Genomic DNA, 57,487 nt, shown 5'->3' with positions numbered 1-57,487 from the left:
ACCACCGCCGAGGCCAAGGCCGTCATCGACGAGCTGGAGGCCATGCAGGTCTTCTACGTCAACATCGGTGGCGGCGAGCCCACAGTCCGCCCCGACTTCTGGGAACTGCTCGACTACGCCACCGCACACCACGTAGGGGTCAAGTTCTCCACCAACGGTGTCCGGATCACCACGGAGGTCGCCCAGCGGCTCGCCCGCAACGACTACGTGGACGTGCAGATCTCGCTGGACGGGGCGACGGCCGAGGTCAACGACGCCGTGCGCGGGCCCGGTTCGTACGACACCGCACTGCGCGCGATGGGCAACCTGGCCGACGCCGGGATGAAGAACTTCAAGCTCTCCGTCGTGTGCACCCGGCACAACATCCCGCAGATGGACGAGTTCAAGGCCATCGCCGACCGCTACGGCGCGCAGCTGCGGCTGACGCGGCTGCGTCCTTCCGGGCGCGGCGCGGATGTGTGGGACGAACTGCACCCGCTGCCGGAGCAGCAACGCCAGCTGTACGACTGGCTGGTGGCCCATGGCGAGCAGGTGCTCACGGGCGACTCCTTCTTCCACCTGTCCGCGTACGGGAAGGCGTTGCCGGGCCTGAACCTGTGCGGGGCCGGGCGTGTGGTGTGTCTGATCGACCCGGTCGGGGATGTGTACGCGTGCCCGTTCGCGATCCACGACGAGTTCCTCGCGGGGAACGTTCGCCGGCCTGGCGGCTTCGCCCGCGTATGGCGGGAGTCGGAGCTGTTCCGCGGCCTGCGTGAGCCGCAGTCCGGTGGCGCGTGCGCGTCCTGCACGTTCTACGACACGTGCAAGGGCGGCTGCATGGCGGCGAAGTTCTTCACCGGGCTGCCGCTGGACGGCCCTGACCCCGAATGCGTGCAGGGGTACGGCGAGCAGCTGCTGGCCCAGCGTCCGGAGGGCAGCGGTCACATCCCGAAGCCGTCCGGCGACCACTCGCACCGGACCGCGCCCGCGCGGCGACCCGGCCCTGTGGACCTGGTGCTGACGCGCCGACCGGACCTCGACCGCCCGCCGGTCAGTGCCTGCGCCGAGGACCCGTTGGCCGGGACGAGCTTCACGTAACGCGACGCCCCATTCCGCATGCGTCGCGCATCACGTTCCCCACTCGCAAGCAGCAAGCAGGCCGCTGCAAGGACCTCACAGAGAGAGCCGCACATGGTCAGGAATCCCTGGTTCGAGACCGTCGCGGAGGCTCAGCGCCGCGCCAAGAAGTACCTGCCGAGCACTGTCTACGGCTCCCTCGTGGCCGGCTCGGAACGGGGCCGCACGATCGACGACAACACTGGCGCCTTCGCCGAACTCGGCTTCGCCCCGCACGTGGTCGGCCATCACGCGCAGCGGGATCTGACCACGACCGTGCTGGGGGTGGAGTCCGCGTTCCCGGTGGTGATCTCGCCAACCGGCGTGCAGGCCGTCCATCCGGACGGGGAGGTGGCCGTGGCCCGAGCGGCGGCGAACCGAGGCGTGATCATGGGCCTGAGTTCCTTCGCCAGCAAGCCGGTGGAAGAGGTCACCGAGGCCAATCCGAACACCTTCTACCAGATGTACTGGACCGGCACCCGGGACTCCATGGTGCAGCGCATGGAGCGTGCCCGGGCCGCGGGCGCCAAGGCGCTGATCGCCACCCTGGACTGGTCTTTCTCCCACGGCCGCGACTGGGGCAGCCCGCCGATCCCGGACAAGATCGACGTCAGGACGATGGTCAGGTTCGCACCCGACGTCCTGCCGCACCCGCGCTGGCTGTGGGCGTTCGCCAAGTCGGGACGGATACCGGACCTGACCGTCCCCAACCTCCAGCCGCCGGGCGGCGAGGCGCCCACGTTCTTCGGCGCCTATGGCGAGTGGATGCAGACCGCGCCGCCCACCTGGGAGGACGTCAAGTGGATGCGTGAGGAGTGGGGCGATCGCCCGTTCCTGCTCAAGGGTGTGTCCCGGGTCGACGACGCCAAGCGGGCCGTCGACGCCGGCGTGTCCGGCATCTCGGTGTCCAACCACGGGGGCAACAACCTGGACACCACGCCCGCCACGATCCGGCTGCTGCCCGCGATCGTCGAGGCGGTCGGCGACGAGATCGAGGTCCTGCTCGACGGCGGCATCCGGCGCGGCGGTGACGTCGCCAAGGCCCTCGCCCTGGGCGCGCGAGCGGTCCTGATCGGCCGCGCCTACCTGTGGGGCCTGGCCGCCAACGGGCAGGCGGGCGTGGAGAACGTCCTGGACATCCTGCGCGGAGGGCTCGACTCGGCCGTACTGGGCCTCGGGCACTCCTCGGTCCACGAGCTGTCGCCGGACGACCTGGTCATCCCGGACGGCTTCACCCGTACCGCCGGTCCGGTGGGCTAGCGCATGTCGTCGGTGCCGACTGGCAGGCTGGAGGTGGCGCGCTCGGTGTGGCCGGCCGTCCCGGACAATGCGATGGTACTCGTTCCCGTCGGCTCGACCGAGCAACACGGGCCGCACCTGCCGCTGAACACGGACAGTGTCATCGCCTCCGCCGTAGCCCAGTTGACGGTCAGTCAGCTCGCGACGGCGGATCGTCCGGTGCTGCTGGCGCCGGTCATCACCTACGGCGCCAGCGGCGAGCACGCGGGCTTCCCCGGCACGGTCTCCATCGGGCACGAGGCGCTGCGCATCCTCCTGGTGGAGACCGTGCGGTCGCTGTCGCTGTGGGCCGGCCGCATCGTCTTCGTCAACGGCCACGGCGGCAACGTGCCCACGCTCGACGCGGCCGTCGGCCAACTCCGCGACGAAGGCCACGACGTGTCGTGGCTCGGCTGCGAGATAGCCGGCGGCGACGCGCACGCCGGTCGCGCGGAGACCTCCCTGATGCTGCACCTGGCACCCGGCGATGTCCGTCTGTCCGAAGCCATGCCCGGCGATACCCGCCCTCTCGCCGCCATCATGCCGGAACTGATGGCCCGCGGCGTATGCGCGGTCTCCCCCTCCGGAGTGCTCGGCGACCCGACCGGTGCCACCGCCGATGAGGGCAGCGCCTCGCTGGAGTCGATGGTGTCCGCCGCCGTACGCCGCATCACAGCAGGCCGCACGACCGCCCGCGGCCGTCTGATCGACCCGGGCCGTACTCCTGCACCGTCAACCACCCGCAATCCCGCACCACTGTCGTTCAACGGAGCTGCGCGCCCATGACACTCCCCCACGGCTTCGTGGTCACCCTCGACCGGCACACCCGTGTCCTCGACCGCGGCCGGGCCCTCCTCGGCGGCCAGCCCACCCGCCTGCTCAAACTGAGCCCCCGGGCAAGACCGCTGCTGACCGGGCGCACGGTACGCGTGCGGGACGCCGCAAGCGCAGTCCTCGCCGACCGCCTGCTGGAGACCGGCCTGGCCCACCCAGCCATCCAATCCCTGCCACCTGCACCAGGCAGCGGGGACGACGCGCGCTGCACGTACGTCATCCCGGTACGCGACCGCCCCCGCGAACTCGCCCGCCTCCTCGCCACCATCCCCTCAGACAGCCCCGTCATCGTCGTGGACGACGCCTCACGCCGCCCCGACCCGATCATCGCCGTCGCCGCACAGCACGGCGCGAAGCTGGTCCCGCTCACCGTCAACCTCGGACCGGCAGGTGCCCGCAACGCCGGACTGCACCTGGTCACCACGCCCTACGTGGCCTTCTGCGACTCCGACATCGTGCTGTCGCCCGACACGGTGCCCACCCTGCTGCGGCACTTCGCCGATCCCCGCGTCGCCATGGCCGTGCCGAGGATCACCGGCCTGGCCACCACCCAGTCCGCCGGCTGGCTCGGCCGCTACGAAAGCACCCGGTCATCGCTCGACCTCGGGGCACAGCCGGCCGCCGTACGACCCGGCACACCCGTGTCCTGGGTCCCCAGCGCCTGCGTGGTCGCCCGGACCGACATCCTCACCGACGCCGGCGGATTCGACGACCGCATGCGCGTGGGCGAAGACGTAGACATGTGCTGGCGCCTGGTCGAGAAGGGCTGGCGCATCCGGTACGAACCATCCGTCGAAGCCGCCCACGAACACCGGGTCCGCCTCGGCGACTGGTTCACACGCAAGGCCGTCTACGGCACCGGCGCCCACCCCCTCGCCCAACGCCACCCGCACAACATCGCCCCCGCCGTGCTGGCCCCGTGGAACGCCGCGCTCCTCCTCACCCTGCTCGCCCAACGCCGCTGGTCCCTCCCCCTCGCCGGAACCATCTGGGCCGTCGCCACCGCCCGCATCGCCCGCAAGCTGGACGCCACCGAGCAGCCGATCCGCCAGGCGGCCCGGCTGACCGCCGACGGGGCCGTCTCCGCCCTCGCCCAGGGATCGGCGCTGCTCACCCGCCACTGGTGGCCGCTCGCCGCCATCGGCTGCCTGGCCTCCCGCCGCATGCGCCGCGCCACGGCGCTGGCGGCCATCACCGACATCACCCTCGAGTACCGCGGCGGCCAAACCCGCCTGGACCCCGTCCGCTACGGCATCGCCCGCCGTCTCGACGACCTCGCCTACGGCACCGGCGTCTGGATCTCCGCCCTCAAAGGCCGCTCCACGGCCGCCCTCCGCCCCCGCATCGTCCTGACGGCCAGGACACAAGAGCGGCACCCCCGCCGTCCGGCTAAACCTTGCCCAGACCGTCGGTGACCTGCCGGATCGCCACGTCGAGCAGGTCGCCCAACTGGGCTTCGTCCTCTGCCAGCCAGTGTTCGTACGCGGCGATCGCAGCAGCGAGCAGGGTGTGACCGAAGAGCCGGGGCAATACCTCGGACGGCGACAGACCCATGCGCTTCGCCACGAACTCGGTGATGATCGCGCGCCATGACGCGTACCGCAGGGTGGCGTCGGCCTGGAGGGTGGGCACGGTCAGGATGAGTTCCATGCGCTGCCGGTGCCACGGCACCTCGGTGACGTCGTACCGGTTGAACTCGACGACGGCCTCCCGCAGCGCGTCCATGACGGGACTGCTCGGCTCTGCCGCGTTCAACAGCTCGCGCAACCTGGCCAGTTGGTGCTCGAAGTCGCCCCACACCAGGTCGTTCTTCGACGAGAAGTAGCGGAAGAAGGTGCGCCGGGCGATGCCGGCCGCACTGGCGATGTCGTCGACGGTGGTCTCGTCGAATCCTTGGCGGCCGAACAGCTCGAAGCCGATCCGCTCCAGATCGGCCCGCGAGGTGGCACGCGGACGCCCGCTCCTGGCCGGCACTCCGGCGATCAGGCTGCTCGAAGAGGGCTCCACACGGACTCCTTTCCCCCGGGGACGGTCGCGGGATGCGGCGCGGCCCCAACAAGATACGCGGCGCGACGGCGCGAATGCCCCGTGCCTACGCACCCACCCTCTACAGCTTTGGTCTGACCTTCGGTATGTTTCGCGCACTCCCCCAGTGTCTCAAGGGCCTGGGAGGTACCCCCAGGCTGCGGAGGTTGCGTACCGTGGACTTTCAACTCACCGAAGACCAGGAAACGATCCGCAAGGCCGTCGCCGGACTCGTCCGCGAATTCGACGACCACTACTGGATGCAGAAGGACCGGGACCACGAGTTCCCCGCCGAGTTCTACGCCGCCGTCGCGGGCGGCGGCTGGCTGGGGCTGACCATTCCCGAGGAGTACGGGGGACACGGCCTCGGCATCACCGAGGCGACCCTGCTGCTCGAAGAGGTCGCGCGATCGGGCGGCGGCATGAACGCCGCGAGCTCGATCCATCTGTCCATCTTCGGCATGCACCCCGTGGTGGTGCACGGCTCGGAGGAACTGAAGCGCCGTACCCTGCCCCGGATAGCCACCGGCGACCTGCACGTCTGCTTCGGCGTGACCGAACCGGGCGCGGGCCTGGACACGTCGCGCATCACCACGTTCGCACGCCGCGAGGGCGACCACTACGTGGTGGACGGGCGCAAGGTCTGGATCTCGAAGGCCATGGAGTCGGAGAAGATCCTGCTGCTCACGCGCACGTCCCGGCTCGGGGATGTGGCGAGGAAGACGGACGGCATGACGCTGTTCCTGACCGACCTGGACCGCAGCCGTGTCGACATCCGTCCGATCCCCAAGATGGGCCGGAACGCGGTCACTTCGAACGAGCTGTTCATCGACGGACTCAGGGTGCCCGTCGAGGACCGGGTCGGCGAGGAGGGCGAAGGCTTCCGCTATCTCCTCGACGGCCTGAACCCCGAACGGATGCTGATCGCCGCCGAGGCGCTGGGGCTCGGCCGGGTGGCGCTCGACCGGGCGGTCAAGTACGGCAGTGAGCGTGAGGTGTTCGGCCGGCCGATCGGCATGAACCAGGGAATCCAGTTCCCGCTCGCCGACTCGCTGGCCCGGCTGGACGCAGCCGAGCTGGTACTGCGGAAGGCCACCTGGCTCTACGACAACGGGCAGCCGTGCGGGCGCGAGGCGAACACCGCCAAGTACCTGTGTGCGGACGCCGGTTTCACCGCCGCCGACCGGGCGCTGCAGACCCACGGCGGCATGGGCTACGCCGAGGAGTACGCCGTCGCGCGGTACTTCCGGGAGGCCCGGCTGCTCAAGATCGCACCGATCAGCCAGGAGATGGTCCTGAACTACCTGGGGTCGCACACGCTGGGCATGCCGAGGAGCTACTGACGGGCGGACCACCCTCGCCGTGTGCCCGCGTTGTTCAATGGTTCGGCCCGAAATCCCGGACCTGGTCCGCGGCCCGCGTCCGCGGACGAGGCCCGCAGGACCGCGGCCGCGACGAACCCGAAAGGCTTGAACCGTGCACAGCGCCGAGCCCCCCTCCCCGGCACCCGCAGGACGTGGCACGCCAGACCGTTCGACAGCGCGCTTCGGTGCCCTGAGCGTGCCGAAGGCGTCCGACGTGCTGGCCGCGGAGGTACGCGAGCGGATCCTGTCCGGCGAGTTCCCGGAGGGGATGCCACTGCCGCCGGAGCGGCAGCTCGTGGAGCAGACCGGGCTGAGCCGCGCCACCGTCCGGGAGGCCCTGCGCATCCTGGAAGTGGAGCGGCTGCTGCGCATCAGGCCGGGCCGGGGTGGCGGGGCCTTCGTGCACCGCCCCGACCACCAATCGCTCGCGAACACCGTTCAGTTGGTGATACGCGGTCAGCAGATCCGGCTGGACGCCCTGCACGAGACCCGCGAGGCCATGGAGCCCGCGTGCGCCGCGCTGGCGGCCGGCAGGCGCACGGACCACGACCTCGCGGAGCTGGACGCGGCGCACACGGAACTGGTCGAGGCGGGCGAGGACATCCCGCGGTTCCTGCGCGCCAACGTGCGCTGGCACACGGCGGTGGCGCGGGCCTCGGGGAACGAGCTGCTCATCGGGTTCATGAGCGCCCTGTCGCAGTCGATCTACGCCGCGACCGACATCGAGCAGTTCATGGACGCGGAGATCCGCGACGTCACCGCGCGCGCCCACGCGAGCATCGCGAAGGCCATCCGGGACGGCGACCCGGCCGCGGCGAGGCGGCGCATGGAGCGCCACGTCTGCGGCTTCGCACGGGCAGCGGCGCGGGTCGACTCACGGGCGAGCCTCGATCTCGCCGCCACCCGGGATGAGCCGTCCGCATCCGAGGCCGACTGAACTCGCACGGGAGCACTGCCCCAGGTGCCCCCAACGCATGCGAGAATCACGTTTACGAAAATGCGTAAGGTCGTTGACACCCATTCTGGCTGGCCTTTAGCGTGAGCTGAGGTTGCGGTGGCCGCACAGCCGACTCACGACTTCCGGAGATGGGGTCTCATGGGCGAGGGAAGCTCCGTCCTGACCGTGACCGCGGACGACGACGTCCGCATCGTCACGCTCAACCGACCAGACCAGCTGAACGGCGTGTCCGAAGAGCTCCACCGCCGCCTTGCGGAGGTGTGGCGTGAGCTCGCCGCCGACGACGCGGCCCGCGCCGTGGTGCTGACCGGCGCCGGCCGCGCCTTCAGCGCCGGTGGCGACTTCGGCCACCTGCTGCGCCACCACAGCGACCCCGCGCTGCGGGAACGCTCCATTCGACTGGACCGGGCGATCCAGACAGAGATGATCCGCTTCCCGCTGCCGGTCGTCGCGGCCGTGAACGGACCAGCGGTGGGCCTTGGTTGCAGCCTCGCGCTCGGCTGCGATCTCGTGCTGATGGCGGACGATGCCTACCTCGCCGACCCGCATGTGTCGGTCGGCCTGGTGGCGGGCGATGGCGGCGTCACCCTGTGGCCACTGCTCACCAGCCTTCTGCGGGCCAAGGAGTACCTGTTCACCGGCGACCGCATACCCGCCGCCAAGGCCGTCGAGCTGGGCCTGGCCAACCGTGTCGTCCCCGCCGCCGAGCTCGAGGGCGAGGCGCTGGCGCTGGCGCACCGGCTGGCCGCCCAGCCCGCCCAGGCGCTGCGCGCCACGAAGGCGGCGCTCGCCGTGGTCGTGGAGCAGGTGTCCCGCGGCGGCATGGAGGCGGCGCTGATGGCCGAGCAGTCCACGATGGCGAGCCCCGAATACCTGCAGATCGTCAGCAAGCTGGCGTCCGGTGCCAGGAGCCGCGCGTCCGAGACCCAGGAGGCGTAGAGCGTGGAGGCGGAGGAGTTCCGGCTGGTACGCGAGGCGCTGCGGGCCTTCGCCGCGCGGTACCGGTGTGCTTCGGCTGAGGCGAAGCCCGCCGACCGGGCGGCCGCGCAGCAGGCGCTCGACGCGCTCGGCCTGGCCGAACTGCGTGCGTCCACACCGCCGTCGGCCACCGCGCAGGAGTGCGCGCTGCTCGCCGAGGAACACGGCCGGTATCCGCTGGCCACGTCCTTCCTCGGGACCGTGCTGCTGGCCCCGGAGCTGCTGCGGCTATTGGAAGCCGACGGCGGCCCGGTGGCGTACGAGGGTGTGCCGACCGTGGCGCTCGCACGCGACCTGCGGTTCGCGGGCTGTGGCACCACGGACGGTGCGGACCTGGTGGGCTGGGACTGTCAGGGCGCCGACGGGGCGTTGTGGGTTGCGGACGACGGCACTGTGCGCTGGTCCGGCCTTGGCGTCCCCACCCCGACCACCGACTCGCTGCGGACCGTCCGCGCCCTGCGCTCCGACGCCCCTCCCACCGTCCTCGGGCGACTCGACGCCGAACGGCGGCAGTACTGGCAGGCGTGGGCGCTCGTGATGGTCACCAGCGAACTGGTGGGCGCGGCTCGCTCGTTCCTCGCGCAGAGCACGGACTACGCCCGGGAACGGACCCAGTACGGGCGGGCCATCGGCTCCTTCCAGGCAGTGCAGCACCTGCTCGCCGACGCCACCGTCGCCGTGGAGGCCTGCACGAGCGCCGTCCGGTACGCGGCCTGGTGCCTCGACCACGCGTCCCCCGAAGCCGCCCTCGCCGCCGCCCGCGTGGCGAAGGCCGAGGCGAACGAGTCGGCCGTCGAGGCGGTCTACACCGGGATGCAGGTGTTCGGCGGGATCGCGCAGACCTGGGAGCACACCGCCCACCTGTATCTGCGCCGGGTCCTGCTCGGCGCCACCGTGCTGGCCCGTTCCGCGGACCTGCTGCCCGTACTCGCCGCGCCGGCGCAGGCATGACTCGCCCGGGCAACCGTGCCGCCGGACGACACCAGACATGACCTCCCGAGCAGACACGACCTCCCGAGGAGGCGCCGTGACCGACGACCCGCTGGACTTCGGCGACCCGGCCGACCTCGAGCAGCTGCGCCGTGAGTTCCGCGCCTGGCTGGCCGCGAACCCGCTGCCTGAGCGGCTGCCGGACGAGCCGGCGGCGGTGTTCCTGCACCGCTGGCACCGGCAGCTTCACGCGGGTGGTTGGGTCGGCCTGGACGTACCCGAGTGCTACGGCGGACGCGGCCTGACCGCGCTGCACCAGGTGGCGGTCAGCGACGAGCTGGGCGCCTGCCGCGCCCCCGGCGTCCCGCGCATCGGCTATCTCGCCCACGCGCTGCTGGAGTTCGGGTCCGAGGAGCAGCGGCTGCGCTTGCTGCCCCGGATGCTGTCCGGCGACGACGTGTGGTGCCAGGGCTTCAGCGAACCCGGCGCCGGCTCGGACCTGGCCGGGATGAGCACCTACGCCGAACCGCGCGACGGCCACTACACGGTGCGCGGCCAGAAGCTGTGGACGAGCTACGCGCAGTACTCGGACTACTGCCTACTGCTCGCCCGCACCGACCTCCCCCAAGCTCTCGGCTCCGCTCGAGCAGGGGGGACCCCCATCGCACCCGCCCACTCCTCCATCTCGGCCTTCGTCCTCCCCCTCGACCGCGAAGGGGTCACCGTACGGCCGCTGCGCGCCGCCAACGGTGACGATGAGTTCTGCGAACTGTTCCTCGACGACGTGCGGATCGAGGAGGACGAGCGCATCGGCGCCGAGGGCGACGGCTGGGCGCTCGCCATGACCACCGTCAACTACGAGCGCAACGCCCTCGACACCGGCCACCTCTCCAAATACGGGCTGCTCCTGGAACGCCTGCGGCAGGCGCTCCAGGACCGCCGGGACGACCTGCCGGACGGGATGGTCTCGGCGGTCGGCCGGTGCGTCGCCGACTACCAGGTGCTCGTCGCCCACGCCCGCCGCCGTACCGCCGAACGCCTGGCCGGGCAGGGCGCGGGCCCCGAGTCGTCCGTCGACAAGCTGCTGATGACCCGCACCGAGCAGCGGCTCTACGAGACCGCACTGAAGGTGCTCCCGGAGGAGCTGTTCCGCGAGGGCGGCGAGGTGTTCGGCGAGTACCTCTACTCCCGGGCCGCCTCCGTCTACGGCGGCACCTCGCAGATCCAGCGGAACATCATCGCCAAGCGCCTGCTGCGCCTGCCGTCGGCGGGATAGCCCCCGTCGTTTCGCGTTACCGCAGCACCCCAGCGTTCAGCCGATCGGAGCCGACCATGCGATACGACCAGGAGTACGTCAGCATCCCGCACGTCATACGGCGCGCCGCCCAGCGCTTCGGCGACGCGCCGGCCCTCGTCGACGGAGACGTCCGCTGGAGCTTCCGCGAGCTGGAACGCCAGATGGTGCGCGGCGCCCGGGCGGCGCTCGCACTCGGCATCGGCCCCGGCGACCGCGTGGGCCTGTGCGCCCCCAACTCCGCGGAGTGGATCGTCGCCGCGCTCGGCATCCAGGGCGCCGGAGGCATCGTCGTCCCCCTCAACACCCGTTTCAAATCGGCCGAACTCTCCTACATCCTGCGCAAGTCGGAGGCCAAGGCCCTCTTCGCGTCGTCCTTCCTCGGCACCGACTACATCGCCGAGCTGCTCAAGGAGGATCCGGACCTGCCCGCGCTGCGCACCACCGTGTCGATCCTCGGCCCGCGGGGGGCGGCGGACCTGGACTGGCCGGGCTTTCTCGACCGGGGCGAGAGCGTGCCCGACGCCGAGGCGAACGCCGCCGTCGCCCGCCTGACACCCGACGACATCTCCGACGTGATGTTCACGTCCGGGACCACCGGCCACCCCAAGGGCGTGATCCTCACCCACGGCCAGTCGCTGCGCGCCTACGGCTGGATGTCCGAGGAGTACACGTTCACCGACTCCGACACATTCCTGGTGATCCCGCCGTTCTTCCACTGCTTCGGCTACAAGGCGGGCTGGCTGGCCTCGCTGATCCACGGCGTCACCGTGATCCCCATGCGGCTCTTCGACGCGGGCCAGGCGCTGGAGCTGATCAGCAGGGAGAAGGTCAGCATCCTGCTCGGGCCGCCGACGATCTTCCAGGACCTGATCAACCATCCGCGCAGGCGCGCGCACGACGTGTCCTCGCTGCGAGTATCGATGACGGGCGGCACCACCATCCCGGAGCAGCTCATCCACGCCATGAAGGACGACCTGTCCTTCGACATCGTGATGAGCGCCTACGGGCTCACCGAGTCGTCCGCCCTGGTGACGACGACCCGGATCGGGGACGACGCCCCGACGGTGGCCCGCACCACCGGACGCCCCATCCCCGACGTGGAGGTGCGGATCGCGGACGACCAGGGGCGGGCCCTGCCCGCCGGGGATGCGGGCGAGGTCCAGGTACGCGGCTACAACGTGACCCGCGGCTACTGGGAGGAACCCGAGGCCACGGCGGCGGCGATCGGCCCGGACGGCTGGTTGCGCACCGGCGACATCGGCGTGCTCGACGAGGACGGCAACCTGTCGATCGTCGACCGTAAGAAGGACATGTACATCGTCGGCGGCTTCAACGCCTACCCGGCCGAGATCGAGAAGCTGCTGCTCGGCTGCGAACCGGTCCAGCAGGCCGCCGTGATCGGCGTACCGGACGAGCGGCTCGGCGAGGTCGGCTGCGCCTTCGTGGTCCTCAAGCCCGGGCAGCGGGCGGAGGAGTCGGACGTCATCGCGTGGGCGCGCGCCCACATGGCCAACTTCAAGGTGCCGCGGCACGTCCGCATCGTCGGCGAACTGCCGCGCAACGCCAGCCAGAAGGTGCTCAAGGACCAGCTGCGGGCACGGTTCGCCAACGACTGAGCGCGGGCTCGCGCACCTGGGAGGGAGATAGAGCGTGACGAGCACGCAGGACGGCGCTACGGAGGACTCCGCGGCCGACTCCTCGGCCGGACCGCTGTCGGGGATCACCGTGGTCTCACTGGAGCAGGCGGTCTCGGCCCCAATGTGCACCCGGACGCTGGGCGATCTCGGCGCGCGGGTCATCAAGGTCGAGAGCCCGCACGGCGGTGACTTCACCCGGTACTACGACGACGCGGTTCACGGCCTGGCCGCGCACTTCGTGTGGGTGAACCGGGGCAAGGAGTCGGTGACCCTGGACCTGAAGTCGGCCGCCGGTACGGAGGTGCTCCACCGGCTGCTGGACCGCGCCGACGTGTTCGTCTCGAACCTCGCACCCGGCGCCGCGGCCAAACTCGGACTCTCCTCCGCCGACCTGACAGTACGTCACCCGAAGCTGATCTGCGTTGACATCGACGGCTACGGACCGGGCGGCCCCCTCTCCCACAAACGGGCCTACGACCTGCTGGTCCAGGCCGAGTCCGGCGCCTGCGCGATCACCGGGCTGCCCGGCGCACCGGCCAAGCCAGGGCCGCCAGCGGCGGACGTCTGCACCGGCCTCTACGCGGCACTGTCCGTCGTGGCACTGCTGCACGAGCGCGCGCGGGGACGTCGCCGCTCCCCCGCCACGGCCTCGGTGAGCATGTTCGACACCATGGCCGAGCTGATGGGCTACCCGCTGACGTACACCCGGCACACCGGCGTCGACCAGCAGCCGGTCGGCATGGGCTCCCCGGCGGTCGCGCCGTACGGGGCATACCGGACAGCCGACGGGCACACCGTGGTGCTGGGCACCACCAACGACCGCGAGTGGCAGCGCTTCGCCCGCGAGCTGCTGGAGCGCCCTGACCTGGCGGACGACGAGCGGCTGCGTACGACTGCCGACCGGGTCGGCCGGCGGGAGCTGCTGGACCGGGAGATCGCGGGGTGGTGCGCAGGGCGGACGCTGACGGCCATCCAGGCCGCGGCGGACGCCGCAGGCATCGGCAACGCCAAGCTCAACACCCCGAGCGAGGTGCTCGACCACCCGCAACTGGCAGCCCGCGACCGCTGGCGCGAGATCGCCACACCGGGCGGGCCGACGCCCGCGCTGCTGCCGCCCCCGGTGCTGCCCGGCTACGAGCCGCCGATGGGCGCGGTCCCGGAACTCGGCAGCCATACGGAGGCCGTCCTTACCGAACTCGGCCTGGACGAAGCCGAGATCGCCGAGCTGCGCGCCTCCGGAGTGCTCGGAGGGCAGCCGCGGTGACTGTGAGCGAGGAGCCGGTGCTGCTGACCCACGACAGCGACGGCGTGCGCACCCTCACCCTGAACCGGCCGAACCGCCGGAACGCGATCGACGATGAGCTGTGGCGGGCGCTGCGCGACGCCCTGACCGCGGCGGGGAACGACCGCGACGTACGAGTCCTGGTGGTGACGGGGGCGGGCGGGGCGTTCTGCTCGGGCGCCGACATATCGGGCGGCCTGCGCACCGAGCACCCCACGTACCGGATGCGGGCGCTGAGCGAGGTCGCCCTGCTGCTGCACGAACTGCCCGTGCCCACCGTGGCGAAGGTGACCGGCGTGGCGGTCGGCGCCGGGTGGAATCTGGCGCTCGGCTGCGACCTGGTGGTGGCCACTCCCGGCGCGCGGTTCTCGCAGATCTTCGCGCGGCGCGGGCTCTCCCTGGACCTGGGCGGCTCCTGGCTGCTGCCCAAACTCGTGGGCCTGCAGCAGGCCAAGCGGCTCGCACTGCTCGCCGAGACGCTCGACGCCGAACAGGCCCGCGCCCTGAACCTGGTGACCTGGGTGGTGCCGGACGACGAGGTGGACGCCTTCACGGACGGCGTGTGCGCCCGCCTGGCGAGCGGGGCACCGGTGGCCCTGGCGCAGAACAAGGCCCTGCTCAACGAGGGCGCGGACCGCACGCTGCGGGACGCGCTGGCCGCCGAGGCGCGAGCCCAGGCCGTCAACTTCGCGACATGTGACGTGGCGGAGGCGTACGCCGCCTACGCCGACCGGCGCGAACCGAAATTCACGGGAGCCTGGGCGGTACCCGTCGGCGACCGTGCCCGACGAGGAGGCAGCGATGCGTGAGGCGGTTGTGGTGGAGGCGCTCCGCACCCCGGTGGGGAAGCGGAACGGCGGTCTGGCCGGGGTGCACCCCGCGGACCTTTCGGCACTGGTGCTGAACGCGCTGGTGGCACGGACCGGCATCGACCCGGCCGTCGTCGACGACGTGGTCTGGGGCTGCGTCTCGCAGGTCGGGGACCAGTCGAGCAACATCGGGCGGTACGCGGTACTCGCCGCCGGCTGGCCCGACAGCGTGCCGGGCACGACCGTCAACCGGGCCTGCGGATCGAGCCAGCAGGCCCTGGACTTCGCCGCCCAGGCTGTGCTGTCCGGGCAGTACGAGGTGGTGGTGGCGGGCGGCGTGGAGACGATGAGCCGCGTCCCGCTCGGCGCCGCGAGGGCGAGCGGGATGCCGTACGGGCCGCGTGTGCTGGCCCGCTATGACGGCTTCTCCTTCAACCAGGGGATCTCAGCCGAGAAGATCGCCCGCAAGTGGGGCTTCGACCGCACCCGCCTCGACGAGTTCGCGGCCCTCTCCCACGAGCGTGCCTCCGCCGCGCAGGACGCGGGGGCGTTCGACGCCGAGATCGTCCCGGTGCCGGTCGACGGGGCGAAGGTGACGGCCGACGAAGGAGTGCGGCGCGGCACCAGCGCGGCGACACTGGCCCAGCTGAAGCCGTCCTTCCAGGAGGACGGGGTGATCCACGCGGGCAACGCCTCGCAGATCTCCGACGGCGCCGCGGCGCTCCTGGTCACCACGCCGGAGAAGGCACGCGAGCTGGGCCTCACGCCGCTGGTGCGCTACCGGGCGGGCGCGGTCGCCGGCGCCGACCCCGTGCTGATGCTGACCGGGCCGATTCCAGCGACCGAGAAGGTGCTGCGCAAGGCGGGCGTCGGCCTGGACGAGGTCGGGGTGTTCGAGGTGAACGAGGCGTTCGCACCGATCCCGCTGGCCTGGCTCGCGGAGACGGGCGCGGACCCGGCGCTGGTCAACCCGCTGGGCGGGGCGATCGCGCTCGGGCACCCCCTCGGCGCGTCCGGCGCGGTCCTCATGACGCGGATGATCCACCACATGCGCGCGCACGGAATCCGCTACGGCCTGCAGACCATGTGCGAGGGCGGCGGCACGGCCAACGCCACGCTCGTCGAGCTGGCGTCCTGACGAAGCCACAGGGAGAGAGGGGCACGGGTGCAGCGGGACATCTTCACCGCCGACCACGAGGCGTTCCGGGGACTCGTACGGGACTTCATCGCCCGCGAGGTGGTACCGCACTACGAGGACTGGGAGAAGGCCGGACGCCTGCCGCGCGAGGTCTTCGAGCAGCTCGGCTCCCTCGGGGTGATGGGCCTGGCCATCCCGGAGGAGTACGGCGGAGCGGGGCTCGACGACTACCGATACAACGTCGTCCTGCAGGAGGAGGCGGCGCGCCAGCTGGTCACCCTCGGCACCGTCCGCACCCAACTCGACGTCATCCTGCCGTACTTCCTCGCGTACGCGGACAAGGAACAGCGCGAGCGCTGGTTCCCCGGCCTGGCCGCCGGCACGCTGCTGACCGCCATCGCCATGACCGAGCCCGGCACCGGATCGGACCTCGCGGGCATCCGCACCACGGCGGTACGCGACGGCGACTGCTACGTCGTGAACGGGGCCAAGACCTTCATCACGGGCGGGCTCCTGGCCGACCTGGTGATCGTGGTGGCGCGGACGTCGCACGACCCGGACGACCGCAGGGCGGGGCTGACTCTGCTGGTCGTGGAGGACGGCATGCCCGGCTTCAGCCGGGGCCGTGTCCTCGACAAGATCGGCATCAAGGTGCAGGACACCGTCGAGCTCGCCTTCGACGACGTGCGGGTGCCGGTGACGAACCGGCTGGGCGAGGAGGGCGAGGCCTTCTCCTACCTCGGCCACAACCTCCCCCAGGAACGCATGACCGTCGCGGTGGGGTCGGTGGCACAGGCGCAGGCGGCGCTGGACACGACGGTCGCGTACGTCAAGGACCGCACAGTGTTCGGCAAGGAGCTGTCCTCGTTCCAGAACACGAAGTTCGAGCTGGCGGCGGTCGCCGCGGAGGTAGAGGCGGCGCAGGCGATGCTCGACCGGTCGGTCCGCGAACTGGTGGAGGGCAGGCTCTCGGGTGCCGACGCCGCGAAGGTGAAGCTGTTCTGCACGGAGATGCAGGCCCGGGCGGTGGACCGCTGCCTGCAGCTCTTCGGTGGCTACGGCTACATGCGGGAGTATCCGATAGCCCGCCTGTACGCGGATGCGCGCATCACCCGTATCTACGCGGGGACGAGCGAGGTCATGAAGGTCATCATCGCCAAGTCGCTTGGGCTGTAGGGGGTTTTCCGGTGGAGGAGGCACATGTGACGGGCGACTTCGCCGATCGCAAGGGCGTTGCGCTGGTGGCGGGCGGTACCGGCGGCATCGGCGCGGCGATCGTACGCACGCTGGCGCGGAGCGGCTGCGACGTGGTGTTCACCTACCGCAGCAGCGAGGCGGCCGCGCACGACCTGGCTGCCGATACGGCACGGGAAGGCGTTCAAGTCGGCTATGTGCAGGCCGACTTGAGCGAGGAGGAGGACGCTGCGGCTGCGATCCGTGAGGCCGGTGCGCGGGGCGGCCTGCACACGCTGGTCTACGCGGCAGGCCCGCACGTGCCGATGGTGCATCTGAGCAAGGTGACGCCGGCCCAGTACCGCGCCCAGCTCGAGGCAGATGCGGTGGCGTTCTTCAACCTGGTCCACCCCGCGCTGCCGTTGCTGCGAGAGAGCCAGGGCAACATCGTCGCCGTCACCACCGTGGCCACCCGCCGCTTCCCGGTCCGCGACGGACTCTCATCGGGCGCGAAGGGCGCGGTCGAGGCGGTCGCCCGGGGGCTGGCCGCCGAGGAGGGCCGCTTCGGCGTCCGCGTGAACTGCGTCGCACCAGGCATGCTGACCGACGGCATCGCGGGGCGCCTGATCGATTCCGGCGAACTCGACGAGGCGGCGCTGGCGGTCACCCGCCGCAACATCCCGCTGCGTCGCTTCGGCGACGCCCAGGACATCGCCGAGGCGGTCGCGTTCCTCGCCTCGGACCGCGCGGGTTTCATCAGCGGGCAGGCCCTTGGTGTCGATGGCGGCTACAGCGTGTGAGGTGCCGCAATCCATTCGGCAAGGGGTGCTCGGCGTAGCGCTTCCGGAGAGGAAACCATGGAAGGTTTGAAGGACAAGGTCGTCCTGGTCGCCGGCGCCGCCACCGGGCTCGGTGCCGCCTCGGCGCTGCGGCTGGCACAGGAGGGCGCCAAGGTTGTGATCGGCGATCTCAACCTGGCGGGAGCCGAGCAGACCGCGGCGGCCGTCAACGACGCCGGCGGCCAGGCGGTCGCCGTGCAGTTCGACATCTCCGACGACGCCTCGGTGGCGTCCCTGGTCTCGTCCGCGGTGCGGATCTTCGGGGGCCTCGACGCCGTGCACATCAATGCCGGCGACATGCGCGCGGTCTCCCAGGACACCGACGTCGTGGACATCGACCTCGCCATATGGGACCGCCTCATCGCCGTCAATCTGCGCGGCCACATGCTGGTCACCCGTCACGCCGTCCCCGCGCTCCTCGCCCGGGGAGGCGGGGCCATCGTCTACACGTCCTCTATCGCGGCCTTCACCGGCGAAGCCAAGCGGCCCGCCTACTCCGCGACCAAGGCCGGCATCAACGCACTCACCCGCCACGTCGCATCGCGCTGGGGCAGGGAGGGCATCCGCGCCAACGCCGTCGCTCCCGGCCTCATCCTGACTGACGAGATCCGGGACGGAGCCCCGGCCGACATGCTGCAGGCCATGCTCGCCCGCACGCGCAGTACCCGCCACGGCCGGCCCGGGGATGTCGCCGGCATGGTGGCCTTCCTCCTCTCCGACGAAGGCAGCTGGGTCAACGGCCAGGTCCTGAACGTGGACGGGGGAACGGTTCTGCGCTGATCTGCCCTCGTCAGGACGGCGTACCGACCCTCAGTCGCCGCCGTGCTCGCCCAGGCGCGGCGGCGGCCCGTACGACGGCTCGTGGCCCCCAACCCGGATCGGGCTGCCGACGAGGCGGAAGTCGCCGGCCTCGACCACCGCGTCGGGGGCCGCGGCAAGCGCCTCGGGGAGGGTGCGGACGGCCGCCGCCGGGATCCGGAGCGGGCGCAAGCGGGCCTCCCAGCCCGCGGCGGTGTCGGCGGCGAGCGCCTTGGTGACGGCCGCCACCACGTCCTCGCGGCGGGCGGCCCGCTGTGCCATCGTCGCGAAGGCGGGTTCGTCGATACCCGCCTCGGCAGCAAAGGCGCGCCAGAAGGTGTCGTGGGTGACGAACAGGGCCAGGTGCCCTTCGGCGGTGGGGAAGAGCTGGGCCGGTACGTAGAAGGAGTGCGCGCCGCCCGGCAACCGCCGGGGCGGTGTGCCGTCGTTGAGCCAGGCGGCGGCGCGATAGTTGAGCTGGGAGAGCATCACGTCGCGGAGGCTGACCTCGACTTGACCGCCGCGTCCGGAGTGGACATGGGCGAGCAGGCCGAGGGCGGCCGTCAGGCCCGCGGAGTTGTCGGCGGACGAGTAGCCGGGGAGGAGGGGCGGGCCGTCGGGTTCGCCGGTCATGGCGGCGACGCCGGTGGCCGCCTGGACCACGTAGTCGAAGGCGGGCTCGTCGCCCGCATCCATGCCCCAGCCGGTGAGGGCCACGCACACCAGGCGCTCGTTGTACGGCTTCAGTGCCTCGTAGGTGAGACCGAAGCGGCGGATGGCGGACGGCTTGAGGTTCACCAGCAGCGCGTGGGCTTCGCGGACGAGCGTGTGCAGGCGGTCCTGCCCGGCCGGTGTCGTCAGGTCGAGGCGGACCGAGCGTTTGCCGCGGTTGAGGCTGGCGAAGTAGGAGTCGGAGACCTGGCGGGACAGGTCTCCGCCGGGCGGTTCCACCTTGGTGACCTCGGCGCCGAGGTCGGCGAGGAGCATGGTGGCGTAGGGACCCGCGAGGATGTGCCCGACCTCCAGGACTCGGAGCCCGGCCAGCGGGCCCGCACCCGCCGCCCCCTTCGAGCGGTCTGCCCCCGGCTGTCCGCCCCGGCCCGCCTCCCCGGCCCCGATCACCGGATCTCCGCCGCGATCCCCGCGACCACCTCGCGGGTGCGCAGCTTGGAGGCGACCAACGCGTCCCGGCCCTCGCCGATCGGCAGCAGCCGCACCGACAGGTCCGTCACGCCCGCGTCCGCGAACCGCTTGAAGCGGGCGGTGATCGCCGCCTCGTCTCCGGCCGCGCACAGGTCGCCCACGTCCCGGGCGTCGCCGTACTCCAGCAGCCGCTGGTAGTTGGGCGAGATCTCGGCTTCGCCGAGGATGCGGTTGGCGCGCTCGCGTGCCTCGTCGACCTGGGATGGTGCGCACAGGCAGACCGGGATGCCCGCCACGACGCGTGGTGCGGGGCGGCCCGCGGCCTCGGCGGCCTTGGTGATGCGCGGGACGACGTGCTCGGCCACCGCCCGCTCGTCCGCCATCCACAGCACGGTGCCGTCCGACCTCTCGCCCGCGATGCGCAGCATCACCGGGCCGAGCGCGGCCGTGAGGACCGGCAGCGGCGCCACGGGGGCGAGGCCCAGCGGGTTGTGCACGGTGAAGGTCTCGTTCTCCACGTCCACCGAACCCGTGCCGCTCAGCGCGGAGTCGAGCACCTCCAGGTAGTCGCGGGTGTATGCGGCGGGCCGCTCGTACGGCAGGCCCAGCATGTCGCGGACGATCCAGTGGTGCGAGGCCCCGACGCCGAGCGCGAGCCGCCCGCCGGTCGCCGCGTGCACGGAGAGCGCCTGCCGGGCCAGCGCGACGGGGTGCTGGGCGTGGACGGGGACGACCGCCGTCCCGATCTCGATCCGCGACGTCGCCGTCCCCATGAGGGCGATGGCCGTGAGGGCGTCGAAGTCGGTGGGCACCTGCGGCACCCACACGGTGTCGAACCCGGCCTCCTCCGCCCACGTCGCGTCGTCGACCATCCGGGCTGCCTTGCGCGCGCTGTCGCCCCGCTCGGGGCCGCTCATCACTCCGATACGCATAAGAGTCCCTAGTCAGAAGCAGAGGAAGAGGCAGAAGCAGAAGCGGTGAGCTTGCGGATGTCGGCGACGATCTCGTCCAGCGGGGTTCCGGTCGGATACACGGCATCCGCCCCGGCCGCCCGCAGCCGCGGCACGTCGGCCGCCGGGATGGTGCCGCCTACGACGACGCCGATGTCCTCCGCACCGGCCGCGCGGAGCCCCTCGACGATGCGGCGGGTGAGCGCGACGTGCGCGCCCGACAGGATGCTGAGGCCGACCAGGGCGACGTCCTCCTGGACCGCGGTGGCCACGATGTCGTCGACGCGGCGGCGGATGCCGGTGAACACGACCTCGAACCCGGCGTCCCGCAGCGCCCGCGCGACGATCTTGGCGCCCCGGTCATGGCCGTCGAGTCCCGGTTTGGCGACGAGTACGCGGGCCGGCATCAGAACACCACCGGCTGCTGGAACTCGCCCCACACCGCGCGCAGCGCGTCGGACATCTCCCCCACCGTGCAGTAGGCCAGGGCGCATTCGATCAGCGGCTCCATGAGGTTCGCGGAGCCTTCCGCGGCGCGCTTCAGGTCCGCGAGACGGGCGCGCACGTCGGCCGTGCTGCGTTCCGCCTTGACCCGGGCAAGACGCTTGAGCTGCCGCTCCTTGCCCTCGGCGTCCAGTTCGTACATCGCGAGGTCCGGTGGCGGGTCGTCGGAGGTGAAGCGGTTGACGCCGACGACGGGCCGTGCGCCGGACTCGGTGTCCCGGTGTGTGCGGTACGCCTCGTCGGCGATGAGGCCCTGCAGGTATCCGTCCTCGATGGCGCGGACCATGCCGCCGTGCCGCTCCAGGTCGTCCATGATCTGCACGATGCGCTCCTCGGTGGCGTCGGTGAGCGCCTCCACGAAGTACGAGCCGCCGAGCGGGTCGGCGACGCGGGTGACACCGGTCTCGTACGCGAGGATCTGCTGGGTGCGCAGCGCCAGCGTGGCCGACTCCTCGCTGGGCAGCGCGAACGGCTCGTCCCAGGCGGCGGTGAACATCGACTGCACGCCGCCGAGTACGGAGGCCAGCGCCTCATACGCCACACGCACAGTGTTGTTGCGGGCCTGCGGCGCGTACAGGGAGGCCCCGCCGGCCACGCAGCCGAAGCGGAACATGCACGCCTTGTCGGTCTTCGCGCCGAACCGCTCCTTCACCAGCGTCGCCCAACGCCGCCGCCCGGCCCGGTACTTGGCGACCTCTTCGAAGAAATCGCCGTGCGTGTAGAAGAAGAAGGAGATCTGCGGGGCGAACTGGTCGATGGTCATCCGCCCGCGCTCGAGCACGGTCTCGCAGTACGTGACGCCGTCGGCCAGCGTGAAGGCCATCTCCTGGACGGCGTTGGCGCCGGCGTCGCGGAAATGGGCGCCGGCCACCGAGATCGCGTTGAAGCGGGGCACCTGGTCCGCGCAGAACTCGATGGTGTCGGCGATCAGCCGCAGCGACGGCTCGGGCGGCCAGATCCAGGTGCCGCGCGAGGCGTACTCCTTGAGGATGTCGTTCTGGATGGTGCCGGTGAGCTTGGCGCGGGGGATGCCGCGGCGCTCGGCGGCGGCCACGTAAAGCGCGAGGAGGATGGCCGCCGTGCCGTTGATGGTGAAGCTGGTGCTGATCCGGTCGAGCGGGATGGAGTCGAAGAGGATCTCGGCGTCGGCGAGGGTGTCCACCGCGACGCCGACCCGGCCGACCTCCTCCCCCACCTCCGGGTCGTCGGAGTCGTAGCCGCACTGGGTGGGCAGGTCGAGCGCCACGGACAGGCCGGTGCCGCCCTGGTCGAGCAGGTAGCGGTAGCGCCGGTTGGACTCCTCGGCGGTGCCGAAGCCGGAGTACTGGCGCAGGGTCCACAGCCGGCCCCGGTAGCCGGACGGGTAGTTGCCGCGGGTGAAGGGGAAGCTGCCGGGTGCGGGCGGCTCGGCGGGCCGGTCGGCCGCGGAGTACACCGGCTTCAGGGGGATGCCGGAGGAGGTGCGGACCTCGGAGGCGTCGGAGTCGTCGCTCATGGCGGTTGCGGTTCCTCGATGGTAGGGACGCGGTCAGCGCAGCTGGTCCTTCAGCACCTTTCCGGTGGCGGTGAGCGGCAGTTCCGTGCGGAACTCCACGTACCGGGGGACCTTGAACCCGGCCATCCGCTTCCGGCTCCAGGCGGTCAGCTCCTCGGCGGTGACCTCGCCGCGCGGGACCACGAACGCCTTGCCGACCTGCCCCATCCGCTCGTCGGGTACGCCGACGACGGCGACCTGGGCGACGGCGGGGTGCTCGAGGAGGAAGCCCTCGATCTCGGCGGGGTAGGCGTTGAAGCCGCCGACGATGAACATGTCCTTCTTGCGGCCGACGATCCGCAGCCTGCCCTCGTCGTCCAGCTCCCCGAGGTCGCCGGTGTGCAGCCAGCCGTCCGCGTCGATGGCGTCGGCGGTGGCTTCGGGGTCGTCGAGGTAGCCGCGCATCACGCCGTAGCCGCGCACCAGCACCTCGCCGTCGTCGGCGACGCGGACCTCGAAGCCCTCACATGCGGTGCCCACCGTCGTCGCGATCGCCTCGAAGGGGTCCCCCGGCCGGGACGCGGTGACGGTGCCCGCCTCGGTCAGCCCGTACCCGGTCATCAGGGTCTTGAAGGGCAGCTCGGTGACGACCCGGCGGACCAGTTCCACCGGGATGTCGGCGGAGCCGGTGACGGCGACGCGCAGCGAGGACAGGTCCCGTCCGCCGCCGGCTTCGAGCAGGGAGTGGTAGAGGGTGGGCGGTCCTGGCAGCACCGTCACCCGCTCCTTCTCGACCAGGTCGAGGACCCGGTCCACGTCGAAGACGGCGACGGGCAGGATGGTCGCGCCGCGGATCAGGGAGGCGACGCAGCCGGCCTTGTAGCCGAAGATGTGGAAGAACGGGTTGACGATCAGGTAGCGGTCGCCTTGGCGCAGCCCGGCCAGGTCGCACCACTCGGCGTACGCGCGCAGGGTCTGGTCGTGCGTCATCATGACGCCCTTGGGGCGGCCGGTGGTCCCCGAGGTGAAGACGATGTCGGACAGGTCGTCACCGTCGACCTCGCGCTCCAGGGGCGTGCCCGAGGCGAGGAAGTCCGACTTGATGTCGATCACGGGGACGCCGGGCGGGCCGGTGAACTCGCGGTCCAGGAAGCCGTTCTGGACGAGGAGGGCCTTGGCGCCGCTGCGCCGCACGATGTCGTGCGCCTCCTCGTCCTGGAACCGGGTGTTGACCGGTACGAGCACGCCGCCCGCGGTGAGCAGGCCGAACGCGGCAATGATCCACTCGGCCGAGTTGGGGGCCCACACGGCGACCCGGTCGCCCTTGTCCACGCCCGCCGACGCGAAGGCCCCGGCGGCCCGGCGGACCCGGTCGGCGAGTTCGGTGAAGGTGAGGCGGAGCGGGCCGTCCACCACGGCTTCTGCGTCGCCGAAGCGGTCGGCCGCGCTCAGCACCAGCTCGGGGATGCTCCGCCAGCGCGATGCCATGAGATCCTCCTTAGTCGAACGAGAGAATCTTATTCTCACTACTGAGGCGCCGCAATGTGCTTGCGGAGAAGGAACTTTTTGACCTTGCCGCTGGGCGTCCGCGGGAAGTCGTCGACGGCATGCAGCTCTTCCGGCCACTTCTGCCGGGCGATGCCGGCGCGCTGGAAGTGGGCACGCATCTCCTCCATGGACGGAAGCGCGTGCCCGGGCCTCAACCGCACCAGGGCGGCTGCGTGTTCACCAAGTCGCGGATCCGGTGCGGCGACCACCGCGGCCTCCGCGACCGCCTCCATGGCCAGCAGCACCTCCTCGACCTCCACGGCGCTGATGTTCTCGCCACCGCGGATGATGACGTCGGCCTTGCGGTCGGTGATGGTGAGGTAGCCGTCCTCGTCGAGCACGCCGATGTCGCCGGTGCGGTACCAGCCTTCGTCGTCGAAAGCCGCCTCGGTCAGCGCGGGGTCGGTGTAGCCGAGGCACAGGTCCGGACCGCGGGTGAGGATCTCACCGTCCTCCGTGAGCCGGAGCTCCGCACCCGGCAGCAGGTTACCGTCCGTGTACAGCCGCTTCGCCGCGGGACCGTCGTACGCAGTGCAGGTCACCGAGGGGTGCTCGGTACTGCCGTACGCGCGGAACGGCGCGATCCCCAGGCTCTCCAGCCGGGTGGTCACGGCGGACGGGACCGCCGCCCCACCCATACCCGCGTACTTCATGTGCGCCAAGTGCCCCGGGGTGCAGTCCGGGTGGTCCAGCAGGCTCGTCATGTAGTACGGGGCACCGCCGCCGACGACGAGCCCCTCACTCTCCAGCAGCGCGAGTGCCTGGCCCGGGTTCCAGGTGTCGCCTAGGTTCACGGGCGTACCGTCGAGCACCGGGATGAGGAAAGCGTTGACCATGCCTATGAAGTGGCCGACCGGTGCGACGGTGAACTGCCGCCCGCGGTCCGGCGGATAGCTGGCCGCCAGCTGGCGGGTCTCGAACCCGAGGGTCTGGTGGCTGTGCACGACGCCCTTCGGGTCCCGGGTGGTGCCCGAGGTGAAGGCGATCAGTGCGGGCGAGGCGGGGTCGACGGGGAGAAGACCGGTCAGCGGCTCGTCGGCGAGCAGGTCCTCGAAGTCGCGGCCCACGACGCCCACCACGGGTACGTCCTCGCACAGCTCGGCCTGGAACTCCAGGCGCCCGAAGCGCTCGGCGCCGACGAAGACGTGGGGCCGGGTGGCCGCCACGATGTAGCGGACTTCCTTGGGCCCGTAGAAGTGGACGACGGGGACGACGACCGCACCGAGGAACGCCGACGCCCAGAACACCGCAGCCGCCTCAACCCAGTTGGGCAACTGCAGCACCACGGTGTCTCCGGGACCGACGCCACGCTCACGCAGGCCCGCGGCCAGCCTGCGCGCCATCACCTCCACATCGGCGAAGGTCCCCGACCAGGGCCGCACCTCCGAGTGCACCCGGAACTCCGTGTCGGGGGCGGCCCGAAGACCCCGCGCCAGCAGATCGCCGATGGTCTCCCGGGTCCACCAGCCTTCCGCCTCGTAGCGTTTGACCAGCTCGGACGGGATCGTTCGCATGACAAAGCCCCTCCTTTTGCACGAGAACTGAGCCCATGGGGCCCGTACGCCGTTGGCCGTGGGGAACCGCGTGTCGTCAGGTGACCGCGCCGGCCGCCTTGAGGGCGAGGATGCGGTCCCAGTCGTACCCCAGCTCCAGCAGGACCTCTTCGGTCTGGGCTGCGAACTCGGGGGCCGGTGTCGGGTCAGGCGACTCGGTCTCGAACTGCACGGGCCCGGTGGCGAGTTCGAGGTCTCCGACGCGCCGGAGGTAGCCGTTGGCCACCACCTGCGGGTCGTCGCCGACCTGGACGGAGTCCTGGACGGGGGCCCACGGGCCGGACAGGGTGGAGAGGCGCCGCGTCCACTCGGAGAGGGGGCGGCTGCCGAAGGCCTCCTGCAACGCGGCCACGGCCTCCTGGCTGTGCTCGGCGATGGAGTCGGCGGTGGCGAACCGGGGGTCGTCGACGAGGTGCTCGAGACCGACGTGCCGGCACACGTCCGCCCAGAACCGGGTGGGCTGCAGCATCACCAGCGAGATGTGCCGCCCGTCGGCCGTGCGGTACAGCATGGTGAGCGGGTTGGCGTAGGCGTGCTGTTTGCCGGGCGGGGCCATCACCCACGGCTGCTTCTTGAGCCGGGCCAGCGCGATGCCGTGGCCCATCGCCCACACGCCGCTGCCGAGCAGGGAGACGTCCACGACGGACGGCTCCCCCGTGCGCTCCCGCTTCAGCAGCGCGGCCGCGATACCGCCGGCCAGGTTGGTACCGGAGATCGTGTCGCCGTAGGCGGGCACCGGGGCGGAGAGGACACCGTCGGTGCCCTCCGGGGTGATGCAGGCCGCGGTGGAGGCGCGGGCCCAGAAGGCGGTCATGTCGTATCCGCCCTTCTCGGCCTCCGGACCGCGCGGACCGAGGGCGCTGCCCCGTGCGTACACGATCTTCGGGTTCACGGCCCGGATGTCCTCGACGTCGATCCGGAACCGGCGGCGGGCGGACGGCAGGAAGCTGGTGAGGAACACGTCGGCGTCCCTGACCAGTTCGTGCAGCACCTCCAGGCCCTCCGGCTTGGACATGTCGAGGCCGATGCTGCGCTTGCCGCGGTTGGCGTGCTCGATGTTCGGGTTGGGTTCGCCGTCCTCGATGACGAAGTTGCCGGTACGGCGGAGCCCGCGCTGCGGGTCCCCGGTGACGGCATGTTCGATCTTGATGACGTCGGCGCCCCACTCGGCCAGCACCGCGCCCGCCGAGGGCACGAAACCGTACATGGCCGCCTCGACGACGCGGATTCCCTCCAGAGGCTTCATTCCGCCACCACCCCGAACGTCTTGGTCTCCAGGAACTCCTCAAGCCCGGCCGTGCCGTACTCCCGACCGATGCCGGACTGCTTGTAGCCGCCGAACGGGCTGTCCGGCGCGAAGTAGCTGCCGCCGTTGATGCTGAACGTGCCGCTGCGGATCCGCCGCGCCACGGCGACCGCACGCTCCTGCGAAGCGCTGAACACGGCTCCCGAGAGGCCGTACGCCGAGTTGTTGGCGATCCGCACCGCGTCGTCCTCGTCCTCGTACGGGATGAGGCTGAGGACCGGCCCGAAGACCTCCTCCTGCGCGATCTCGCTGTCCGGGTCGACGCCCGCCAGCAGCGTCGGCTTGTAGAAGAAACCCGGGTCGAGGCGCTCACCGCCGCACACCAGCTTGGCGCCGTCGGCGACGGCGCGGTGCACCATGGCGTCCACCTTGTCGCGCTGCCGTTCGCTGATGAGCGGCCCCATGTACGTGGCAGGGTCGGTCGGGTCGCCGTACGGGATGTGGGCGAGGACGCCCGCGACCCGCTCGGCGGTCTCGTCGTGCCGTTCGCGGGGGACGAGGAGACGGGTGGTGATGGCGCAACCCTGCCCGGAGTGGCTGCACGTCATGAACCCGGCGGCCATGTACGCGGCCGCGAAGTCGGCGTCGTCGAGGAGCACCATGGCGGACTTGCCGCCGAGTTCGAGGAACACCTTCTTCACGGTTTCCGCGGCGGCGGCCATGACGCGGCGGCCGGTGGCGGTGGAGCCGGTGAAGGTGACCATGTCGACGTCCGGGTGGGTGGTCATCACCTCGCCGGCCGACGCGCCGGAGGACGACAGGATGTTGACGACGCCGGGCGGGATGTCGGTGTGTTCCGCGATGAGTTCGCCGAGGGCGAGGGTGATCAGTGGTGTGTCCGGGGCGCCTTTGAGGACGACGGTGCAGCCGGCGGCGAGGGCGGGGGCGAGCTTCGCCAGGGCGATCTGGTTCGGGTAGTTGTACGGGATGATCGCCGAGACGACGCCCGCGGGCTCCTTCTCGATCCAGCGGCGGTGCCGCGCGCCCCGGGATTCGACGGTGCCGAGGTCCTGGGTGAGCGGGTACTCCGGGAGCAGGTCCGCGTACCAGCGGACCGTGGCGATGGGCTCCTCCAACTGCGCGCCGAGAGTGAGCCGGTGGGGCGCGCCGACCTCGGCGATGGTGAGCGCCCGCAGCTCCTCCTTGTGGTCGACGAGGGCCTGGTGGAGCTGGTCGAGACATCGGGCCCTCAGGTCCCGGTCGGTGGCCCATGCCGTGGTGTCGAAGGCGCGGCGGGCGGCGGCGACGGCCGCCTCCGCCTCGGCGGGGCCCGCGTCCGGGGCGTGCGCGACGATGTCGCCGGTGGCCGGGTTGACGGAGGCGAACGTCGTCGCTGCCCCCACCAGTTGGCCGTCTATCAGCAGCCGCCTGTCCGGTGTGGCCTTGTTCGAATCGGTCACGGGCATTCCGCTCCTGCGTCGTTGCCGGAAATCGGATTCTTTGCGGTCGGGTTCTTTTCGGTGCGCGGGCGGCCCTTGCGGGATCAGACCTTGCGGGTCACGCCGCCGTCCACGCGGATGATCGCACCGGTGGTGAAGCTGGAGGCGTCCGAGGCGAGGTGCACCGCCAGCGGGGCGACCTCCTCGGGACGGCCCATGCGGCCCAGCGGCACGAAGGGGGCGTCGTCGGGGTTCTCGGGGGCCCAGCCGCGGGAGATGTCGGTGAGGAACGGGCCCGGCAGGATCGCGTTGACGCGCACCTTCGGCGCGTACGCCTCGGCGAGTCCCACGGTGAGCGCGTTGAGCCCCGCCTTGGCGCACGCGTACGGCAGTTCGTGGACGCTCGCCACGAGGGAGCCCGCGGTGCCGACGTTGATGATGGAGCCGCCGTGCTCCGCCATTTGCGTGGCGGCCAGCACCGCGAGCCGGAAGGGGCCCTTGAGGTTCACGCCGAGGGTCTTGTCGTAGAGCTCCTCGGTGATCGTGTCGAGGCTCTTGTACGGCGGTGACATGCCGGCGTTGTTGACGAACACGTCGAGCCGACCGAACGCGTCGAGGGTCTCCGCGATCAGCCGGTCGCAGTCGTCCCAGCGGCCCACATGGCAGGGGACGGCGACCGCTCGCCGGCCTGTCGCCTGGTGGATCTCGTCGGCCGCCGTCTCGCACGCCTCCCGTTTGCGCGAGGCGATCACGACGTCGGCACCGGCCTCGGCGAGGGCCTGTGCGATGGCCCGCCCGATCCCCCGGGAGCCACCGGTCACCACGGCGGTCCGCCCGGACAGGTCATGCAGTGCGGCGAAGGTGTCCACGGCCTGATGCTCCCACTTGGAAAGTCACATTTACAATAATCGAGAACTGGATTTTCTCCATGTGTCAGTGGCGCTTCGGCGGGGGCGCCGCACACCGCGCGGCGCCCCCGTGTCTCAGCCGGAGCCGGCCACATCCACGACGATCTTTCCGACGGCCCGGCCGTCCGCCACGGCACGCAGCGCGGCCGCCGCCTCGGCGAGCGGGTACACCCCGCCGATGTGCGGACGGACGGTGCCCTCGGCGAACGCCTCCTTGAGCCGCGCCTCACTGGCCTGGAACCGCTCCGGCAGGTGGGCAGCCACATCGCGCAGCTGGAAGCCCGTCACTTGGGCGCCCTTCAGCAGGACGAGGTTGAGCGGTAGCCGCGGAATCCCCGCCGTGAAACCGATGCTGACGAACCGTCCGCCCCAGCACACCGAGCGCAGCGCCGGCTCGGAGAGGTCGCCGCCGACCGGGTCAAGGATCACGTCGGCCCCCGCAGGCAGCGCCTGCTTCAGTGCCGTCCGCAGATCGCCGCACGACCGGTGGTCGATCAGCACGCTCGCGCCGTTCGCCTTGGCAGCCTCCAGCTTCACCGCCGACGACGCCACCGCCGTCACCCGAGCCCCGGCCAGCGTGCCCAGCTGCACCGCGGCCAGGCCCACGCCGCCGCCCGCGCCCAGAACCACCAGCTCCTGCCCCGCGCGGAGCTCCGCCACGGTGTGCAGGGCGTGGTACGCCGTCCGGTGCGCCACGCCGAACGCGGCTGCCGCCGTGTACTCCACGGTGTCCGGGACCGGCGTCACCGCGTGCGCGCCGACCACCGCCTGCTCCGCGAACGCGCCGACGAGACCGGTGCCGGCGACCCGGTCGCCGACGCGGATCCCGGGCACGTCCCCGACGACCTCTTCGACGACACCGGCGAACTCGCTGCCCGGCACGAACGGCGGCTCCGCCCGCACCTGGTACTCGCCGGCCACCAGCAGTACGTCGGAGAAGTTGGCCGCAGCCGCGTGCACCCGCACCCGTACCTGCCCGGAGGTGGGCACCGGTGCGGGCACGTCGGCGAGGCGCACCACCTCCGGCGGCCCGAACTCCGGGCACTGTGCGGCCCTCACCGGGTCACCGTCCCCGCCACACGGGCGCGCGCTTCTCCACGAACGCGACGGCACCCTCCTTGGCGTCCTCGCTGGTGAAGACGCGTTGCGCCCATTCCTTGCCGCGGACCGCGGCCTGCTCCGGGTCGGTGACCGTCAGCCGCAGCAGTTCCTTGGCGGCGAGCAGCCCCAGCGGCGCGTTGGCGGCGATCCGCCCGGCCAGTTCCAGCGCTGCCGGAAGCACCTGGTCGGGTGGGACGACGCAGTTGACGAGTCCGATCTCCCGGGCTCGGGCAGCGTCCACCGGATCGCCCGTCAGCACCAGCTCCATCGCCGCCGCGAACGGGATCCGCGTCCCGATCGCCAGACCTCCGCCGGCCGGGAACAGGCCCCGCTTCACCTCCGGGAACCCGAATTTGGCCGCCTCGGACGCGACGATGACGTCGCAGGCCAGCAGCAGCTCCATGCCGCCGCCGAGCGCGGTGCCGTTCGCCGCGCCGACCACCGGCACGTGGGCGCCGCCCTCCAGCAGCCGCTGGTAGGCGCGGCGCGGCGCGTCGGCTCCCCCGTTCATCTCGGCGCCGTCGGCGAAGGCCCGCAGGTCCATGCCCGGGCAGAAGATCCGGTCGCCGCTGGCGGTGAGTATCAGGGCCCGGATCTCCGGGTCTGCCTCGGCGTCCAGCAGCGCCGCGCCGATCGCGGTCATCAGCTCGGGATTGAGCGCGTTGCGCGCCGCGGGCCGGTTCAGGCGGGCCACCAAGACGTTCCCGGCCCGCTCCCGTACGAGAATCTCTTCCTCGGTCATCCGCGGTACTCCGTTGTCTCGGCGAGCTCGGCGGCGTCGCGCATCAGCCGCAGGATGAGGGGCCCGTACGCCTGGAGCTTCGGGTCGTCGCCGGCGCGCTGGAAGCCCTGCTCCAGGACGATCGCGAGCTTCCACTTGGCGAGGACGAAGTAGTAGTCGGCGTCGTCGACCTGACGGCCCGACGTCTGCGCGTACAGCGCGAGCAGTTCGTCGCGGGACGGCATTCCGGTCAGGTCGACGTAGCCGGAGGTCGCGGCCTCGGGCGTGGAGGTGTCCTCGGGCCAGCTGTGCAGCATCCACCCGAGGTCCAGCTTCGGGTCGCCGACGGTGCCCATCTCCCAGTCGACGATCGCGGCGAGCCGGGCGGGGGCGCCGTGGCGGAACATGACGTTGGCGAACTGGTAGTCGCCGTGCATCAGCCCGGGCACGTAGTCGAGCGGCTTGTGGGCGCGCAGCCAGGCCGAGGCGTCCTCAAGGCCCGGTATCTCGCGGCCCTTGATGCGGTTCAGGAACGCGGTCCAGCGGTCGACCTGCCGCTCGTGGAAGCCGTCGGGGCGGCCGAGGTCGGTGAGGCCCCGGGCCCTCCAATCCACCTTCGACAGCAGTGCGATGCCCTCGGTCAGCTGCCGGGCGAGACCGGCGCGGGCGCCCGGGTCGGAGCCGAACGGCTCGGGCCACTTCTTGTCCTTCAGGTTCATCGGCGACCAGCCGTCGACGAAGCCCATCAGGTAGAAGGTGCGGCCGAGGACCGACGGGTCGGTGCACACCGCGACCGCCGGGGTGTGCGGTACGTCCGTGCCGTCCAGCGCCTCGATGATCCGCCACTCGCGGTGGATGCCCTTGTCGCGGTCGGCGGGCGCGGTGGGCGGCGGGATACGCAGGGCGCAGTGCAGGTCGCCGCGGCGGATCTCGTAGATCTCGTTCTGGGTGCCGCCGGAGAGGTAGCGGTGCTCCACGGGCTCGCCCTTGCCGGGCAGGTTCTGCCCGTCGAGCCACGACGCGAGCCGTTCGATGTCGATCACAGGTTTCCCACTTCCCGTTCGAGGTGTGCGGCGTACTTGGCGCGGGCGGCCTCGGTGCGGGACGGCAGATGGCCGGTGGGCCACAGGCCGTCGGTGGGCCGGTGACCGCGCAGGACCTGGCGGGCGACGGTGACCTTGTGGACCTCGGTGGGCCCGTCGGCCATGCCCATCACGCCGGCGCCGAGGATCATCCGCTGGAACGGCATCTCGTTGCTCATGCCGAGCGCGCCGTGGACCTGTGCCGCGCGCTGTGCGATGTCGTGCAGCACCTGGGGCATGACGATCTTGACGGCGGAGATGTCCTTGCGGACCTTCCGGTAGTCGTTGTGCTTGTCGATGGACCACGCCACGTACAGCACGAACAGCCGGAACTGGGTGAGCTGGGCGTAGGAGTCGGCGATGTAGCCCTGCACGAACTGCTTGTCGGCGAGGACCCCGTCGCGGGTGCGGCGGCTCAGGGCCCGCTCGCACAGCATGTCCAGGGCCTTCTGCGCCTGGCCGATGGTGCGCATGGCGTGGTGGACGCGGCCGCCGCCGAGCCGGGTCTGGGCGATCGCGAACGCCTGCCCCGGACCGCCGAGCACGGCGTCGGGGCCGACCCGGACGTTGTCGTAGTGGATCAGGGCGTGGGCCCCGTCCCCGATCGGCTCGTCGCCGAGGCCGACGTTCCGCTCGATGTCGATGCCGGGTGTGCCGGCCGGGACGAGGAACATCGACATTCCCTCGTACGGGCCGGCGTCCGGGTCGGTCACCGCCATCACGATGAAGAACGAGGCGGTGCGGGCGTTGGATGAGAAGAACTTCCAACCGTTGATGACCCAGTCGTCGCCGTCGCGCTCCGCGCGGGTCTCGAACAGGGCGGGGTCGGCGCCGGCCTGAGGTTCCGTCATCGAGTAGCAGGAGAAGATCTCCCCGTCGAGCAGGGGCCGCAGGTAGCGCTCCTTCTGCTCGTCGGTGCCGTAGTGCGCGATGATCTCGGCGTTGCCGGTGTCGGGGGCCTGGCAGCCGAAGATGATCGGCGCCCATTCGGAGCGGCCCAGGATCTCGTTGAGCAGGGCGAGTTTGAGCTGCCCGTAGCCCTCGCCGCCGAGTTCCGGGCCGAGGTGGGCAGCCCACAGGCGGCGCCTGCGGACTTCGTCCTTGAGCGGGTCGATGATCTTGCGCTTCTCGGCGTCGGGCGGTGTGAACTGCAGCCCGTGCCAGAGCAGGTCGAGCGGTTCCACCTCCTCCCGCACGAACGTGTCGGCCCAGTCCAGCTTCGCCTGGAACTCGGGCTCCGTCTCGAAGTCCCATGCCATGTGTGTCACTCCTTCTTCTCGGGTCCCCGCGGGGCATCCGTCGGGGCCGGCGCGGTCCGGGCGGCGAGTAGCGGGGCGGAGGTCTCCGCGCCGGGGGCCGTCTCCTGACGGCCGGGGGCGGTCACGTGTCCGTCCTCAGCAACATGACCCCGCTCGGGGCGAGCCCCCCGGTGCTGACGACCGCGGTCCGGGCGCCCGCCACCTGCCGCGCCCCACCCTCGCCGCGCAGCTGCGTGATCGCCTCGCGGATCAGGCCCATGCCGTGGGTGCGGCCGTGGGACAGTTGTCCGCCGTGCGGGTTGACGGGCAGGATCCCGTCCCGGGCGATGTTCTTGCCGCCCTCGAGGAAGTCCTTTGCCTCGCCGATGCCGCAGAAGCCGAGCGCCTCGATCCAGGACAGGCAGTTGATCGTGAACCCGTCGTACAGCAGTGCCACATCGACGTCGGACGGGCCGAGGTCGGTGCGGGACCACATGTGGTAGGCCTGTGCGAGGACGTGCGGCTCGTGCGCCGACGTCGACTGGTCCCATTCGAGACGCTCGATCAGCTGCGTACCCACCGCCTCGACCAGTACCGGCGGCTTCGGGAGATCGCGGGCCGCGTCCACCGCCGACACCACGACCGCGATCGACGCGTCGCACGGCACGTCGCAGTCGTACAGGCCGAGCGGGGTGCTGATGGTGCGGGTCGACAGATAGTCGTCCATGGTGAGCGGCTCGCGGTAGATCGCCTCGGGGTTGACGGACGCGTTGGCGCGCTGGTTGAGAGCGATCCAGCCGAGGGTCTCGCGGGTGGTGCCGAACTCGTGGAAGTGGCGCTGCGCGTTCTGTGCGAGGGCGTGCGCGGCGGAGACCGCTCCGAACGGGGTGCGCCACTCGCCGGCGCCCTCCACCCGGTCCGGGGCGGGCGACGGCCGATGGCCCTCGCGCAGCTGCTGGGCGTAGGTGGCCTCCCACAGGGTGCGGTAGCACAGCACGTGCCGGGCCAGCCCGCTCGCCACGGCGAGCATGGCGGCGATGACGCTGCCGCCCGGCCCGAACGTCTCGGCCCCGCCGTTGTACCAGGTGGGGTGGATGCCGAGAGCGCTCTCGACGGCGGCGACGCCGCCCTCGCCGAACCCGGCGGCGATCCCCGCACCGGGGTAGGTGGCCAGACCGTCGATGTCGCCCATCGTCAGGCCGGCGTCCGCGACGGCCTTCTCGCATGCCTCGATGGTCAGTTCAAGCGGCGGCACCCCCAGGCGACGGCCTACGCGGGAGGCGCCGGCGCCGGTGAGGGCGGCCCGGTGCTCGAACCGGTCGGCGCTCACCGGAGGCCGGACCAGCTGCTTCAGCCGCGCGGGAGGCAGTTCGTCCTCCGGTAGCGGGCCCGGCTCCTCCGGCTGCTCGGCGCAGGGCCGGAAGAGGGGGATCCACACGTCCTCGACGTGCTCGAACGTCACCTCCATCCGCATGCCGAGCCGCAGTTCGGACGCATCGCAACCGACGACGTTGGTGGTGAGCCGCACCCGCGGGTCCTCGTCGATCGCCACCCGCGCCACCACGTACGGCGCGGGCAGCCCCGGCACCGAGAACCGCTCGTTGACGGTGAACGAGATGAGGGTGCCCGTGCCGGCGACCTCCGTCACGCGCAGCCCGTGCCCCCGGCAGTGACGGCACACCGGCTGGGGCGGATGGATCAGGGCGGAGCAGGCCTCGCACTCCTGGAAGCGGAGCCGGCCATCCGCGCCCGACGTCCAGAAGAACGCGCTCTCCGGGGTAAGAAGGGGCAGGGGGCGCCGGGCCACAGGGTCTCCTCAGATGGTCGGTCCCGTGCCGGGAGGTACGGGAAGTGGTTGACCGTTGACCGCCTGGTTCGCGGTGGTGAGACGGACGACGCGGAAGGCGCGGAGGACTCCCATCACTTCACGTCGTTCATCGTCTTGCCGACGTCGGCGAGGGTCATGGCCCTGCCGTACTTCCCCTTGAACTTGTACTGCTTCACGCCGCAGCGGAACGCGCTGTTGTCGGGCTTGAAGTCAGCCGGCTCCCAGCCCTTGGAGGTGGCGTGCTCGATGTTGAAGCAGTCGAGGGGGACCTCGGCGCCGCTCAGGTCGACCGGGGCGAGGACGCCACCGCCGGTCCAGGCCTTCTCCTTGCGGGCGTTGTCGTAGACGCAGCGGCGCGTCAGCTGGTCGCCGCAGGCCTTGGCGGACTTGACGAACAGGGCCCAGGCGCTGAAGGCCCGCAGGGCCGGCATGGTGATGTCCGCATCCGGCGCGTACTTCTCGAAGAGGTCGATGACCTGCTGGGTGGCCGGGTTGTCGGCGGCCTGCTCCAAGGGGTGGACGCCGCTGAGGTCGGTCAGGTTGTTCTGGAAGTCGAGGGCTTTGCCGCCGAGTTTGATGAAGGCAGGCCCGTAGGCGTTGTTGTTGGTGTCGATCCAGTCGAGCTTGTAGTTCATGGCGGTGAGGGCCTGCTCGAGCTTGGCAAGCTGGGTGAAGTCGCCGTACCAGATGAGACCCCGGACGTTGTTCTTCTTGAGGGACTGCGCGTACGGCGTCCAGTCGGAGACCCCGGCGGCCGGGTAGAGGTCGTGGTAGACGACCTTCGCGCCGAGCGCCTCCATGGCCTCGGTGGACTGCGCCGACATCACCTTGACGGTGCCCGAGTCGCCGGCGATCACGCCGATGCCCTTCGCAGACTCGGGGTAGGCCTCCTGCACCAGCCACGGGTAGTAGCCCGAGTAGCGGTTGTACACGGTTCCGCCGGTCTGGTTGACCTGCAGGTCGGAGCCGTTGGCGTTGATCATGCTGGTCTGCGCGGGAAAGTCCGGCAGGGTGCACTCGAGGCGTTCCTTGACGCCCAGCCCGTCGAGGGCTGCTCCGCCGCCGACGAGCGCGAAGTCCTCCTTGCATGCCTCGATGACGCGCTGGCGGACCTCCATCATGCGGGTGTCGCGGACGGTGGCCTCGAGCTTGCGGCCGCCCACGCCGCCGGCGTCGTTGCACCACGAGGTGAACACCTTTGCGGCGTCGCCGTACTCGGACTTCTTGGTGAAGCCGACGTCGGAGAGGACGCCGGCCTTGATGGTGTCGGAGGTGACGCCCTGGGCGGGCGAGCCGGAGGCGTCACCCGGCCCGCAGAGCCCCTTCAGGTCGCCGAAGTCTCCGGCGGGCCGGGCCCCCGAGGTGGTCTGGGCCGCGTCGTCCTCGCCGCGGGAGGCGCCGGTCGAACCGGACCGGCCGCACCCCGCGACGAGCAGGGCGATCACGGCCAGGGTCGCGACGGAGCTCCTCTTCCTCACGGGATCCTCCTCGCCTGACGAGGCGAATAGATTGCTCTCCGAATCTGGAAATTATCTTCTCCGCAAGAGAGAAGCAATATGTCTGCCGGAGCGACACGACTACGGACACGACGCGGGGGCGCCGCCCGCCTGCAGTGGCGGACGGCGCCCCCCGGCCCGGCTCTCAGGACTCCGGGCGGTACTCCGTGACGACCTCCATGATCCGCATCTTCGGAACCGGGTCCATCCGCAGCGGGCCGGACATGTCGAGCTTTCCGGCGGCCGCCGCGGCGGTGACGCCCTTGACGGCCTCCTCCGGGTCGCCCTCGATCTCGTACTGCGTCACATACGGGCCGTAGTCCTCCTGCGGGGCGTACCGGCGGGCCGCGACAAACCCGTCCAGCGCCACGACCTCGGGCAGGTGGACCTCGTCGTACCAGCGGTTGAACTCCTCGACGGTCTCCGGGCTCGCCGGCCAGGACTCGACGTGCAGGATGTGCTTCGCCATGCGTTCCTCCGTCGCTCGATGGATGCGGCTCATTGCCGGACTGGCTGATGCGGAGCGGTCAGGTGCGGGGAATCCAGCCGCCGTCGATGTTCAGGGTGTGGCCGGTGACCCAGTCGCTGCCGGGCGAAACCAGGTAGAGCAGCCCCGGCACCAGGTCCTCCGGCTCGCCGAAGGGGAACGGCACGGTCGCCTCGACCATCGCCCGCAGTTGCGGAGGCGAAGAGAGCGCCCCAGCCTCGGTGTTGACGTTGCCTGGCGCGATCGCGTTGACGCGGATGCCGAACGGGGCGAGCTCGCGGGCGAGCGACAGCGTCATGCTGACCAGCCCGAGCTTGGTGATCCCGTACGCGTTGGCGCCCATGAAGGCGCCTCCCGACGACTGGTTGACGATCTTTCCGTAGCCGCGCTTCTTCATGTACGGCACCACGGCGCGGGTGCACAGGAGCGGCCCGGTGAGGTTGACACCCAGCGTGGTGTGCCACAGGTCCAGGTCCATCGTGGTGAGCGCGCCCTTGCCGACGATCTCCGCCATCAGGGCCGCGTTGTTCACCAGGATGTCGACGGAGCCGAAGCGTTCCGCGGCCGTCGCCGCCATCGCGTCGACGCTCGCCTCGTCCGACACGTCCGTGCGGACCGCGAGCACCTGGTGGCCCGCCTTCGTCAGCTCCTGCTCCACCGCCTCAGCCGCCTCGGCCTTGACGTCCGCCAGCACCACGGCGGCCCCGGCCTCCGCGAGCCCCTTCGCGTAAGCCCGGCCGATCCCGCCTCCCGCCCCCGTGACGATCGCGACCTTTCCCGCCAGCACCGCACTCTCGCTCATGCATGCTCCCTCCCGTCAGGCGGTTGGCTCGCCACCCAGGAAGATAGCTATGTTTCCGAGAATCGAGAACGGTATTCTCCAGATCGACCCAGCTTAACTCTCGCCGAAGGAGGAGAGGAATGGCGCACACAGCTGCCGACAAGACGGCCGTCGTCACAGGTGCCGCTTCCGGCATCGGCCTCGCCATCGCCCAGCGGCTGGCCCGCGACGGCGCGAAAGTCGCCGTCTTCGATCTGAACGGAGACGGTGCAGAGGCGGCCGCCGCGAAGATCCGCGCCGACGGCGGCACCGCCATCGGCCTCGCCGTCGACGTCGGCGACCGCGCGCAGGTGGACCGCGGGGTCGAGAAGGTCCGGACACGGTTCGGCCCGGTAGGGATCCTCGTCAACAACGCGGGGCGGGAGGGATTCGAGCCGTTCCTGTCGATCACCGAGGAGTCGTGGGAGGGCATCCTTTCCATCAACCTCACCGGCACCTTCCGCTGCTGCCAGGCCGTCCTGCCCGACATGGTGGACGCCCAGTGGGGGCGCATCGTCAACATCTCGTCGTCGAGCGCGCACAGCGGGCAGCCGCTCATGACCCACTACGTCGCCTCCAAGGCGGGCGTCATCGGCTTCACCAAGGCGCTCGCCCTGGAATTCGGCCCGAAAGGCATCACCGTGAACACCATCCCGCCGGGCTTCATCGACACGCCGATGACCCGGCGGAATGAGGCGAAGGGCCTGCTCGGCCCCGGCGTCGACCACCACGCCGCACGCACCCCGGTACGGCGGCCGGGACTGCCGGAGGACATCGCCGCGGCGTGCGCTTTTCTGGTGAGCGAGGAGGCGGGCTACATCACGGGGCAGGTCTTCGGCGTCAACGGAGGGCGTAACACCTGACAAGGAAGGGATCGGCACACCAGCTGGGCCGCGGCGGCGCGATCGCGCACCGGTCAGTGCCCGACGGCTGGCGGGAGAGGCTGCTCCGCCCAGATGGTCTTGCCCTGGGTGCTGTGCCGAGTGCCCCAGCGCTGGGCCAGCAGGGCCACCATGGCCAGACCGCGTCCGCCCTCATCGGTCTCGGCGGCGCGGCGGACGTGGGGGGTGGTGGTACTGCCGTCGGACACCTCACACAGGAGGGACTGGCTCCGGAGCAGACGGAGCCGGATGGGCCCACGGGCGTGCCGGAGGGCGTTGGTGACCAGTTCACTCACGAGCAGTTCGGTGATGTCGACCAGGGGGTCCAGTCGCCAGGCCCTCAGCTGGGCGGCAGCCAGGGCCCGTGCCTCGCCGGCGGCGATGGGGCCCTCGGGCAGCGGCCAGTCGGCGACATGCTCGCGGGGCAGGCCGCGCGGCCTGGCGAGAAGGAGGACGGCGTCGTCCTCGGCACCGTGCGGGGTGGTGAGCGTGGTGGTCAGGCCCTCGCAGAGGCGGTCGAGGCCGGGTGTGGTCTCGGTATCCGTCAGGGGGTCGGCCAGCGCGTCGGAGAGGGCGCCGGTCAGCGCGGAGATGCCGGTGTCGATGTCCCTGCTGTGGGTTTCCACCAGTCCGTCGGTGTAGAAGGCGAGGAGGCTGTGCTCGGGCAGCTCCAGCTCGGCCGTCTCGAACGGCGGGTTCCCCACCCCGAGGGGCGGATTGTTCGGCAGGTCGAGGATGTCGATCTGTCCACCTTGGCGGACGAGCGCCGGGGGCGGGTGTCCGGACCGTGCGAAGTGCGCCGTGCGGGTCGCGGGGTCGTAGACGGCGTACAGGAAGGTGGCGTAGAAGTCCTCACCGAGGCGCGCAACCAGGTCATTGAGCTGGAGGAGCAGGTCGTCGGGCGTCAATTCCAGGTCCGCGAGCGTGTGCACGGCGGTACGAAGCCGGCCCATGGTCGCCGCCTCGGACAGGCCGTGCCCCATCACGTCTCCGATGATCAGGGCGACCCGGTCTCCGGAGAGCGGGATCACGTCGTACCAGTCCCCGCCGACCTCCAGGCCCTCACTGGCCGGCAGGTAGCGGACCGCGGTGATCGCGCCGGGCAGCTGCGGGAGGACTTGGGGTAGCAGGCCGCGCTGCAGTTCCACCGTGCGGGCGTGTTCGGCGTCGTAGAGCCGGGCTCGTTCCAGTGCGTGTGCGACCAGTCCGCTCAGCGCTGCGAGCAGGGTGCGCTCGTCCTCGTCGAGTTCGCGGGGCTCCAGGAAGGCGATGATGCAGCAGCCGATGGGTCTGCCGGAAGCGATCAGGGGCAGGAAGGCCCACGCCTGCATGCCGGAAGGGCCGATCCGCCACCCCAGGTGGGGGTAGAGGCGTCCGTATTCGTCACCCGAGCCGATGAAGATGGGGGTCCGGGTGCGCAGCGAGTCCGAGGTCGGCGACACCTGGGTCACCGGAGCGGCTACCAACGTCTTCAGGAAGCTCTTCGAGTATCCGGCGTGACCGGCCACCCGCAGGCGGTCGCCTTCCAGGGTCTGGATGGCCAGTCCGGTGGCTCCGAACGGCGTCAGGAGGTGATCGCCGACGGCGCCGACGACGTCCTCCACGGTGAGCGCCTCGGAGAGCGCCGCGGTCAGCTGCTGCGTCTTGGTGGTACGCAGCACCGCCCCGTGCTCGACCCGGTGCTGCTCCGCCTCACGGACCTGCGCTTCGGTGATGTCGCTGAACGACAGCGTCAGTCCGTCGTCGTACGGGGTGAGCCTGATCGAGTACCACCGCCGGACAGCGGGGAGGTGTACGTCGAAATCCGTGGGCAGCCCGGTGGCGGCGGCCTCGCGGCAGCGGGCCTCCAGACCGGGCTCTCCGGGGTACGGAACGGCTTCCCAGAGTGTCCGTCCCAGCAGGGCGCTCCGGGACGTCCTGAGAATTCCCTCCGCCTGGTCGTTGACGTAGACGATCCGCCCGTCGCCGCCGGTCATGACCACGCCGTCGGCCGGGCGCCCCAGGCGGTACGCAGCGACTTCCCGGGTCGTGTGGCTCGCGGTGTCGTCGAACAGCGTCCCCACCACACGGCCCGGCTGGTCATCGGGGCCGGGCAGGACCAGCCCGCTGAAACGTACCCAGCGCTCGCCGGCCGGGTGCGTGAACCGGTACTCGCCGTCATAACGCTCGAACACCGCCATGCGCGACGCGGTGAAGGGCAGGTCGTCCCGATGCACCATCTGCGCCCAGGTCTCGTACCTGGAGTCGAAGGTTTCCGGGTTCAAGCCGAAGATCAGGCAGGAACGGTCATCGAGGAACAGCTGACCGGTGCGGACGTTGCAGTCGAACGTACCCACCTGGGCCGCATCCAGCATCCACCCCGGCGCCGGCCCGGGTCCGGACGGAATGCCGACCGTCGGCGGCCCCCCACTGGGGGCCAGACCTGCGAGGTGGCCGTGCAGCCGGGCGGCCGCCGCCTCCAGGGAATCCCGGGCATCGCCCAGCTCCTTCACACGGTCGAGCAACACCGACAGCGTTCCCATCGGGGCAGTCCCCGGGCCCAGCGGCACAACCAGGACACGGGCGCCGGGCGTGCCGGACGCATCAGGGCCTGGACGGCTTCCGTGCTGGTCGGAGCCGTCCGTCTGCACGACCGGACAGCTGCGCCGTACCGCTTCCGTCGGCGCGAGATCCTGGTCGACGGGCACCTGATTCCAGGCTTCGGCGAAGGCCGGAGTCAGACCTGCCATGGCCAACAGGCGCAACCGCGATCGCTGGGGTTCCAGGAGGTGGATGCCGGCTCCCAGCGCATCCATATCGGACACGACGTGCGTCAGCGCCCGCACGAGTGGCTCAGCTTCATCCGCGTCGGCGTGCCACCACTCGCCGGCGACATCACCGGCGCTCCTGCCCCATGGGGTGGGAACGGCCTCCGCGGTGCGGGCCGCGGAGCCGTTTCGGGAGTCCCGAGATGGGTTCATCCTTTGCACAGGCGCTCCGTCGCCTCTGATCACCACAGTGCTGGACCGGGTGGCCGGAGCGGTACACCCAGAAAGCGACACCCGGAAAGCGGCATCGAATGCTTTGCGGCTTTTCCTACACTACAGCCTGATTTTTGTCACCCCAGCCTGGTGGCCAGGGCGCACTCCTCGACGAAGGAAAGGATCTTCAGGTGGTACGCCATGGCGGCCCGGCCGATGCTCGTGTTGTGCCCGGCCCCCGCCTGCTCGTCCACCACGACGCGGGGCGAGGCGGTGAACAGGGAGCCGGTGCCGGCCAGAGCCGCAGGGCCGCTGCGCCACACCTGTTCGTGCTCGCCGAGGGTGAACCGCAGGGGGACGCGGACGCGGGCGGCGAGCCGGGGGAAGTCCTCCGTCCACGTACGCACCACGTCACCTTCGTAGGCAGGCGCCGGTGAGCCGATGCGGGCGCCCCCGTAGACGTCCGCGGGGTAGGCGTCCGCCGGGTGCCAGATCAGGTCGCGCATGCCGCGGCCATCGGGGCGCCGACGGGTGCCACCCCGCCGCCACTCCTCCATGAGGCGGTGCGCCGGCGGATTGTGCTGTGTGCCGGTGCCGGCCAGCTCCACGCCCAGCAGGTCCGCGCCGCGCTCGTCGACGGCCATGCGCAGGGCCAGTTCGCAGCCGATCGAATGGGCGACGAGGAACACTCCGGCGCCGCGCGACCGCCCGGCGAGCATTGCCTCCACCGCCGCGTAGGCCACCTCCACCCGGCGCTCCGGCCGCCCCATCCCGTGGGTGTGGCCGGCCGAACTGCCGTATCCGGGGCGGTCGAGCGCGAGCACGGTGAAGCCCAGGGCGGCGCCGGTGCGCAGCAGGGAGAGGCGGGGGTGTCCGGGGTGGTCGTAGTACGCCGAGGTGGCGGCCCCGCCGTGCAGTGCGACGACGACGGCGCGCGGCCGGGGTGCGGCGGCGACAAGCGCGGACACCGGGACGCCCGCGGCCTGGACGACGTGAGGGACCACGTCATCGAACGGTGGTGTGGCGGCGGTTGAGGGTTCGGTCGTGGTCATTTGTCCTGCTTCACGTCCTCCATCGACTTGCCCACGTCGGCCAGGGTGAGCGGCTCGCCGTAGTCGCCCTTGAACTTGTAGGCGGGGGCGTCGCAGCGGTAGGCGCCGTGGTCGGGCTTGATGTCGGCGGGCTCCCAGCCCTTGGCGGTCGACTGCATCACGACGTAGCACTCGGGCGGGTCGTCGACCTTGGTCAGATCGACGGGGGCCTGGAGGCCTCCGCCGGTCCAGTCGGTGTGCCGGGCGGCGTTCTCGTACACGCACGCGCGGGTGAGCTGGTCGCAGTCGCGTGCGGCCGTCGCGAAGAGCAGCCAGGCGGAGAAGGCGCGCAGCACGGGCAGCGTGATCTCGGCACCGGACGCGTACTTCTTGAACAGGTCGATGACCTTCTGTGTCGCCGGGTTGTCCGCCGCCTCCTCCCTCGGATACGTGCCGAACAGCTCGGTGAAGTTCTTCTGGGTGCCGAGCGCGGGGCCGGCCAGCTTCAGGAACGCCGGGTTGTAGGCGTTGTTGGTGGAATCGATCCAGTCCGGTGCGTAGCCGATGGCGGTGAGGGCCTGCTCCAGCTTGGCGAGGCTGGTGAAGTCACCCAGGAAGACCAGGCCCTTGACGTGCTTCTTCTTGATCGACTGAGCGTAGGGGGTCCAGTCGGACACACCCTGGGCGGGGTAGAGGTCGGAGTAGACCACCTTGCCGCCCATCGCCGTCAGGGTCTCTTTGTCCATCGCGGCGAGGTTCTTCGTGACGGGCGAGTCTCCGGTGATGATGCCGACGCTTCCCGCCGACGACGGGAACGCCTCCTCGAGGAGCCACGTATAGAGCCCTGTGTAGCGCGAGTACCCGACCGCAGGGCCGGAGGCCAGCACCTGCAGGTCGGAGCCGAGGGACTGGCGCATGCTGGACTGGGCCGGGAACTCGGGCAGCAGGCACTTCAGCCGGTCCTCGACCCCCGTGCCGTCCAGTGCGGCACCGCCGCCGACGAGCGCGAAGTCCTCGCGGCACGCCTCCAGCATCCGCGCGCGAACCTCGTACAACCTGGTGTCCCGCGTCACCGGGACGAGCTTGCGGCCGTTGATCCCGCCCGCGTCGTTGCACCAGGACGTGAAAACCTTTGCGGCGTCGACGTACTCGGACTTCTTGCTGAACCCCACGTCGGTGAAGACGCCGACCTTGATCTCCTTGTCCGTGACGCCCTGGGCGGTCGCGGACTTGGGCGTCCCGGGCCCGCACACGTCCTTGAGCGTCCCGAAGTCGCCCGAGTCCGTACCCGAGAGGGACTCGGCGGCCTCGGAAGCGGAGGGCGCGTCGTCGTTCGAGGTGGAGCGCATGGAACATCCCGCGAGCAGCAGGATGAGCACACCGACCAACAGCCTTCGCAACGTTCCTCCTCAGGAGGGGGACTCCGTCGTCCGCCCGGCTCCCGGCGGCAATGACGCCGCGATCGGGGTTGAACCGGCGCCGATGAGGCGAGTACGAGAGTGCAGAGAGGGTCCCATCTCGTCTTCGAGAACGATATTCTCGTATGGCTAGAACTTTCATACCAGAAGGAGGCCGCCATGCCGAGCCCCCCGCTGTTCCGGCGCGCGACCGTCACGCGGATCATCCAGGAGACCGCCGACACCCGTACGTTCGTGCTCGCCCCGCACGGAGGGCCGCTGTCGTACCGCGCCGGGCAGTTCTGCATCTTCCGGGTCCGCGTGGACGGCCGGGACCTGCTGCGGTCCTATTCGATGTCGAGCGCCCCGGAGACCGACGACGAGCTGATGACGACCGTCAAGCGGGTCCCCGGCGGCAAGGTCTCGAACTGGTTGCACGACCATGTGGCCGGGGGCGACGAACTCGAACTGACCGAGCCACGGGGCCAGTTCTGCCTGCGCCCGGCCCCCGCCGCAACGCCGCTCCTCGGTTTCTGCGGCGGCAGCGGCATCACCCCGGTCCTCTCCCTCGCCAAGAGCACGCTCGCCGGCACCGACCGCCGGGTCCGGCTGCTGTGCGCCGACCGCGACAGGCCCTCGGCGATCTTCTACGAGGGCCTGGCCGAACTGGCGGAGCGCCATCCGGGCCGCCTGACGGTCGTACGCCATCTCGATGACGAGCGGGGGTTCCTGGACGCGGCGGACATCAAGGAGTTCGTGGGCGCCGACATGGACGCGGACTCGTATGTGTGCGGACCCGAGCCCTTCATGGAGCTCGTGGAGTCGGCGCTGCAGGGGGCGGGACGGGTCTTCAGCGAGCGATTCGGCGGAGGGCAGGTCCCGCCGCCGCCCCCGCCGCGTCAGGCCCCGACCCCAACTCCGCCCCCGGCGGCCACAGAGGGGACGATCACCATTCTGCTCGGCAACAAGCGGGTGTCGGTGCCGCGGCACGCGAACGAGACGCTGCTGCAGAGCGCCCGGCGGGCCGGGCTCGCCCCGCCGTTCTCCTGCGAGGCGGGCAACTGCGCGACCTGCATGGCCAAGCTGACCGAGGGCACGGTGACCATGCGCGTCAACGACGCACTGACGGAGGAAGAGGTCGCCGAGGGGTACGTCCTCACCTGCCAGGGCGTGCCGGACACGCCGTCCGTGACGGTCGAGTACGAGTAACCACGGGCAATTACGGCTGAATCGGGAAAACCGATGGGTCGCCGCCTCGCCCGGAGCGAGGCGGCGACCCATCGGTTCGTGTGTCAGCTGTGAGGATCACCGTGGGCGGCTCATGGCCGCTGGCCCGGATGGCACAGCACCAGGACCGCGCGGGCGACGAGCTCGCCACCGCCACCGAGCTGCTCGCGGTACCGGCTGGTGATGGCCCGCACCTCGTCCATGAACGCGGGGTCGGTGGCGCGGGGACCGGAGGGGGCAGGCAGCTCCCTCGCCATCTCCCGGCGCCGCAGCAGAAGCCCGATGATCTCGTCGTCGAGCTGCTCGATGCGGGACAACGACCTGCGCGTCGCGTGTTCGGTAAGCCCGTCCATTGCCACCGTGCACCTCCGTTCTCCAGGGGGCGCTCACACGAGATTCCCCTTCACCCCTTTGGAGAATGCTATTCTCCCTCGGTCTGGGCCGCAATGTCCCTGCATCGAACGAACCTCGCGCCCTGCCGCTGGGCGCACCTGAAGCCATGGACGCAGCGCCCCTCTTGGGGCGCCAGACCCGACCAGCAGCCACCACGGCCTTCCCGTCGCCGGATACGGCATTTACCTTATTCGAGAATGCCGATACCCGGAGGAATTCCCATGGTCGATCTGGAGACGGACTCGGGGCTGGCGGTCGTCACCATCAACCGCCCCCACGCACGCAACGCCATCGCACTGGACACCATGGGCGAGCTGGAGCACGCCCTGGACGCAGCGGCGGGCGCACGAGCCCTCGTCATCACAGGCGCGGGCGATCGCGCGTTCGTCTCAGGCGGCGACCTCAAGGAGCTGGCCGCCCTGCGCACCACCGCGGAGGCAGCGGCCATGGCGTGGCGGATGCGGCGGATCTGCGACCGCATCGCCGCCTTCCCCGCCCCTGTGATCGCCGCGCTCAACGGCCATGCTCTGGGCGGCGGGGCCGAGATGGCGGTCGCCGCCGACATCCGGGTGGCCGCCGACGACATCAGGATCGGCTTCACCCAGGTCAACCTGGCGATCATGCCGGCGTGGGGTGGCGCCGAGCGGCTCGCGGCCCTCATCGGCAAAGGACGGGCGCTGCTGCTCGCAGGGTCCGGCCGGGTTCTGGACGCGGCCGGAGCCGAGCGGATCGGCCTGGTGGACGAGGTGCTGCCGCGCGCCTCCTTCGAGGAGGGCTGGCGGACCCTGGCCCGTTCGCTGGCGAACCGCCCGGCCCAGGAGATCAAGCGGATCACACGGGACGGCGCATCCGCCCAGGATGCGGTCGACGCCTTCGCCGACCTTTGGGTCGGGGACGCGCACTGGGCGGCGGTGGACCGGGCGATGAGCCGGGGCCGGTAGGGCACTACGCGCCGCAGCAGAAGAACTTCAGGAGGTGTCGAAACCATTGCCTCTCCCCTGAGGAGAAGCTACCTTCCACATTTCGAGAGCAAGCTATTCGGACCTATTCGGCAGTTGGGACACCGGTTCGACCAGCTGCGAGACACACCGTCGGCGCCTCCGCACCGCGCCGCCCAGGCTCCCTGCACCCATCAGGCTCGCCGTCGGCGGTCAGCGGCTCGGCACGCCATGAAGCGGGAGCGGTGGGCCGCCCACCCGACGCCGGACGGCCGGACCAACGGCACGTCTGTGCGCCCGGAGTGCGCTGTCACCGGCACTTCCCGCGTGTGCCCGGCCCGCTTTGCCGCGCGGCCGGAGCGAGCCCCCTGATCGCGCCTATCGAGCCATCAGCACGTCGGGAAGCAAGAGGAGGACACCCCGTGAAACCGATGAGTTCCCTCGCGGCCACCTTGGCCGTGGTCGCCCTGCTCGCTGCGGGATGCGGCCGCAGCGGGTCCGGCGACACCGAGGAGTCACGCGGTGACGGCAATCCAACGAAGGCCGCCCAGGCCGCCGCGAGCGGCGACTTCGGCGATCTCAAGGGCATCTGCGGACCGGGAGACGCCAAGAGCGCCCCCACGCAGGGCGTCACCGCGGACAGCATCAAGGTCGGGGTGTTCTCCGATGTCGGCTTCACCAAGAACTCCGAGTACGGGGACACCGCCAAGGTGTTCACGTCTTGGTGTAACGCCGCGGGTGGCATCAACGGCCGCAAGCTCGTCGCCACCGTACGGGACACCAAGATGATGGAAGTCCGCCAGCGGATGCAGGATGCCTGCAAGGAGGACTTCGCGCTCGTCGGCGGCAGCGCGGCCCTGGACGGCCTCGGCACCAAGGAGCGTCTGTCCTGCCTGCTGCCCGACTTTCCCAGCCAGGTCAGTATGGTCCCGAACAACGGCTCCGACCTGCAGGTCAGCCAGACCGGCGGCAGCACGTACAACCGCTACGCCGGCTACTACAACTGGCTGCTGAAGGAGGCGTACCCCAAGTCGGCGGGCGCCATCGGCGTCATCTCCGGTGACTCGCCGGTCGTCAAGGTCCTCAGCGACCAGGCCAAGGAGGGCCTGAAGGCCACCGGCGGGACCATCGCCTACAGCGACCTGTACCCGGCGACGGGCGTCTCCGACTGGACACCGTACGCCCAGGCCATCAAGAGCAAGGGCGTCAAGGCACTGCTGTTCTACGGGGACTTCACCAGCCTCGCCAAGCTGGAGCAGATCCTCACCGGCATGAACTACAAGCTCGACTGGATCGACGCCAACAACAACGCCTACGGGCCCGCCTTCCTCAAGCTCGCCGGCAAGGCCCTCGACTACCAGAACAACCTGGCCGACCTCAGCGGTGTCCACCCCCTGGAGACCGCGTCCGAGAACCCGGCGACACAGCAGCTCCTGGACCTGTTCAAGAAGTACGCGCCGGATGCGCACGTGACGCTGCCGGGGGTGAGGGCCTTCGGGGCCTGGCTGCTGTTCGCGAAGGCGGCCAAGAGCTGCGGTGACGACCTCACGCGCACGTGCGTGTACGAGGCGGCCCGCAAGGAGAGCGCGTGGACGGGCGGCGGTCTGCTCGCGCCGGTCAACCTGACCAAGGCCGGCATCCCGCTGGACTGCTTCAACGTCGAAAAGGCCACATCGAAGGGCTGGGAGCCGGCCGACTTCAAGCCGGACAAGGGCGCCTACCGCTGCGACGTCAAGCAGTACAAGTTCACGGGCAACTACGGCAAGCCGCTGAACCTCGCGGACGTCGGCAAGTCGATGGATGACGTGAAGTGATGGAGCAGTTCCTCACGTTCGGGATCGTCGGCCTGAGCACGGCGGCGATCTACGCGATCATCGGCAGCGGCCTGGTCCTCACCTACGTCACCACAGGCGTGTTCAACTTCGCGCACGGGGCGGCAGGCATGCTGGCGGCGTTCTGCTACTGGCAGCTCACCGTCGGATGGGGATGGCCGGTACCGGTCGCGCTCGCCGTGGTGCTGCTCGTGCTCGCGCCGGGCTTCGGCCTGGCGGTCGAGCGGGTGCTGATGCGCCCGGTGCAGCACCTCGGCGAGGCGGAACGGCTGGTGATGACGGTGGCCCTGCTCAGCGGGGCCATCGCCGCCGCCCGCTGGATCTGGGACCCCAACGTCGCCCGTCCCCTCAACACGTTCTTCGCAGACCGGGAGCCGTTCCACATCGGGCCGGCCACCGTCACCTGGCACCAGGCGCTGACCATGGCCGTGGCGGTGGTGGTCGCGGCAGGGCTGTGGTTCCTGCTGAACCACACGCGCACCGGCGCGGAGATGCGGGCGACGGTCGACGACCGGGCACTGGTCGAGCTCACCGGCGCCGACCCGCTGCGCGCGGGCCGCGTCGCCTGGATCCTGGGGACGCAGCTGGCGGCCATCGGCGGCATCCTCATCGCGCCGACCGTCGCCTTGGACGCCTCCCAGCTGTCCCTGCTGATCGTCAGCGCCTACACGGCGGCCGTCTTCGGCTGGCTGCGCAGCCTGCCGCTCACCTTCCTCGGTGCGGTCGTCGTCGGCTGCCTGGAAAGCTATCTGACGGGTTATCTACCGCAGAACGAGTACCTGCCCGGGCTGCGGCTCGCCGCGCCTGCGCTGCTGCTGTTCATCGCACTGCTGGTCTTCCCGCACCGGCGGCTGCGCGGCCGGGACCGGCGCCTGGTCCAGGTACCGGTGCCGTCCCTGCGTGGCACCGCGGTGTTCGCCGCGACGATCGTCGCTTTCGGCGTGGTGCTTGCCACGGTGCTCGGCGACGCCGACCTCGTCACCTACGGGCCGCTGTTCTCGCTCGGCGTCATCGCGCTGTCGTACGTACCCCTGGCCGGGTACGCGGGCCAGATCTCGCTGTGCCAGCTGAGCATCGCGGGGATCGGCGCGGTCGTGTGGGGGCATCTGGGCGCGCACGGGGAGCTGTGGGCGCTCGGCGCGGCGATCCTGGTGTCGGCCGCGGTCGGGGCACTGATCGCGGTGCCCGCGCTGCGGTTCTCCGGGGTGTATCTGGCCCTGGGTACGGCGGCGTTCGCGGTGGTACTCGACCGGTGGATCTTCACGCTGCCGTCGTTCGAGGTGCTCGGGGTGCGCATCGAGCTGTTCGAGCAGGGGTCGGTGGAGGTGAACGGGCCCAACCTGTTCGGCCTGCACCTCGACGGCATGGCGGAACTGCTGGTCTTCGCTTCGGTGTGCCTCGCCCTGGCCTCGCTCAGTGTGGCCGCCCTGCGCCGCAGCCGGTTCGGGCGGCGGCTGATCGCGCTGCGCGACAGCGAGGCCGCCTTCGCGACGCTCGGAGGCAACCTGCTGGTCGCGAAGGTCGCCGTTTTCGCACTCTCCGCGGGGATCGCGGGGCTCGGCGGAGCGCTGTACGGGATGCAGCAGCGGACCATCACGGCCGAGCAGTTCAGCCTGGTGACCGGACTGCCGATCTTCCTCGTAGCGGTGATCGGCGGCCTCGGTGCGGTGGGCAACGGGCTGTTCGCCGGGACGGCCTTCGTCGGGCCTTACGTCCTGACGGGCCTCGTGTCCTGGGGGCACAACCTCGTCTCTGTGATGCCCGCGCTGGCCGGCATGGGGCTGGCGCAGAGCCCCGAGGGCATCGTGACCCGGTTCCGGCGCGAGTGGGAACCGCTCGGCCGGGACCGCGTCGCCCTGCCCGCACTGCTGGCCGGGCTCGCCCTCGGGTGGGGACTGCGGCTGGGTGACGTCATCAACGGCTGGACGTTCCTCATCTGGTGCTGGGTCCTGGGCGAGGGCCTGCGCCGGTACGCGACGGCGCGGCAGACCGCCGTCCCGGCCGAACCGGAGATCCCCGTCGAGTGGTGGGGCCTCAGGCGGCCCTGGCGGGCGGACGACAGGGAGGTGCTGGCCCGTGGCATTGCTGGAGGTTAGCGGCGTCACCGTCGCGTTCGGCGGCAACCGGGCGCTGGACGACGTCGGCCTGAGCGCCGAGCAGGGCAGGATCACCGGCCTGATCGGCCCCAACGGAGCAGGAAAGAGCACCCTGTTCGACGTCGTGTCCGGGCTGCGCAGGCCCTCATCCGGGCAGGTGCGGCTCGGCGGGCGGGAGGTGACCCGGCTGGGTCCTGCACGCCGTTCCCGGCACGGGCTGGCCCGGACGTTCCAGCGCCTTGAGCTGTTCGGCCGCCTCAGCGTGCGCGACAACCTGCTCGTCGCCGCGGAACTCGGGCCCGAACGAAGGCAGGCCGAGCGCTGCGTCGCCGGAATCATCGACCGACTCGGCCTCGCGGAGGTGGCCGACAGCTCGGCCGACACGCTGCCCACCGGCGTCGCCCGCCTGGTCGAGGTGGGCCGGGCACTCGCCGTGCGCCCCACGCTGCTGCTCCTCGACGAGCCGGCCGCGGGCCAGGACGGCGAGGAGACGGACCGGTTCGCGACCCTGCTGCGCTCACTCGCCGACGACGGGATGGCCGTCGTCCTCGTCGAACACGACATGGGCCTCGTCATGGGCGTGAGCGACGAGGTGTACGTACTGGACCTGGGAAAGGTGATCGCCGTCGGCCCGCCCGATGTGATCCGCAACAACGAGACCGTCCTCGCCGCCTACCTGGGGGCGACGTGAACAGCCTGGCATGCGGCCCTGAGGGGCGCCTGAACCCTCTGGGGGATACGTGAGTGCGCTTCTCGAACTGAGCGGCATCCACGCCGCCCACGAAGGGATCACCGTTCTGCACGGGGTGGACCTGAGCGTCGCCGCCGGGCAGGTGGTGGCGCTGCTCGGCCCGAACGGCGCCGGCAAGACGACCACCCTGCGCGTCGCGGCGGGCGTCCACCCGGCGGCATCCGGCCGGCTCCTGATGGGGGGCCGCGACGTGACCGGCGCCGACCCTCAGGACCTCGCCCGCGCGGGGGTGTGCCTGATCCCCGAGGGCCGCGGGGTGTTCCCCAACCTGTCAGTCCGCGACAACCTCCTGATGATGACCTTCACCGGCCGCAGCCGCGCGGAGATCGAGGAGGTCGCCTTCGCCCGGTTCCCCATCCTCGCCCGCCGCGCCTCGCAGGCCGCGGGCACCCTGTCGGGCGGTGAGCAGCAGATGCTCGCCCTCGCCCGCGGCCTGGCCACCGACCCGGCCGTGCTGCTGCTCGACGAACTGTCCATGGGGCTGGCCCCATTGGTCGTCGCCAACCTGTACGAGCAGGTCGCCGAAATCGCCCGGCAGGGCGTGGGCGTGCTGATCGTCGAGCAGTTCGCGGCGGCCGTCCTCGGCATCGCCGACCATGCGGCCGTCCTGGTGCGCGGCCGCATCGAGCGGCAGGGCCGGCCCGACAGCGGATTCCGCACCGACTTGTCCGACCTCTACCTCGGGAGCCCCACATGACCACGACCGAGCCCCGCGAGGACCGCTTCGTCCGCGAACTCGCAGAGCTGAAGATCCCCGACCCGGCCGCCGGACGGGCCTCGCTGTGGCTGCGTCTGGGCGCCACGCTGATGGTCCTGGCCCTCGTCCTGTGCGTGTCGGCGTACCTGCTCTCCCACAGCACCACCGATCCGCTGGAGCAACGCGACGCCATCACGCTGGGCCTGTGCGGGGTCGGCGCCGGGGTCGTCGGTGCCGCGCTGTTCCTGCGCTACTCGCTGACGGGCTTCCTTCGCTTCTGGCTGGCCCGTCAGTCGTACGACCTCAATGTGCTGACGGAACGCCTGATCGACGCGGAGAAGCAGCGCGGCTGAGCGCGCGGTGACCGTGGTGGGCTCCGCAGGCGGGCACCACCACGGTCACGGCGACGGGCCCGCTATCAGCCCTTGGGCATCTCGAAGCCGGACACGATCACGGCGTTGCTGTCGGCAGCGGCGTGCCGCAGCGGCTTCGCCTTCTCGTACGCGGCGGACTCGTACCAGGCGCGGGCCGCCTCCACCGACTCGAATTCGAGGACGACGGTCTGGTCGCCGTGCCACTCGCCTTCGAGGACCTGCGGCCGAGCCTCGACCGACAGGACACGGCCGCCGCTCTCGGCCAGCGACTGTGTGGCGGCCCGGCCGTAGGCTGCCATGCCGGCCTGGTCCTTGATGGCCTCGGTGAAGATGACGTAACCCTTGGGCATCTGCCCTCCCCTTCGATAACGCGCCGTGATGGCGCAGTCGACCGCCTCGAACCGTCGACCGCAGGGCGTCAGCGTGCGGAACGCTTCCGCTTCGGCTGGCCGGCCGCAAGGCCGTGCAGGACCAGATCCCACAGCGCCTCGGCGTCGCTGCCGTCCGCGCGCACCGGTGAACCGCTGATGGTCACGGCGAACGAGTTGAACATGATGGCCTGGAGCAACGTACCCGCGATCGCCCGGTGGTCGAGGCCGCTGCGGATGGCGCCCTGGGCGGCCGCTTCGTCGAGGAGGCCGTGCAGGAGGGCGAACATAGGGGCGAAGGCCCGCGCCGCCTCCTTCGGATGCTCGGTGAGGAGCTGCTGCGCGAACTCCGCCATGCCGAGGATGACCGTCTTGCGCTCGGAGCTGTCGTCGGGCAGGGGACGGCACAGCAGGTAGTGCGCGACCGTGAACCGCCGCAGGCGCTCCAGAGCGTCGTCCTCGTCGGCGATCTCCTCCTGCAGACGCCGCGCCGTGCTGTGCACCGACTCCTCGAAGAGCGCGAGGAGCAGTTCGTGCTTGCCGGTGAAGTACTGGTAGAAGCTCCGCAGGGACTGGCCGGACTTCTTGACGACCTCCTGGACGGTGAAGTCCTTGCCGGACTCGCCGCTCATCAACTCGAGCGCGGCGTCCAGGAATCGCTGCACCCGCTTCTCGGCCCGCACCCGCGCGGGATCGACCGACCGGGCCACGGCCAGGTCACGCCAGCTGGTGGTGGGTGTCTGAGTCGCTTCGGGCTCGACTGATGAATGTTCCGCTGCCACCTGGCAAGCCTACCGCAGAAAGCGGAGAGTGACGATCTCTCCAAGGTGCCCAGATACCGCCACCTTTGCGAAAATCATATTCTCCTTCCGTGAGCCCGGCATGTGCGCCCCGCGGGGTCGTCTCGCAGGCGAACCTGTCAGGTGAGGTCATCGTCCAACTCGGTCTCGAAGGAACGGAGAACCATCGCGAGCACGTCGTACGCGCCCACCGTGAAGATCAGGTCCAGCAGCTGCTGCTCGTCGAACGTGCCGGCCAGCTCCTGCCAGGTGGCGTCCCCCATCTTCGCGTCGGCGAGCAGTTCGTCGACCGCGCGCAGCAGGGCCCGCTCCAGTGCCGTCCAGCCGGGCGCGTCCGGCCCCTTCGCGACCCGCTCGATCTCCTCGTCGGCGATCCCCGCGTCCCGAGCGAGGACGACATGCTGCGCCCACTCGTAGGTGGCCTCGCGCACCGCCGCTACGCGGAGGACCAGCAGCTCACGCTGGCGGATGGTGAGGGTGGACGCGAACAGCACATGCCCGTTGAAGGTGTGGAACGCGTGCGTGAGCGCGGGGTGGTGGGCGAGGGTACCGAGGATATTGCGGCCCTTCGGCCGGTCGGGGCGGCGCCCGGGTATCGGGTGGCGGGGGTTCGGCGGCCGCAGCGCGGCAAGGGCCTGGCGCATCTCGGCGGGCCACTCTTTGGGGGCCAGCGGCCGGATGCGCGGCCCGTCGGAGGTTCCGGGGGTTTCGGTGGTCTCTGTTCCTGTGGTGGGTGTCGCCATGCGAAGGCCTCTCCTTACGGTCATGTGCCTTGCACGAAAGGGTGGATGCGGGTGAAGTCTGCACCGGGCTCCGCCTTCGCGAACCGCTCCCACAGCGCGGCGACCAGCGCCCCGATCTCCGCCGGTCCACCCTGCTCCCCCACCGCACGCAGGTAGAGGCTCACGTCCTTCGACATCAGCGAATTGGCGAAGCCCGACGCGTAGCGGCCGGTCAGGACGTGGTGGGGGAACTTGTCCTCCGTGGCGCCGCTGCGGCCGCTCGACGCGTTCAGCACCTCCAGCATGGTGCCCATGTCCAGGCCGACGGAGCACCCGAAGGCGATCGCCTCGCTGGTCGCGGCCAGTGCGGTCGCGGACAGGAAGTTGTTCGCGAGCTTCAGCGCCTGGGCGAGCCCCGGCCGGTCGCCGACCCTGCGGCGCCGGTCGCTCAGTCCCGCGAGCACCGGCTCCACGCGAGCGCAGGCGTCGTCGGAGCCCGCGTACATGACGGTGAGGGTGCGGGCCCGGGCGCCCGCCACACCGCCCGACACCGGCGCGTCCACATAACCGATGCCCTCCTTGGCGAGGAGTTCGGCGACCCTCTGTGCGGCAGCGACGCCGATCGTCGAGGTGTCGACGACGTGTGTGGCACGGCGTCCGGCAGCGGTGGCGATCTCGTACGCGACCTGCTCGGACGCCGGTCCGTCCGGCAGGCTGAGCACCACCGTCTCCGCCCGGCGCGCCACTTCGGCCACGTTGCGGGCCGGCGCCGCTCCTGCGGGGATGCCGGACGGGCCCGCGGAGTCGTAGGCGACGAGCCCGAATCCGCGCTGGACGAGGTTCGTCGCGAGGGCGCTGCCCATGTTGCCGAGCCCGACGAAGCCGATCGTGCCCATGCTCATGCCCCTTCCTTCGCGTCCTGCCGGGCCGCCCGTACGTCCTTCAGGGCCCGGCGGGCTGACACGCCTGCTGGTGCTCCGCAGTAGGCGGCCACCTGGAAGAGCAGTTCGTCGAGTTCCTCGTCGGTGACACCGGTCTGCGGTGTGGCGCCGGCGTGGAGGCGGAACTCGTCCATCCGCCCCAGGGCGGCCGTCATCGCCAGCACCAGCAGGCTGCGGTCGCGGGGGCTGAGCGCGCCGCCCCGGGCCCACACTCCCCAGGCCATCGACGTGATGTAGTCCTGGAATTCGGCGGCGACGGTTTCCGGGTCTGCGGTGACGCTGTCGACGTAGGCGTCGCCGAGCATGGCCCGGCGCATGGCGCGGGCCGCGTCCAGCTGGTCGATGTCTCCCACGGACTCTCCTTGGATCGAGTCGGTACCGGTACGCGGTTCAGGGGCGCAGCGAGACGCTGACGGTCTTGGTCTGGGCGTACTCGTGGAGTGCCTCGAGACCCTTCTCCCGGCCGTAGCCGCTCTGCTTGAAGCCGCCGAACGGCGTCTCGATGGTGAGCGGGCCGCCGTTCACCGCCACCTGCCCGGCGTCGATCCGCTCGGCGAGGCGCAGACCGCGGGCGGCGTCGCCGCTCCAGACGGCGGCCACGAGGCCGTACTCGGTGTCGTTGGCGAGTGCGAGCGCCTCGGCCTCGTCGGCGAACGGCATCGTGACGAGGACCGGGCCGAAGATCTCCTCGCGGGCGATCCGCAGGCCGGGGCTGACTCCCGCATAGACGGTCGGGCGGACGTAGAGGCCGCGCGCGGCGGGTCCGCTGTCGTAGGCGGAGCCTCCGCAGACGGGTACGGCGCCCGCGGCACGCGCTTCGGCGAAGTGGTCGAGGACCTTGTGGAACTGCGCCTCGGTGATGATCGGGCCGAAGTCGACCCCGGGCTTGAGGCGTTCGGCCGCCTCGGCCACGCGGGACACCACCTCGTCGTGGACGGACGCCTCGACCAGCAGGCGGGTGGTGGCCGAGCACACCTGCCCGGCGTTGGCCGCCACCGCGGAGACGGCCGCTGCGACGGCCCGGTCGAGGTCGGCGTCGGCGAACACCACGAGCGGCGACTTGCCGCCGAGTTCCAGGGTCATGGGGATGAGCCGGTCGGCGGCGACGGTCGCCAGATGGCGCCCCACGGGCACGGACCCGGTGAACACGACGCGCCGCACGGCCGGATGGATCGCCATGGGTGTGCCTGCGTCGCGGCCGCTGCCGGAGACGGCGTTCAGCACGCCGTCGGGCAGGCCGGCCTCGGTGGCCAGGCGGGCGAGGCGCAGTGTGGAGGCCGGCGTCAGCTCCGACGGCTTGGCGACGACCGTGTTGCCGACCGCGAGGGCGGGGGCGAGTGCCCGGCACGCCTGGTTCAGCGGCAGGTTCCAGGGCGTGATGGCGGCGACGACACCGTAGGGCTCGAGCCGCGTGTACGTGAGCGTGTCGGCGCCCTGGTCGATGGTGCGGCCGTGGTGGGCGCGCAGCACTCCCGCGTAATAGCGGAAGTAGGCGGCCGACATGTCGACCTCCAGGCGGAGTTGCGCGGGGACCTTTCCGGTGCAGGCGCGCTCCAGGTCCATCAGCTCTTCGGCGTGCGTCTCGATGGCGTCGGCGACGCGGTGGAGCAGTTCCGACCGCTCGGCGGCGGGGCGCCGCGCCCAGTCGGGCTGCGCGGCCGCCGCGGCGGCGACGGCGCGGTCCACGTCGGGGGCGGAGCCTGCCGCCGCCTCGTCGCCGGGCTGTCTGGTCGTGGGGTCGATGGTGGGCAGGTAGGCGCCGCTCGCGGGCTCCACCGCCTTGCCGCCGATCCAGTGGTCGTGGCGGGTCGTCATGTCAGATGGTCCGATCCTCCGTTGACGCCGACCGCTCGGAATCGGCGATAGCCGATAGAGAGAATACGGTTCTCCAAGAGCATGAGCAATGAGCCGTCCGCAGGCACGACCTGATGCGCGCAATGGACACGGCTCCCTGCACGTCTCGAGAAAGTGCCCGCAGGGGACTTCCATGCTCCCAAAATGCGAGATTACGATTCTCGCTGCCGGAAGGGAGATTCTTTTGATCCGGACGAAAGCGCTGAGTACACACGTGGGTGTCGAGATCACCAGGGGCGGCGCCGGCATCGG

53 protein-coding genes (2 of these 53 running past the window's edge) are annotated in these 57,487 nt (G+C 71.0%); 25 read left to right on the top strand and 28 right to left on the bottom strand.

Annotated features, from left to right (window positions below; genetic code table 11):
• The 4 genes from mftC to mftF form a co-directional block, all read left to right on the top strand.
• On the top strand, positions 1-1,077 hold the 3' portion of the coding sequence (mftC, locus tag ABT009_RS34650) for a mycofactocin radical SAM maturase (RefSeq protein WP_351304218.1). It extends 174 nt beyond the left edge of the window; only the last 1,077 of its 1,251 coding nucleotides appear in the window; its start codon lies off the left edge, out of view; it ends in the stop codon at positions 1,075-1,077.
• A 93-nt stretch (positions 1,078-1,170) separates the two neighbouring features.
• The gene (gene mftD / locus ABT009_RS34645; RefSeq protein ID WP_351304215.1) at positions 1,171-2,355 is read left to right on the top strand and encodes a pre-mycofactocin synthase MftD; all 1,185 of its coding nucleotides are present in this window, start codon (positions 1,171-1,173) and stop codon (positions 2,353-2,355) included.
• A gap of 3 nt (positions 2,356-2,358) precedes the next feature.
• Positions 2,359-3,159, top strand: a complete 801-nt coding sequence (gene mftE, locus ABT009_RS34640) for a mycofactocin biosynthesis peptidyl-dipeptidase MftE (protein WP_351304212.1) — start codon at positions 2,359-2,361, stop codon at positions 3,157-3,159.
• On the top strand, positions 3,156-4,622 hold the full coding sequence (mftF, locus tag ABT009_RS34635) for a mycofactocin biosynthesis glycosyltransferase MftF (RefSeq protein WP_351304209.1): 1,467 nt from the start codon (positions 3,156-3,158) through the stop codon (positions 4,620-4,622). Before mftE ends, mftF begins: the two co-directional genes overlap by 4 nt.
• Here mftF and mftR read toward each other — a convergent pair.
• Positions 4,597-5,214: a mycofactocin system transcriptional regulator MftR gene (mftR, locus tag ABT009_RS34630; RefSeq protein WP_351304206.1), complete on the bottom strand. Its 618-nt coding sequence runs from the start codon at positions 5,212-5,214 to the stop codon at positions 4,597-4,599. The genes mftF and mftR overlap by 26 nt on opposite strands.
• 194 nt (positions 5,215-5,408) lie before the next feature.
• Between mftR and ABT009_RS34625 the strand changes: the two genes are divergently transcribed.
• The 12 genes from ABT009_RS34625 to ABT009_RS34570 all read left to right on the top strand — a co-directional run bounded on the left by ABT009_RS34625 (position 5,409) and on the right by ABT009_RS34570 (position 18,417).
• Positions 5,409-6,575: an acyl-CoA dehydrogenase family protein gene (locus ABT009_RS34625; RefSeq protein ID WP_351304203.1), complete on the top strand. Its 1,167-nt coding sequence runs from the start codon at positions 5,409-5,411 to the stop codon at positions 6,573-6,575.
• A 217-nt stretch (positions 6,576-6,792) separates the two neighbouring features.
• Positions 6,793-7,533 carry a FadR/GntR family transcriptional regulator gene (locus ABT009_RS34620; protein ID WP_351304201.1) on the top strand — a complete coding sequence of 247 codons (741 nt, stop codon included), beginning with the start codon at positions 6,793-6,795 and terminating at the stop codon, positions 7,531-7,533.
• 159 nt (positions 7,534-7,692) lie between these two features.
• Positions 7,693-8,493 carry an enoyl-CoA hydratase/isomerase family protein gene (locus ABT009_RS34615; protein WP_351304198.1) on the top strand — a complete coding sequence of 267 codons (801 nt, stop codon included), beginning with the start codon at positions 7,693-7,695 and terminating at the stop codon, positions 8,491-8,493.
• Positions 8,494-8,496: 3 nt separating this feature from the next.
• On the top strand, positions 8,497-9,483 hold the full coding sequence (locus tag ABT009_RS34610) for an acyl-CoA dehydrogenase family protein (RefSeq protein WP_351304195.1): 987 nt from the start codon (positions 8,497-8,499) through the stop codon (positions 9,481-9,483).
• Between the two features lie 76 nt (positions 9,484-9,559).
• Entirely contained in the window at positions 9,560-10,738 is a 1,179-nt protein-coding gene (locus ABT009_RS34605; protein WP_351304192.1) for an acyl-CoA dehydrogenase family protein, read from the top strand.
• Between the two features lie 56 nt (positions 10,739-10,794).
• Complete coding sequence (locus tag ABT009_RS34600; protein WP_351304189.1) at positions 10,795-12,375, top strand: FadD3 family acyl-CoA ligase; 1,581 nt, start codon at positions 10,795-10,797, stop codon at positions 12,373-12,375.
• Positions 12,376-12,409: 34 nt separating this feature from the next.
• Entirely contained in the window at positions 12,410-13,660 is a 1,251-nt protein-coding gene (locus ABT009_RS34595; protein WP_351304186.1) for a CaiB/BaiF CoA transferase family protein, read from the top strand.
• Positions 13,657-14,487 (top strand): enoyl-CoA hydratase/isomerase family protein, encoded by an 831-nt coding sequence (locus ABT009_RS34590; protein ID WP_351304183.1) that lies wholly within the window; start codon positions 13,657-13,659, stop codon positions 14,485-14,487. The genes ABT009_RS34595 and ABT009_RS34590 overlap by 4 nt, the downstream gene beginning before the upstream one ends.
• The gene (locus ABT009_RS34585) at positions 14,480-15,625 is read left to right on the top strand and encodes a thiolase family protein (RefSeq protein WP_351304180.1); all 1,146 of its coding nucleotides are present in this window, start codon (positions 14,480-14,482) and stop codon (positions 15,623-15,625) included. Before ABT009_RS34590 ends, ABT009_RS34585 begins: the two co-directional genes overlap by 8 nt.
• A 27-nt stretch (positions 15,626-15,652) precedes the next feature.
• Complete coding sequence (locus ABT009_RS34580) at positions 15,653-16,801, top strand: acyl-CoA dehydrogenase family protein (RefSeq protein ID WP_351304177.1); 1,149 nt, start codon at positions 15,653-15,655, stop codon at positions 16,799-16,801.
• Positions 16,802-16,827: 26 nt separating this feature from the next.
• Positions 16,828-17,598, top strand: a complete 771-nt coding sequence (locus tag ABT009_RS34575; RefSeq protein WP_502990020.1) for an SDR family NAD(P)-dependent oxidoreductase — start codon at positions 16,828-16,830, stop codon at positions 17,596-17,598.
• Between the two features lie 57 nt (positions 17,599-17,655).
• Positions 17,656-18,417 carry an SDR family NAD(P)-dependent oxidoreductase gene (locus ABT009_RS34570; RefSeq protein WP_351304174.1) on the top strand — a complete coding sequence of 254 codons (762 nt, stop codon included), beginning with the start codon at positions 17,656-17,658 and terminating at the stop codon, positions 18,415-18,417.
• A gap of 30 nt (positions 18,418-18,447) precedes the next feature.
• Here the strand turns inward: ABT009_RS34570 and ABT009_RS34565 are convergent, their stop codons facing one another.
• From ABT009_RS34565 to ABT009_RS34485, 17 genes are all read right to left on the bottom strand, one after another.
• Positions 18,448-19,557, bottom strand: a complete 1,110-nt coding sequence (locus ABT009_RS34565) for a CaiB/BaiF CoA transferase family protein (RefSeq protein ID WP_351304171.1) — start codon at positions 19,555-19,557, stop codon at positions 18,448-18,450.
• Positions 19,554-20,510 (bottom strand): LLM class F420-dependent oxidoreductase, encoded by a 957-nt coding sequence (locus ABT009_RS34560; protein ID WP_351304167.1) that lies wholly within the window; start codon positions 20,508-20,510, stop codon positions 19,554-19,556. The genes ABT009_RS34565 and ABT009_RS34560 overlap by 4 nt, the downstream gene beginning before the upstream one ends.
• Before the next feature lie 8 nt (positions 20,511-20,518).
• Positions 20,519-20,935 (bottom strand): cobalamin B12-binding domain-containing protein, encoded by a 417-nt coding sequence (locus ABT009_RS34555; RefSeq protein WP_351304164.1) that lies wholly within the window; start codon positions 20,933-20,935, stop codon positions 20,519-20,521.
• Positions 20,935-22,527, bottom strand: coding sequence for a methylmalonyl-CoA mutase family protein (locus ABT009_RS34550; protein ID WP_351304161.1), 1,593 nt, complete (start codon positions 22,525-22,527; stop codon positions 20,935-20,937). Before ABT009_RS34550 ends, ABT009_RS34555 begins: the two co-directional genes overlap by 1 nt.
• Positions 22,528-22,560: 33 nt before the next feature.
• Entirely contained in the window at positions 22,561-23,994 is a 1,434-nt protein-coding gene (locus ABT009_RS34545; RefSeq protein WP_351304159.1) for a FadD3 family acyl-CoA ligase, read from the bottom strand.
• A gap of 38 nt (positions 23,995-24,032) precedes the next feature.
• Positions 24,033-25,568, bottom strand: coding sequence for an AMP-binding protein (locus tag ABT009_RS34540; RefSeq protein ID WP_351304157.1), 1,536 nt, complete (start codon positions 25,566-25,568; stop codon positions 24,033-24,035).
• Between the two features lie 76 nt (positions 25,569-25,644).
• Positions 25,645-26,853: a CaiB/BaiF CoA transferase family protein gene (locus tag ABT009_RS34535; protein ID WP_351304154.1), complete on the bottom strand. Its 1,209-nt coding sequence runs from the start codon at positions 26,851-26,853 to the stop codon at positions 25,645-25,647.
• Positions 26,850-28,313 (bottom strand): aldehyde dehydrogenase family protein, encoded by a 1,464-nt coding sequence (locus tag ABT009_RS34530; protein ID WP_351304151.1) that lies wholly within the window; start codon positions 28,311-28,313, stop codon positions 26,850-26,852. Before ABT009_RS34530 ends, ABT009_RS34535 begins: the two co-directional genes overlap by 4 nt.
• 83 nt (positions 28,314-28,396) lie before the next feature.
• Entirely contained in the window at positions 28,397-29,161 is a 765-nt protein-coding gene (locus tag ABT009_RS34525; RefSeq protein WP_351304148.1) for an SDR family NAD(P)-dependent oxidoreductase, read from the bottom strand.
• Between the two features lie 114 nt (positions 29,162-29,275).
• On the bottom strand, positions 29,276-30,259 hold the full coding sequence (locus tag ABT009_RS34520; RefSeq protein ID WP_351304146.1) for an NADPH:quinone oxidoreductase family protein: 984 nt from the start codon (positions 30,257-30,259) through the stop codon (positions 29,276-29,278).
• Positions 30,260-30,263: 4 nt separating this feature from the next.
• Positions 30,264-31,043 (bottom strand): enoyl-CoA hydratase-related protein, encoded by a 780-nt coding sequence (locus ABT009_RS34515; RefSeq protein ID WP_351304144.1) that lies wholly within the window; start codon positions 31,041-31,043, stop codon positions 30,264-30,266.
• A complete protein-coding gene (locus ABT009_RS34510; protein ID WP_351304141.1) occupies positions 31,040-32,065 on the bottom strand; it encodes a phosphotransferase family protein in 1,026 nt (341 codons plus the stop codon). Before ABT009_RS34510 ends, ABT009_RS34515 begins: the two co-directional genes overlap by 4 nt.
• Positions 32,062-33,363: an acyl-CoA dehydrogenase family protein gene (locus tag ABT009_RS34505; protein WP_351304138.1), complete on the bottom strand. Its 1,302-nt coding sequence runs from the start codon at positions 33,361-33,363 to the stop codon at positions 32,062-32,064. The genes ABT009_RS34510 and ABT009_RS34505 overlap by 4 nt, the downstream gene beginning before the upstream one ends.
• Before the next feature lie 121 nt (positions 33,364-33,484).
• Positions 33,485-35,149 carry a thiolase C-terminal domain-containing protein gene (locus ABT009_RS34500; RefSeq protein ID WP_351304135.1) on the bottom strand — a complete coding sequence of 555 codons (1,665 nt, stop codon included), beginning with the start codon at positions 35,147-35,149 and terminating at the stop codon, positions 33,485-33,487.
• Between the two features lie 113 nt (positions 35,150-35,262).
• Entirely contained in the window at positions 35,263-36,648 is a 1,386-nt protein-coding gene (locus ABT009_RS34495) for an ABC transporter substrate-binding protein (protein WP_351304132.1), read from the bottom strand.
• A gap of 163 nt (positions 36,649-36,811) precedes the next feature.
• Positions 36,812-37,135 carry a hypothetical protein gene (locus tag ABT009_RS34490; RefSeq protein ID WP_351304130.1) on the bottom strand — a complete coding sequence of 108 codons (324 nt, stop codon included), beginning with the start codon at positions 37,133-37,135 and terminating at the stop codon, positions 36,812-36,814.
• A gap of 58 nt (positions 37,136-37,193) precedes the next feature.
• Positions 37,194-37,955 carry an SDR family oxidoreductase gene (locus tag ABT009_RS34485; RefSeq protein WP_351304127.1) on the bottom strand — a complete coding sequence of 254 codons (762 nt, stop codon included), beginning with the start codon at positions 37,953-37,955 and terminating at the stop codon, positions 37,194-37,196.
• Between the two features lie 119 nt (positions 37,956-38,074).
• On the opposite strand from ABT009_RS34485, the gene ABT009_RS34480 reads away from it, so the two are divergent.
• Positions 38,075-38,836: an SDR family NAD(P)-dependent oxidoreductase gene (locus ABT009_RS34480; RefSeq protein ID WP_351304124.1), complete on the top strand. Its 762-nt coding sequence runs from the start codon at positions 38,075-38,077 to the stop codon at positions 38,834-38,836.
• A gap of 53 nt (positions 38,837-38,889) precedes the next feature.
• Here ABT009_RS34480 and ABT009_RS34475 read toward each other — a convergent pair whose 3' ends face one another.
• The 3 genes from ABT009_RS34475 to ABT009_RS34465 all read right to left on the bottom strand — a co-directional run bounded on the left by ABT009_RS34475 (position 38,890) and on the right by ABT009_RS34465 (position 44,245).
• A complete protein-coding gene (locus ABT009_RS34475; protein ID WP_351304121.1) occupies positions 38,890-41,583 on the bottom strand; it encodes a SpoIIE family protein phosphatase in 2,694 nt (897 codons plus the stop codon).
• A gap of 368 nt (positions 41,584-41,951) precedes the next feature.
• Positions 41,952-42,866: an alpha/beta hydrolase gene (locus ABT009_RS34470; protein WP_351304118.1), complete on the bottom strand. Its 915-nt coding sequence runs from the start codon at positions 42,864-42,866 to the stop codon at positions 41,952-41,954.
• Entirely contained in the window at positions 42,863-44,245 is a 1,383-nt protein-coding gene (locus ABT009_RS34465) for an ABC transporter substrate-binding protein (RefSeq protein ID WP_351304115.1), read from the bottom strand. The genes ABT009_RS34470 and ABT009_RS34465 overlap by 4 nt, the downstream gene beginning before the upstream one ends.
• Before the next feature lie 177 nt (positions 44,246-44,422).
• On the opposite strand from ABT009_RS34465, the gene ABT009_RS34460 reads away from it, so the two are divergent.
• On the top strand, positions 44,423-45,451 hold the full coding sequence (locus tag ABT009_RS34460) for a 2Fe-2S iron-sulfur cluster-binding protein (protein ID WP_351304112.1): 1,029 nt from the start codon (positions 44,423-44,425) through the stop codon (positions 45,449-45,451).
• A gap of 110 nt (positions 45,452-45,561) precedes the next feature.
• Here ABT009_RS34460 and ABT009_RS34455 read toward each other — a convergent pair whose 3' ends face one another.
• On the bottom strand, positions 45,562-45,822 hold the full coding sequence (locus tag ABT009_RS34455; RefSeq protein WP_351304109.1) for a chorismate mutase family protein: 261 nt from the start codon (positions 45,820-45,822) through the stop codon (positions 45,562-45,564).
• A gap of 261 nt (positions 45,823-46,083) precedes the next feature.
• On the opposite strand from ABT009_RS34455, the gene ABT009_RS34450 reads away from it, so the two are divergent.
• From ABT009_RS34450 to ABT009_RS34425, 6 genes are all read left to right on the top strand, one after another.
• Entirely contained in the window at positions 46,084-46,803 is a 720-nt protein-coding gene (locus tag ABT009_RS34450) for an enoyl-CoA hydratase/isomerase family protein (protein WP_351304106.1), read from the top strand.
• A gap of 428 nt (positions 46,804-47,231) precedes the next feature.
• Entirely contained in the window at positions 47,232-48,614 is a 1,383-nt protein-coding gene (locus ABT009_RS34445; RefSeq protein ID WP_351304297.1) for an ABC transporter substrate-binding protein, read from the top strand.
• Complete coding sequence (locus ABT009_RS34440) at positions 48,614-50,728, top strand: branched-chain amino acid ABC transporter permease (protein ID WP_351304103.1); 2,115 nt, start codon at positions 48,614-48,616, stop codon at positions 50,726-50,728. The genes ABT009_RS34445 and ABT009_RS34440 overlap by 1 nt, the downstream gene beginning before the upstream one ends.
• Positions 50,709-51,419, top strand: coding sequence for an ABC transporter ATP-binding protein (locus ABT009_RS34435; RefSeq protein ID WP_351304101.1), 711 nt, complete (start codon positions 50,709-50,711; stop codon positions 51,417-51,419). The genes ABT009_RS34440 and ABT009_RS34435 overlap by 20 nt, the downstream gene beginning before the upstream one ends.
• Before the next feature lie 49 nt (positions 51,420-51,468).
• Positions 51,469-52,176 (top strand): ABC transporter ATP-binding protein, encoded by a 708-nt coding sequence (locus ABT009_RS34430; RefSeq protein ID WP_351304098.1) that lies wholly within the window; start codon positions 51,469-51,471, stop codon positions 52,174-52,176.
• A complete protein-coding gene (locus tag ABT009_RS34425; protein WP_351304095.1) occupies positions 52,173-52,529 on the top strand; it encodes a hypothetical protein in 357 nt (118 codons plus the stop codon). Before ABT009_RS34430 ends, ABT009_RS34425 begins: the two co-directional genes overlap by 4 nt.
• A 65-nt stretch (positions 52,530-52,594) precedes the next feature.
• On the opposite strand, the gene ABT009_RS34420 is transcribed toward ABT009_RS34425, so the two are convergent.
• The 6 genes from ABT009_RS34420 to ABT009_RS34395 all read right to left on the bottom strand — a co-directional run bounded on the left by ABT009_RS34420 (position 52,595) and on the right by ABT009_RS34395 (position 57,196).
• Positions 52,595-52,900: a DUF1330 domain-containing protein gene (locus ABT009_RS34420; protein WP_351304092.1), complete on the bottom strand. Its 306-nt coding sequence runs from the start codon at positions 52,898-52,900 to the stop codon at positions 52,595-52,597.
• Positions 52,901-52,968: 68 nt separating this feature from the next.
• On the bottom strand, positions 52,969-53,700 hold the full coding sequence (locus ABT009_RS34415; protein WP_351304089.1) for a TetR/AcrR family transcriptional regulator: 732 nt from the start codon (positions 53,698-53,700) through the stop codon (positions 52,969-52,971).
• Between the two features lie 137 nt (positions 53,701-53,837).
• A complete protein-coding gene (locus ABT009_RS34410; protein WP_351304086.1) occupies positions 53,838-54,461 on the bottom strand; it encodes a carboxymuconolactone decarboxylase family protein in 624 nt (207 codons plus the stop codon).
• 20 nt (positions 54,462-54,481) lie between these two features.
• Positions 54,482-55,342 (bottom strand): NAD(P)-dependent oxidoreductase, encoded by an 861-nt coding sequence (locus ABT009_RS34405; protein WP_351304083.1) that lies wholly within the window; start codon positions 55,340-55,342, stop codon positions 54,482-54,484.
• Complete coding sequence (locus ABT009_RS34400; RefSeq protein ID WP_351304080.1) at positions 55,339-55,734, bottom strand: carboxymuconolactone decarboxylase family protein; 396 nt, start codon at positions 55,732-55,734, stop codon at positions 55,339-55,341. The genes ABT009_RS34405 and ABT009_RS34400 overlap by 4 nt, the downstream gene beginning before the upstream one ends.
• 37 nt (positions 55,735-55,771) lie before the next feature.
• Complete coding sequence (locus ABT009_RS34395; RefSeq protein ID WP_351304077.1) at positions 55,772-57,196, bottom strand: aldehyde dehydrogenase family protein; 1,425 nt, start codon at positions 57,194-57,196, stop codon at positions 55,772-55,774.
• A gap of 183 nt (positions 57,197-57,379) precedes the next feature.
• On the opposite strand from ABT009_RS34395, the gene ABT009_RS34390 reads away from it, so the two are divergent.
• Positions 57,380-57,487 carry the beginning of an NAD(P)-dependent oxidoreductase gene (locus tag ABT009_RS34390; protein WP_351304074.1) on the top strand. Its footprint extends 852 nt past the window's final position, so only the first 108 of its 960 coding nucleotides appear in the window; the start codon lies at positions 57,380-57,382; the stop codon falls past the right edge of the window.

Source organism: Streptomyces sp. NPDC002896, assembly GCF_040295225.1.
Classification (GTDB): Bacteria; Actinomycetota; Actinomycetes; order Streptomycetales; family Streptomycetaceae; genus Streptomyces.
This window is presented reverse-complemented; position numbering and strand designations above follow the sequence as displayed.

Bases quoted from the DNA above. Each gene is read 5' to 3' on its own strand.
- ABT009_RS34450 (WP_351304106.1), top strand. From the start codon at position 46,084: ATGGTCGATCTGGAGACGGACTCGGGGCTGGCGGTCGTCACCATCAAC.
- ABT009_RS34505 (WP_351304138.1), bottom strand. From the start codon at position 33,363: ATGGCATGGGACTTCGAGACGGAGCCCGAGTTCCAGGCGAAGCTGGAC.
- ABT009_RS34410 (WP_351304086.1), bottom strand. From the start codon at position 54,461: ATGGCGACACCCACCACAGGAACAGAGACCACCGAAACCCCCGGAACC.
- ABT009_RS34440 (WP_351304103.1), top strand. From the start codon at position 48,614: ATGGAGCAGTTCCTCACGTTCGGGATCGTCGGCCTGAGCACGGCGGCG.
- ABT009_RS34535 (WP_351304154.1), bottom strand. From the start codon at position 26,853: ATGAAGCCTCTGGAGGGAATCCGCGTCGTCGAGGCGGCCATGTACGGT.
- ABT009_RS34445 (WP_351304297.1), top strand. From the start codon at position 47,232: ATGAGTTCCCTCGCGGCCACCTTGGCCGTGGTCGCCCTGCTCGCTGCG.
- ABT009_RS34460 (WP_351304112.1), top strand. From the start codon at position 44,423: ATGCCGAGCCCCCCGCTGTTCCGGCGCGCGACCGTCACGCGGATCATC.
- mftE (WP_351304212.1), top strand. From the start codon at position 2,359: ATGTCGTCGGTGCCGACTGGCAGGCTGGAGGTGGCGCGCTCGGTGTGG.
- ABT009_RS34585 (WP_351304180.1), top strand. From the start codon at position 14,480: ATGCGTGAGGCGGTTGTGGTGGAGGCGCTCCGCACCCCGGTGGGGAAG.
- ABT009_RS34455 (WP_351304109.1), bottom strand. From the start codon at position 45,822: ATGGACGGGCTTACCGAACACGCGACGCGCAGGTCGTTGTCCCGCATC.
- ABT009_RS34470 (WP_351304118.1), bottom strand. From the start codon at position 42,866: ATGACCACGACCGAACCCTCAACCGCCGCCACACCACCGTTCGATGAC.
- ABT009_RS34425 (WP_351304095.1), top strand. From the start codon at position 52,173: ATGACCACGACCGAGCCCCGCGAGGACCGCTTCGTCCGCGAACTCGCA.
- ABT009_RS34475 (WP_351304121.1), bottom strand. From the start codon at position 41,583: ATGGCAGGTCTGACTCCGGCCTTCGCCGAAGCCTGGAATCAGGTGCCC.
- ABT009_RS34540 (WP_351304157.1), bottom strand. From the start codon at position 25,568: ATGCGAACGATCCCGTCCGAGCTGGTCAAACGCTACGAGGCGGAAGGC.
- ABT009_RS34480 (WP_351304124.1), top strand. From the start codon at position 38,075: ATGGCGCACACAGCTGCCGACAAGACGGCCGTCGTCACAGGTGCCGCT.
- mftD (WP_351304215.1), top strand. From the start codon at position 1,171: ATGGTCAGGAATCCCTGGTTCGAGACCGTCGCGGAGGCTCAGCGCCGC.
- mftF (WP_351304209.1), top strand. From the start codon at position 3,156: ATGACACTCCCCCACGGCTTCGTGGTCACCCTCGACCGGCACACCCGT.
- ABT009_RS34550 (WP_351304161.1), bottom strand. From the start codon at position 22,527: ATGAGCGACGACTCCGACGCCTCCGAGGTCCGCACCTCCTCCGGCATC.
- ABT009_RS34600 (WP_351304189.1), top strand. From the start codon at position 10,795: ATGCGATACGACCAGGAGTACGTCAGCATCCCGCACGTCATACGGCGC.
- ABT009_RS34485 (WP_351304127.1), bottom strand. From the start codon at position 37,955: ATGAGCGAGAGTGCGGTGCTGGCGGGAAAGGTCGCGATCGTCACGGGG.
- ABT009_RS34490 (WP_351304130.1), bottom strand. From the start codon at position 37,135: ATGGCGAAGCACATCCTGCACGTCGAGTCCTGGCCGGCGAGCCCGGAG.
- ABT009_RS34615 (WP_351304198.1), top strand. From the start codon at position 7,693: ATGGGCGAGGGAAGCTCCGTCCTGACCGTGACCGCGGACGACGACGTC.
- ABT009_RS34420 (WP_351304092.1), bottom strand. From the start codon at position 52,900: ATGCCCAAGGGTTACGTCATCTTCACCGAGGCCATCAAGGACCAGGCC.
- ABT009_RS34560 (WP_351304167.1), bottom strand. From the start codon at position 20,510: ATGCGTATCGGAGTGATGAGCGGCCCCGAGCGGGGCGACAGCGCGCGC.
- ABT009_RS34555 (WP_351304164.1), bottom strand. From the start codon at position 20,935: ATGCCGGCCCGCGTACTCGTCGCCAAACCGGGACTCGACGGCCATGAC.
- ABT009_RS34570 (WP_351304174.1), top strand. From the start codon at position 17,656: ATGGAAGGTTTGAAGGACAAGGTCGTCCTGGTCGCCGGCGCCGCCACC.
- ABT009_RS34405 (WP_351304083.1), bottom strand. From the start codon at position 55,342: ATGAGCATGGGCACGATCGGCTTCGTCGGGCTCGGCAACATGGGCAGC.
- ABT009_RS34395 (WP_351304077.1), bottom strand. From the start codon at position 57,196: ATGACGACCCGCCACGACCACTGGATCGGCGGCAAGGCGGTGGAGCCC.
- ABT009_RS34545 (WP_351304159.1), bottom strand. From the start codon at position 23,994: ATGGCATCGCGCTGGCGGAGCATCCCCGAGCTGGTGCTGAGCGCGGCC.
- ABT009_RS34515 (WP_351304144.1), bottom strand. From the start codon at position 31,043: ATGACCGAGGAAGAGATTCTCGTACGGGAGCGGGCCGGGAACGTCTTG.